The organism is Pseudomonas sp. VMV1 (assembly GCF_056790235.1).
Genome location: NZ_JBXGSE010000003.1, coordinates 788,708 through 844,568, shown reverse-complemented (window position 1 = coordinate 844,568; position 55,861 = coordinate 788,708). Strand labels below are relative to the sequence as shown.

General features: G+C 65.3%; 51 protein-coding genes, 1 other RNA gene and 1 pseudogene (2 of these 53 cut by a window edge). 24 read left to right on the top strand and 29 right to left on the bottom strand.

What is annotated here, in order from left to right:
- Window positions 1–446: the 3' portion of a tRNA (cytidine(34)-2'-O)-methyltransferase gene (locus ACUCV0_RS13970; RefSeq protein WP_007161318.1), read on the top strand. It extends 22 nt beyond the left edge of the window; only the last 446 of its 468 coding nucleotides appear in the window; its start codon lies off the left edge, out of view; it ends in the stop codon at window positions 444–446.
- A 76-nt stretch (window positions 447–522) separates the two neighbouring features.
- Window positions 523–2,868, top strand: a complete 2,346-nt coding sequence (locus ACUCV0_RS13965) for an FdhF/YdeP family oxidoreductase (RefSeq protein WP_482212939.1) — start codon at window positions 523–525, stop codon at window positions 2,866–2,868.
- A 316-nt stretch (window positions 2,869–3,184) separates the two neighbouring features.
- Here the strand turns inward: ACUCV0_RS13965 and putA are convergent, their stop codons facing one another.
- Together putA and ACUCV0_RS13955 are read right to left on the bottom strand one after the other, a co-directional pair.
- Window positions 3,185–7,153 (bottom strand): trifunctional transcriptional regulator/proline dehydrogenase/L-glutamate gamma-semialdehyde dehydrogenase, encoded by a 3,969-nt coding sequence (gene putA, locus ACUCV0_RS13960; RefSeq protein WP_482212938.1) that lies wholly within the window; start codon window positions 7,151–7,153, stop codon window positions 3,185–3,187.
- Window positions 7,154–7,423: 270 nt separating this feature from the next.
- Window positions 7,424–8,413, bottom strand: coding sequence for an LLM class oxidoreductase (locus ACUCV0_RS13955; protein ID WP_059316531.1), 990 nt, complete (start codon window positions 8,411–8,413; stop codon window positions 7,424–7,426).
- A 542-nt stretch (window positions 8,414–8,955) separates the two neighbouring features.
- On the opposite strand from ACUCV0_RS13955, the pseudogene ACUCV0_RS13950 reads away from it, so the two are divergent.
- Both ACUCV0_RS13950 and ACUCV0_RS13945 read left to right on the top strand, forming a co-directional pair.
- Window positions 8,956–9,990, top strand: a pseudogene (locus ACUCV0_RS13950) (methyl-accepting chemotaxis protein); the annotation flags it as partial.
- On the top strand, window positions 9,973–10,845 hold the full coding sequence (locus tag ACUCV0_RS13945; RefSeq protein WP_371913874.1) for a methyl-accepting chemotaxis protein: 873 nt from the start codon (window positions 9,973–9,975) through the stop codon (window positions 10,843–10,845). The pseudogene ACUCV0_RS13950 and the gene ACUCV0_RS13945, both read left to right, overlap by 18 nt.
- A gap of 43 nt (window positions 10,846–10,888) precedes the next feature.
- Here ACUCV0_RS13945 and ACUCV0_RS13940 read toward each other — a convergent pair whose 3' ends face one another.
- Entirely contained in the window at window positions 10,889–11,401 is a 513-nt protein-coding gene (locus ACUCV0_RS13940) for a nucleotidyltransferase family protein (protein WP_482212937.1), read from the bottom strand.
- A gap of 322 nt (window positions 11,402–11,723) precedes the next feature.
- Between ACUCV0_RS13940 and ACUCV0_RS13935 the strand changes: the two genes are divergently transcribed.
- Genes ACUCV0_RS13935 through ACUCV0_RS13925 form a run of 3 tightly spaced genes read left to right on the top strand, consistent with a single transcriptional unit; the run spans window position 11,724 to window position 14,917 of the window.
- Window positions 11,724–13,346: a methyl-accepting chemotaxis protein gene (locus ACUCV0_RS13935; protein WP_482212936.1), complete on the top strand. Its 1,623-nt coding sequence runs from the start codon at window positions 11,724–11,726 to the stop codon at window positions 13,344–13,346.
- Between the two features lie 36 nt (window positions 13,347–13,382).
- Window positions 13,383–14,504: a hypothetical protein gene (locus tag ACUCV0_RS13930; protein ID WP_482212935.1), complete on the top strand. Its 1,122-nt coding sequence runs from the start codon at window positions 13,383–13,385 to the stop codon at window positions 14,502–14,504.
- An 11-nt stretch (window positions 14,505–14,515) separates the two neighbouring features.
- A complete protein-coding gene (locus ACUCV0_RS13925) occupies window positions 14,516–14,917 on the top strand; it encodes a phosphate ABC transporter substrate-binding protein (protein ID WP_478375299.1) in 402 nt (133 codons plus the stop codon).
- Window positions 14,918–14,973: 56 nt separating this feature from the next.
- On the opposite strand, the gene ACUCV0_RS13920 is transcribed toward ACUCV0_RS13925, so the two are convergent.
- The 4 genes from ACUCV0_RS13920 to yrfG all read right to left on the bottom strand — a co-directional run bounded on the left by ACUCV0_RS13920 (window position 14,974) and on the right by yrfG (window position 19,852).
- On the bottom strand, window positions 14,974–17,298 hold the full coding sequence (locus tag ACUCV0_RS13920) for an FdhF/YdeP family oxidoreductase (protein WP_482212934.1): 2,325 nt from the start codon (window positions 17,296–17,298) through the stop codon (window positions 14,974–14,976).
- Window positions 17,299–17,314: 16 nt separating this feature from the next.
- On the bottom strand, window positions 17,315–18,130 hold the full coding sequence (gene fdhD / locus ACUCV0_RS13915; protein ID WP_059316535.1) for a formate dehydrogenase accessory sulfurtransferase FdhD: 816 nt from the start codon (window positions 18,128–18,130) through the stop codon (window positions 17,315–17,317).
- A 94-nt stretch (window positions 18,131–18,224) separates the two neighbouring features.
- Entirely contained in the window at window positions 18,225–19,118 is an 894-nt protein-coding gene (locus tag ACUCV0_RS13910; RefSeq protein ID WP_059316536.1) for a LysR family transcriptional regulator, read from the bottom strand.
- A gap of 74 nt (window positions 19,119–19,192) precedes the next feature.
- Window positions 19,193–19,852 (bottom strand): GMP/IMP nucleotidase, encoded by a 660-nt coding sequence (gene yrfG, locus ACUCV0_RS13905; RefSeq protein WP_059316537.1) that lies wholly within the window; start codon window positions 19,850–19,852, stop codon window positions 19,193–19,195.
- Window positions 19,853–19,915: 63 nt separating this feature from the next.
- Here yrfG and nudE point away from each other — a divergent pair, with 63 nt between their 5' ends.
- Entirely contained in the window at window positions 19,916–20,482 is a 567-nt protein-coding gene (gene nudE, locus ACUCV0_RS13900; protein WP_059316538.1) for an ADP compounds hydrolase NudE, read from the top strand.
- On the top strand, window positions 20,479–21,321 hold the full coding sequence (gene cysQ, locus ACUCV0_RS13895) for a 3'(2'),5'-bisphosphate nucleotidase CysQ (protein WP_482212933.1): 843 nt from the start codon (window positions 20,479–20,481) through the stop codon (window positions 21,319–21,321). Before nudE ends, cysQ begins: the two co-directional genes overlap by 4 nt.
- Window positions 21,322–21,353: 32 nt before the next feature.
- Here the strand turns inward: cysQ and ACUCV0_RS13890 are convergent, their stop codons facing one another.
- Genes ACUCV0_RS13890 through ACUCV0_RS13875 form a run of 4 tightly spaced genes read right to left on the bottom strand, consistent with a single transcriptional unit; the run spans window position 21,354 to window position 25,681 of the window.
- A complete protein-coding gene (locus ACUCV0_RS13890) occupies window positions 21,354–22,583 on the bottom strand; it encodes a 2-octaprenyl-3-methyl-6-methoxy-1,4-benzoquinol hydroxylase (protein ID WP_271653307.1) in 1,230 nt (409 codons plus the stop codon).
- 19 nt (window positions 22,584–22,602) lie between these two features.
- The gene (ubiH, locus tag ACUCV0_RS13885) at window positions 22,603–23,784 is read right to left on the bottom strand and encodes a 2-octaprenyl-6-methoxyphenyl hydroxylase (protein ID WP_482212932.1); all 1,182 of its coding nucleotides are present in this window, start codon (window positions 23,782–23,784) and stop codon (window positions 22,603–22,605) included.
- Window positions 23,771–25,120: a Xaa-Pro aminopeptidase gene (pepP, locus tag ACUCV0_RS13880; protein ID WP_482212931.1), complete on the bottom strand. Its 1,350-nt coding sequence runs from the start codon at window positions 25,118–25,120 to the stop codon at window positions 23,771–23,773. Before pepP ends, ubiH begins: the two co-directional genes overlap by 14 nt.
- A gap of 6 nt (window positions 25,121–25,126) precedes the next feature.
- Window positions 25,127–25,681, bottom strand: coding sequence for a UPF0149 family protein (locus tag ACUCV0_RS13875; RefSeq protein WP_007161333.1), 555 nt, complete (start codon window positions 25,679–25,681; stop codon window positions 25,127–25,129).
- Window positions 25,682–25,779: 98 nt separating this feature from the next.
- Here ACUCV0_RS13875 and ACUCV0_RS13870 point away from each other — a divergent pair, with 98 nt between their 5' ends.
- From ACUCV0_RS13870 to ACUCV0_RS13855, 4 genes are all read left to right on the top strand, one after another.
- Window positions 25,780–26,010, top strand: coding sequence for a TIGR02449 family protein (locus tag ACUCV0_RS13870; RefSeq protein ID WP_007161334.1), 231 nt, complete (start codon window positions 25,780–25,782; stop codon window positions 26,008–26,010).
- Window positions 26,007–26,315: a cell division protein ZapA gene (locus ACUCV0_RS13865; RefSeq protein WP_017639427.1), complete on the top strand. Its 309-nt coding sequence runs from the start codon at window positions 26,007–26,009 to the stop codon at window positions 26,313–26,315. The genes ACUCV0_RS13870 and ACUCV0_RS13865 overlap by 4 nt, the downstream gene beginning before the upstream one ends.
- A gap of 57 nt (window positions 26,316–26,372) precedes the next feature.
- Window positions 26,373–26,550, top strand: a non-coding RNA gene (ssrS, locus tag ACUCV0_RS13860) — 6S RNA.
- Window positions 26,551–26,559: 9 nt separating this feature from the next.
- On the top strand, window positions 26,560–27,195 hold the full coding sequence (locus ACUCV0_RS13855) for a 5-formyltetrahydrofolate cyclo-ligase (protein WP_482212930.1): 636 nt from the start codon (window positions 26,560–26,562) through the stop codon (window positions 27,193–27,195).
- Here ACUCV0_RS13855 and ACUCV0_RS13850 read toward each other — a convergent pair.
- Window positions 27,162–27,329, bottom strand: coding sequence for a hypothetical protein (locus ACUCV0_RS13850; protein WP_167348572.1), 168 nt, complete (start codon window positions 27,327–27,329; stop codon window positions 27,162–27,164). The two genes, ACUCV0_RS13855 and ACUCV0_RS13850, sit on opposite strands and share 34 nt — an antisense overlap.
- 182 nt (window positions 27,330–27,511) lie before the next feature.
- Here ACUCV0_RS13850 and ACUCV0_RS13845 point away from each other — a divergent pair, with 182 nt between their 5' ends.
- A complete protein-coding gene (locus ACUCV0_RS13845) occupies window positions 27,512–27,967 on the top strand; it encodes an EVE domain-containing protein (RefSeq protein ID WP_271653311.1) in 456 nt (151 codons plus the stop codon).
- 78 nt (window positions 27,968–28,045) lie between these two features.
- Here ACUCV0_RS13845 and ACUCV0_RS13840 read toward each other — a convergent pair whose 3' ends face one another.
- Both ACUCV0_RS13840 and ACUCV0_RS13835 read right to left on the bottom strand, forming a co-directional pair.
- The gene (locus ACUCV0_RS13840) at window positions 28,046–28,453 is read right to left on the bottom strand and encodes a flagellar basal body-associated protein FliL (protein ID WP_059316546.1); all 408 of its coding nucleotides are present in this window, start codon (window positions 28,451–28,453) and stop codon (window positions 28,046–28,048) included.
- A 45-nt stretch (window positions 28,454–28,498) separates the two neighbouring features.
- A complete protein-coding gene (locus tag ACUCV0_RS13835) occupies window positions 28,499–29,524 on the bottom strand; it encodes a DUF5924 family protein (protein ID WP_313648647.1) in 1,026 nt (341 codons plus the stop codon).
- Between the two features lie 193 nt (window positions 29,525–29,717).
- On the opposite strand from ACUCV0_RS13835, the gene glpT reads away from it, so the two are divergent.
- Window positions 29,718–31,058 (top strand): glycerol-3-phosphate transporter, encoded by a 1,341-nt coding sequence (gene glpT / locus ACUCV0_RS13830; RefSeq protein ID WP_059316548.1) that lies wholly within the window; start codon window positions 29,718–29,720, stop codon window positions 31,056–31,058.
- 148 nt (window positions 31,059–31,206) lie between these two features.
- On the opposite strand, the gene ACUCV0_RS13825 is transcribed toward glpT, so the two are convergent.
- From ACUCV0_RS13825 to ACUCV0_RS13805, 5 genes are all read right to left on the bottom strand, one after another.
- On the bottom strand, window positions 31,207–32,175 hold the full coding sequence (locus ACUCV0_RS13825) for a CDP-6-deoxy-delta-3,4-glucoseen reductase (protein WP_482212929.1): 969 nt from the start codon (window positions 32,173–32,175) through the stop codon (window positions 31,207–31,209).
- An 11-nt stretch (window positions 32,176–32,186) separates the two neighbouring features.
- Entirely contained in the window at window positions 32,187–33,653 is a 1,467-nt protein-coding gene (ubiD, locus tag ACUCV0_RS13820; RefSeq protein WP_017639419.1) for a 4-hydroxy-3-polyprenylbenzoate decarboxylase, read from the bottom strand.
- A 119-nt stretch (window positions 33,654–33,772) separates the two neighbouring features.
- On the bottom strand, window positions 33,773–35,035 hold the full coding sequence (gene rho / locus ACUCV0_RS13815) for a transcription termination factor Rho (protein ID WP_059316550.1): 1,263 nt from the start codon (window positions 35,033–35,035) through the stop codon (window positions 33,773–33,775).
- A gap of 226 nt (window positions 35,036–35,261) precedes the next feature.
- On the bottom strand, window positions 35,262–35,588 hold the full coding sequence (gene trxA, locus ACUCV0_RS13810) for a thioredoxin TrxA (protein ID WP_017639417.1): 327 nt from the start codon (window positions 35,586–35,588) through the stop codon (window positions 35,262–35,264).
- A 249-nt stretch (window positions 35,589–35,837) separates the two neighbouring features.
- Window positions 35,838–36,530 carry a FadR/GntR family transcriptional regulator gene (locus ACUCV0_RS13805; RefSeq protein WP_059316551.1) on the bottom strand — a complete coding sequence of 231 codons (693 nt, stop codon included), beginning with the start codon at window positions 36,528–36,530 and terminating at the stop codon, window positions 35,838–35,840.
- A 267-nt stretch (window positions 36,531–36,797) separates the two neighbouring features.
- On the opposite strand from ACUCV0_RS13805, the gene ACUCV0_RS13800 reads away from it, so the two are divergent.
- The 5 genes from ACUCV0_RS13800 (at window position 36,798) to ppx (ending at window position 41,225) form a co-directional block, all read left to right on the top strand.
- The gene (locus ACUCV0_RS13800; protein ID WP_059316552.1) at window positions 36,798–37,580 is read left to right on the top strand and encodes a transporter substrate-binding domain-containing protein; all 783 of its coding nucleotides are present in this window, start codon (window positions 36,798–36,800) and stop codon (window positions 37,578–37,580) included.
- Between the two features lie 3 nt (window positions 37,581–37,583).
- Entirely contained in the window at window positions 37,584–38,249 is a 666-nt protein-coding gene (locus tag ACUCV0_RS13795; protein ID WP_059316553.1) for an amino acid ABC transporter permease, read from the top strand.
- Window positions 38,246–38,896, top strand: coding sequence for an amino acid ABC transporter permease (locus ACUCV0_RS13790; RefSeq protein ID WP_482212980.1), 651 nt, complete (start codon window positions 38,246–38,248; stop codon window positions 38,894–38,896). The genes ACUCV0_RS13795 and ACUCV0_RS13790 overlap by 4 nt, the downstream gene beginning before the upstream one ends.
- On the top strand, window positions 38,883–39,614 hold the full coding sequence (locus ACUCV0_RS13785; protein WP_183631757.1) for an amino acid ABC transporter ATP-binding protein: 732 nt from the start codon (window positions 38,883–38,885) through the stop codon (window positions 39,612–39,614). The genes ACUCV0_RS13790 and ACUCV0_RS13785 overlap by 14 nt, the downstream gene beginning before the upstream one ends.
- 111 nt (window positions 39,615–39,725) lie before the next feature.
- Window positions 39,726–41,225: an exopolyphosphatase gene (gene ppx, locus ACUCV0_RS13780; protein WP_482212928.1), complete on the top strand. Its 1,500-nt coding sequence runs from the start codon at window positions 39,726–39,728 to the stop codon at window positions 41,223–41,225.
- A gap of 875 nt (window positions 41,226–42,100) precedes the next feature.
- On the opposite strand, the gene ppk1 is transcribed toward ppx, so the two are convergent.
- Window positions 42,101–44,326, bottom strand: coding sequence for a polyphosphate kinase 1 (gene ppk1 / locus ACUCV0_RS13775; RefSeq protein ID WP_059316557.1), 2,226 nt, complete (start codon window positions 44,324–44,326; stop codon window positions 42,101–42,103).
- 9 nt (window positions 44,327–44,335) lie between these two features.
- A complete protein-coding gene (gene hemB, locus ACUCV0_RS13770) occupies window positions 44,336–45,358 on the bottom strand; it encodes a porphobilinogen synthase (RefSeq protein WP_059316558.1) in 1,023 nt (340 codons plus the stop codon).
- 264 nt (window positions 45,359–45,622) lie between these two features.
- Here hemB and ACUCV0_RS13765 point away from each other — a divergent pair, with 264 nt between their 5' ends.
- The gene (locus ACUCV0_RS13765) at window positions 45,623–46,177 is read left to right on the top strand and encodes a DedA family protein (RefSeq protein WP_059316559.1); all 555 of its coding nucleotides are present in this window, start codon (window positions 45,623–45,625) and stop codon (window positions 46,175–46,177) included.
- Between the two features lie 118 nt (window positions 46,178–46,295).
- Window positions 46,296–48,416 carry a putative bifunctional diguanylate cyclase/phosphodiesterase gene (locus ACUCV0_RS13760; protein ID WP_271653318.1) on the top strand — a complete coding sequence of 707 codons (2,121 nt, stop codon included), beginning with the start codon at window positions 46,296–46,298 and terminating at the stop codon, window positions 48,414–48,416.
- Between the two features lie 25 nt (window positions 48,417–48,441).
- Here ACUCV0_RS13760 and ACUCV0_RS13755 read toward each other — a convergent pair whose 3' ends face one another.
- A complete protein-coding gene (locus tag ACUCV0_RS13755) occupies window positions 48,442–48,912 on the bottom strand; it encodes a YaiI/YqxD family protein (protein WP_482212927.1) in 471 nt (156 codons plus the stop codon).
- Between the two features lie 100 nt (window positions 48,913–49,012).
- On the opposite strand from ACUCV0_RS13755, the gene ACUCV0_RS13750 reads away from it, so the two are divergent.
- A complete protein-coding gene (locus ACUCV0_RS13750; RefSeq protein WP_482212926.1) occupies window positions 49,013–49,777 on the top strand; it encodes an SDR family NAD(P)-dependent oxidoreductase in 765 nt (254 codons plus the stop codon).
- A 9-nt stretch (window positions 49,778–49,786) separates the two neighbouring features.
- Here the strand turns inward: ACUCV0_RS13750 and ACUCV0_RS13745 are convergent, their stop codons facing one another.
- The 3 genes from ACUCV0_RS13745 to ACUCV0_RS13735 are packed head-to-tail and all read right to left on the bottom strand — an operon-like array spanning window position 49,787 to window position 52,918.
- The gene (locus tag ACUCV0_RS13745; RefSeq protein ID WP_482212925.1) at window positions 49,787–50,422 is read right to left on the bottom strand and encodes a LysE family transporter; all 636 of its coding nucleotides are present in this window, start codon (window positions 50,420–50,422) and stop codon (window positions 49,787–49,789) included.
- A 4-nt stretch (window positions 50,423–50,426) separates the two neighbouring features.
- Window positions 50,427–51,002: a mechanosensitive ion channel domain-containing protein gene (locus tag ACUCV0_RS13740; protein ID WP_372237650.1), complete on the bottom strand. Its 576-nt coding sequence runs from the start codon at window positions 51,000–51,002 to the stop codon at window positions 50,427–50,429.
- Between the two features lie 2 nt (window positions 51,003–51,004).
- A complete protein-coding gene (locus ACUCV0_RS13735) occupies window positions 51,005–52,918 on the bottom strand; it encodes an ATP-binding cassette domain-containing protein (protein ID WP_323148156.1) in 1,914 nt (637 codons plus the stop codon).
- A gap of 47 nt (window positions 52,919–52,965) precedes the next feature.
- On the opposite strand from ACUCV0_RS13735, the gene ACUCV0_RS13730 reads away from it, so the two are divergent.
- The gene (locus ACUCV0_RS13730) at window positions 52,966–53,430 is read left to right on the top strand and encodes a TIGR02444 family protein (RefSeq protein ID WP_271653323.1); all 465 of its coding nucleotides are present in this window, start codon (window positions 52,966–52,968) and stop codon (window positions 53,428–53,430) included.
- On the opposite strand, the gene ACUCV0_RS13725 is transcribed toward ACUCV0_RS13730, so the two are convergent.
- From ACUCV0_RS13725 to ACUCV0_RS13710, 4 genes are all read right to left on the bottom strand, one after another.
- Entirely contained in the window at window positions 53,427–53,903 is a 477-nt protein-coding gene (locus ACUCV0_RS13725) for an Rsd/AlgQ family anti-sigma factor (RefSeq protein WP_007161363.1), read from the bottom strand. The two genes, ACUCV0_RS13730 and ACUCV0_RS13725, sit on opposite strands and share 4 nt — an antisense overlap.
- Window positions 53,904–54,011: 108 nt before the next feature.
- A complete protein-coding gene (locus tag ACUCV0_RS13720) occupies window positions 54,012–54,497 on the bottom strand; it encodes a disulfide bond formation protein B (RefSeq protein WP_482212924.1) in 486 nt (161 codons plus the stop codon).
- Between the two features lie 88 nt (window positions 54,498–54,585).
- Entirely contained in the window at window positions 54,586–55,794 is a 1,209-nt protein-coding gene (locus ACUCV0_RS13715; protein WP_313648292.1) for a heme biosynthesis HemY N-terminal domain-containing protein, read from the bottom strand.
- Window positions 55,791–55,861, bottom strand: partial view of a uroporphyrinogen-III C-methyltransferase gene (locus tag ACUCV0_RS13710; protein WP_482212923.1) — the 3' portion only. It continues 1,093 nt past the right edge of the window; the window shows 71 of its 1,164 coding nt (coding positions 1,094–1,164); its start codon lies off the right edge, out of view — the gene reads right to left on this strand; its stop codon occupies window positions 55,791–55,793. Before ACUCV0_RS13710 ends, ACUCV0_RS13715 begins: the two co-directional genes overlap by 4 nt.

Genomic DNA, 55,861 nt, shown 5'->3' with positions numbered 1-55,861 from the left:
AACCGGAAATTCCGCCCAATACCGGCAACGTCATTCGCCTGTGCGCCATCACTGGCTGCCGCCTGCATCTGATCGAGCCGCTGGGCTTCGCACTGGACGACAAGAAATTGCGCCGCGCCGGCCTGGACTACCACGAATGGTCCAGCGTGCGGACCCATGCCAGCCTCGCGGCCTGTATAGCAGATTTGCAGCCGCCGCGACTGCTGGCCTTCACCACCAAGGCCAGCCATCCCTTCACCGAGATCGCCTATGCGCCGGGCGACGCCCTGCTGTTCGGCCCGGAAAGTCGTGGTCTGCCGGCCGAGGTGCTGGAGTCCCTGCCGCCCGAACAACGGCTGCGCCTGCCCATGTTGCCCAACCGGCGCAGCCTCAATCTGTCCAACACCGTGGCCGTGGCCGTCTACGAAGGCTGGCGCCAGCTGGGCTTCGCTGCACCGCCTGGCTGACCGCCAGAACCTTACTGCCAGACGCGCCGTCCCATGACCTACAGGCACATCGCCAGACCGTCACACGAGGCGCATCATGAGCAAGATCGGCAAACCCAAGGTTGAACGCTACGACGCGCCCTCGGGTGGCTGGGGCTCGGCGCGCTCGGTGACCGAGATCGTCTTGCGCGAGCGAGTGCCACTCAAGTCCGGTGCCCTGCTGGCCCGGCAGAATAAGCATGGCGGTTTCGCCTGCGTGAGTTGTGCCTGGGCCAAGCCCGGCAAGCCCCACCCACTGGAATTCTGCGAGAACGGCGCCAAGGCCACGGCCTGGGAGGTCACCAGCAAGAGGTGCGGACCGGAATTCTTCGCCGGCCATTCCCTCACCGAACTGCGCGGCTGGCGCGACTACGATCTGGAAGAGGTCGGACGCCTGACCCACCCCCTGCGTTACGACGCCGCGAGCGACCGCTATCGGCCGGTGAGCTGGGCTGAAGCCTTCGCCGACATCGGCGCCGAGCTCAAGGCACTGGATCCGGATTCGGTGATCTTCTACGCCTCGGGTCGCGCGGCGCTGGAGACCTCCTACCTCTATCAGCTCTATGCCCGCCTGTACGGCACCAACAATCTGCCGGACAGTTCCAATATGTGCCACGAGAGCACCTCGGTGGCCCTGCCCAAGAGCATCGGCGTGACCGTGGGCACCGTGACCCTCAACGATTTCGATCAGGCCGACTGCCTGCTGTTCTTTGGCCAGAATCCCGGCAGCAATAGCCCGCGGATGCTGCATGACCTGCAGGAAGCGCGCAAACGCGGCGCGCCCATCATCACCTTCAATCCCTTGCGCGAGCGTGGTCTGGAGACCTTCGTCAATCCGCAGTCGCCGGTGGAGATGCTGACCGATCACCCCACCCAGATCAGCACCCAGTACCACCAGCTCAAGCCGGGTGGCGACATCGCTGCACTCACCGGCATGTGCAAGGCCCTGCTGACCGCCGATGACCAGGCCCGCGAGCAAGGCCAGCCCGCCGTGCTCGACCATGCCTTCATCGCCGAGCACTGCCATGGCTTCGCCGAATTCTGCGAATGGCTGCAACGCCAGGAATGGCCGCAACTGGAGCGCCAGTCAGGCCTCACCCGCAGTGCCCTGGAAGCGGCCGCTGCCGTCTACGGACGTTGTCATAAAGTCATTGGCATCTATGGCATGGGGCTGACCCAGCATCGCTACGGGGTGGAAACCATTCAGATGCTGGCCAATCTGCTGCTCATGCGCGGCAACATCGGCAAGCCTGGCGCCGGCATCTGCCCGGTGCGGGGCCATTCCAATGTCCAGGGTCAGCGCACCGTGGGCATCACCGAGAAACCGGAACTGGCGCCACTGGAGCAGCTCGGCGAGCGCTTCGGCTTCACCCCACCGCAGGACAAGGGGCGCAATACCGTGGAGGCCTGCGAAGGCATCCTCGATGGTTCGGTAAAGGCCTTCATCGGCCTGGGCGGCAACTTCCTGCGCGCCATTCCCGAGACCAGTCTGATGGAACCAGCCTGGCGCACCCTGCGCCTGTCGGTGCAAATCGCCACCAAGCTCAATCGCAATCACCTCGTCCCAGCGGACAAGGCCTATTTGCTGCCCTGCCTGGGGCGTACCGAAATCGATCGCCAGAATGGCGTGGAGCAGGCTCACAGCACCGAGGACAGCACCGGCTGCATCCACGGCTGGCGCGGTGTGGCCGAGCCGCCCGAGGGCGAACTACTGTCCGAGCCGGCCATCGTCGCTGGCCTGGCCAAGGCCACCCTGCCGGACAACCCCAAGGTCACCTGGGATGCCTGGGTCGCTGACTATGGCCTTATCCGTAACGAGATCGCCCTATCCTTCCCGGAGATCTTCCACGACTTCAATGCCAGGATGTGGGAGGTAGGCGGCTTTCATCGCCCGCTGCCAGCGGCCAAGCGCGAGTGGAAGACCGAAACCGGCAAGGCCAATCTCATCGTGCCGCGCAGCCTGGAAGAAGACCCAGACATGCCCGCGAGCGGGCGTGACGTCCTGACCCTGATGACGCTGCGCAGCAACGACCAGTTCAACACCACCATCTACGGCTATCACGATCGTTTCCGCGGCGTGAAGGGCACCCGGGCGGTGCTCTTCATGAATCACAACGACATCGAACGCCTGGGCCTGGCCGAGGGCGACAAGGTGCAGGTGTCGACGGTGGCCGATGACGGCGTGCGGCGCGAGGTAGGCCCGCTGCGGGTCACGCCCTACAACATTCCAGAAGGCGCCTGTGGCGGCTACTACCCCGAGTGCAACGCCCTGATCCCGCTCTGGCACCATGCCGAAGGCAGCAAGGTACCGGCGGCCAAGGCCATTCCGGTGCGCCTGACCAAGCTGATCACGGCGAATGGCGGCTTTCCGGTGGAGCCGGAGGGGTATGGGGCGCAGTACTGAAAGTGGATCAAACCAGGCGTAGAAAACGCTGAAGCCTGGTCCACACCACTACCTTCCGGAAAACGAAAAGCCCAGCATTGAAGTGCTGGGCTTTTTTGCAACGCTCGATCCAATCTACGGGTAACCGAGCTGAGACAGCTCCACCGTCGAAGCTCAACGGCAAGGCTGACTATTGGGCATCGCTGCGCTCAACCCAACCTACGAGCTGTCCGTGCTACGGACAAGGCTGCGACCGCCCGGAAAGTAAAAAGCCCAGCACTCACGTGCTGGGCTTTTCGTCGCGCTCAGGCTACGCGCTTTCGCAGCCCGATGCTTCTTATCCGATCGTCATCAGACTGGCATTGCCGCCGGCGGCTGCCGTATTCACGCTCAGGGCGCGCTCGATGAGCAGGCGCTCCAGCGGAATGGCGGTCTCGCCGCGGGCCAGGCCCTGGACGCCAACGATGGGGCCGTTGCGCTTGGCTACCAGCTGGCAGATCTGGCGCAGCTGGTCGGAGTCACCGTGGTGCAGGACCGCCTCGAAGGCGACCTCATCCTTGCGCCAGTCGGCGGTGGCCTGCACCCGCGACCGCACGGCTTGCGGCAGGCGATTCAGGGTAGCCTTGTGCGCCTCCTCGACCAGCGCGGTGCTACCCACCGCCATGACCGCCGCCAGCTGTAGCAGCAGATCGCTTTCGTCCGCCGCCAGGCACAGTACCCGGCTGCGCGGCAGCAGGCTGTAGCTGTTGCGCTCGCCCGTCGGGCCGGGCAGCAGGCGGGTCAGGCCGCTTAGGGACTCTTCGGCGAATCTCAGGCAGGCCTGTTCCAACTCGCCCAGGCCCTGCTGCTTGGCCCAGTCCTGCAGGGCACCCAGCGGATTGCCGGCCTGCTGGCGCAGGGCGTCACGCACCTGCCATTCGGTCTCGCCAGCGCTGCCCTTGGCCAGGGCCACGGCGGGATCGCCATCCGGACGAGTGCTGAGCAGACGGTAGAGATACAGCGGGCCACCGGCCTTGGGACCGGTACCCGAGAGGCCTTCGCCACCGAAGGGCTGCACCCCGACCACCGCGCCGACCATGTTGCGGTTGACGTAGAGGTTGCCGGCATGGGCGCGCTCTACCACCTTGGCGATGGTCTCGTCGATACGGGTATGCACCCCGAAGGTCAGGCCATAGCCGGTGGCATTGATCTGGTCGATGACCTTGTCCAGGTCCTTGCGAGCGTAGCGCACCACGTGCAGCACCGGACCGAAGACCTCGCGGCCCAGCTCGGCCAGGCTATCCAGCTCGATCAGGGTGGGCATGACGAAGGTGCCACGGTGGATGGCATCGCCCTCCACGCGCCCGCCCTGGTGCACCCGACGACCTTTACCTCTCAGGGTCTGGATATGCTTGTCGATGGTGGCCTTGGCCTCGCCATCGATCACCGGACCGATGTCGATGGCCAGGTTTTCCGGGTTGCCCAGCCGGCATTCGGCCATGGCGCCCTTGAGCATCTCCAGCACACGGTCGGCCACGTCGTCCTGCACGCAGAGCACGCGCAGGGCCGAGCAGCGCTGACCGGCGCTGTCGAAGGCGGAGGCGACCACATCGGCCACCACCTGCTCGGCTAGCGCCGAGGAGTCGACGATCATGGCGTTCTGGCCGCCAGTCTCGGCGATCAGCGGGATCGGTCGGCCCTGGGCGTCCAGGCGCCCGGCGATGTTGCGCGCCAGGATCTGGGCCACTTCGGTGGAACCGGTGAACATCACCCCCTTGACCCGCACATCGTTGACCAGGGCGGCGCCGATGGTGGAACCCTCACCCGGCAGCAGTTGCAGCACGCCTTCGGGGATGCCGGCTTCCAGCAGGAGGCGCACGGCCTGGGCGGCGATGAGCGGAGTCTGCTCGGCCGGCTTGGCCAGCACGGTGTTGCCAGCGGCCAGGGCCGCGGCGATCTGGCCACTGAAGATGGCCAGGGGGAAGTTCCAGGGGCTGATGCAGACCACCGGACCCAGCGGGCGGTGACTGTCGTTGGCGAAGTCGCGACGCACCAGGGCGGCGTAGTAGCGCAGGAAGTCCACCGCCTCGCGCACCTCGGCGATGGCGTTGGCGTAGGTCTTGCCGGCTTCGCGCACCAGCAGGCCCATCAGCGGCTGGATCTGGGCTTCCATCAGCTCGGCGGCGCGATCCAGAGCAGCGGCGCGTTGCTCGGGCGGGGTGGATTGCCAGATGGGTGCAGCGGCCAGGGCCTCTTCCAGGGCGATGTCGACATCGGCACGGGTGGCGTTGCTCACCTGACCGACGCGGTCGCGGCGATCGGCCGGGTTGAGCACCGGCTGCGGAATCGACGGCTCACTGGCGCGACCCAGCAGCGGCCGAGCTTCCCAGGCGGTGTTGCCACTGGCCAGCAGCGCGGCTGACAAGGAACCCAGGCGGTGTTCGCTGGACAGGTCCAGGCCGCTGGAATTGCAGCGCTCGGCGCCGTACAGGGCACTCGGATGGGGAATGCGCGGGTGCGGCAGGCCGATGCCGCCTTCATTGGTGGACTGCTGCTCGATCTGCACCACCGGATCGGCTACCAGCTCGTCCAGGGAGATGGAATGGTCGGCGATGCGGTTGACGAAAGAGGTGTTGGCGCCGTTTTCCAGGAGGCGACGGACCAGATAGGCCAGCAGGGTCTCGTGGGTGCCCACCGGGGCATAGATACGGCACGGCCGCGCCAGCTTGCCGTCTTTGATGCTGCCCACCACCTGCTCGTACAGCGGCTCGCCCATGCCGTGCAGGCACTGGAATTCGTACTGGCCGGGATAGTAGTTCTGGCCGCCCATTTGGTAGATGGCCGCCAGGGTGTGGGCGTTATGGGTGGCGAATTGCGGATAGATGGCTTCCGGCGCCGCCAGCAGCTTGCGGGCACAGGCCAGGTAGGCCACGTCGGTGTAGACCTTGCGGGTATAGACCGGATAGCCCTCCAGGCCTTCCATCTGGGCACGCTTGATCTCGCTGTCCCAGTAGGCGCCCTTGACCAGGCGGATCATCAGCCGGCGACGGCTGCGGCGGGCCAGGTCGATCAAATAGTCGATCACCAGCGGGCAGCGCTTCTGGTAGGCCTGGATGACGAAGCCGATGCCGTTCCAGCCGGCCAGCTGCGGCTCGAAGGACAGCCGCTCCAGCAGATCCAGGGAGATTTCCAGGCGATCGGCTTCCTCGGCATCGATGTTCAGGCCGATGTCGTAGCGCTTGGCCAGCAGGGTCAGCTCCAGCAGGCGCGGATAGAGCTCGCTCATCACCCGGTCGTACTGGGCGCGGCTGTAGCGCGGGTGCAGGGCCGAGAGCTTGATGGAGATGCCCGGGCCTTCATAGATGCCGCGACCGTGGGAAGCCTTGCCGATGGAATGGATGGCCTGCTCGTAGGAGGCCAGGTAGCGGCGGGCATCGGCTTCGGTCAGGGCCGCTTCACCCAGCATGTCGTAGCTGTAGCGGAAGCCCTTCGCCTCGAACTTGCTGGCGTTGGCCAGGGCCTCGGCGATGGTCTCGCCGGTGACGAACTGCTCGCCCATCAGGCGCATGGCCATGTCCACGCCCTTGCGGATCACCGGCTCGCCGCTCTTGCCAATGAGACGGTTGAGCGAACTGGTGAGGCCGGCTTCGTTGTGGGTCGAGACCAGGCGACCGGTCAGCAGCAGGCCCCAGGTGGCGGCATTGACGAACAGCGAAGGGCTATTACCCAGGTGCGGCTGCCAGTTGCCGGTGCTGATCTTGTCGCGGATCAGGGCATCGCGGGTGCCCTTGTCGGGAATGCGCAGCAGGGCCTCGGCCAGGCACATCAGGGCCACGCCTTCCTGGGACGACAGTGAGAACTCACGGAGCAGACTCTGCACCATCCCGGAGCGCCCGGTTGCACCCTTGGCGTTGCGAAGCTTTTCGGCGATGCGGTGGGCCAGCTCGTGGGTGGCCTTGGCCTGGGCAGCGGGCAGGCGCGCCTGCTCCAGCAGCAGCGGCAACAGCTCTTCTTCTGGGCGGCGATAGGCGGCGGTGATGGCCGAGCGCAGAACCGATTGCGGCAGGATGCTTTCGGCGAATTCCAAGAAGGGCTGATAGACCGGATCGGCCAGGGCTTCCACCGCCTCGTTGTCCCCCTCGGCCAGCCGCTGGGCGATGCCCTGCAGATCGGCCAGGGTCGCACCGCTTTCCAGGGTTTCCAGATAGGTGAAGATGGCCTGCTTGATCAGCCAATGGGGCGTCCGATCGATACGGCGAGCCGCTTCCTTGAGGCGATCGCGAGTGGCTTCGTCGAGCTTTACGCCCAGGGTGGTAGTGGTGGCCATGCGCAGGTCCTCAAGCAAGAAGGCATCGAAATTCGGCGCAGCTTAGCGCCGCTCGAAAGAAAAGTGCAACCAAGTGCAACCCAGCAGGTTCTACCGTCGATCCGGTTGCACCAATGGCAAGGTAACAGATCGCAAAACTATGCAGAGATCAGGCCAAGGGTTGCGACCTGGTCGAACCCCCGCCACAGAGGAATCGCGCATTCGAATGACGACTTGGGAAAGTCGTTAGCCAGGCAAGTGTTACCTGGCTTCACACGGGCGCCGGGCCTTTCACTGCAGGGAAGGAAAGTGCGGCAGCACGAACTCGCCCAGCTCCTGAACGACTTCGCTGGCCGGACGGCGCGAGGGACGCAGATTGAGCGCCAGGTGATTGACGCCCGCCTCCTGCAATTGGGTGAGATAGTCCACCAGCGCTCGCCGCCCACAGGACAGGCCGGCATGGATGGGCCGCGGGGGCTGGTCCGGATCACTGGCCAGCTCGAAGAACAGGCCCTGAGCGAAGGGCTTGAACAATTCGCGCCCGCCGATTTCGTTCAACGCCTCGCGCCAGACCCGCGTCAGCGCCGGGACATGTTCGGCAGGCACGAAGTAATAGAACCAGCCATCGGCCTTGGCGGCGATCCAGTCCACCGTCTGCCGACTGCGCCCGGTCACCAGCGCCGGGATACGACCGTGCACCGGTTTGGGCACCAGATCGGCCAGCCCCTGCAGATCGCCGAAACGGCGGAATTCACCCAGGGGAAAATTGGTTTCGCCGGCCAGCCGGAACATCTCAAAGGCATCGCGAAAGCGCTCGCCCCGTCGCTCGAACTCGCCTTCCAGGCCGAACGCCGGGTATTCCACCGGGCGATCGCCGGAGGCTACTCCCAACACCAGGCGACCATCGCTCAACTGATCGACCGAGGCCGCCATCTTGGCCAGATGCAGGGGATGCCGCAGGGTGATGACGGCACTGCCGGTTGCCAGGGTCAGGTGTTGGGTGATGCCGGCCAGATAGCCGAGATAGGTGAAGGGTTCGAATACCTGGCCGGCATCGTTGAAACCAGGATCATAGAAGGGCACGTCGCGTGCCCAGAGCGCGGCGAAGCCCAACTGGTCGGCCAGCCGCGCCAGGCGCGCATGGTCGCGCAGGGTCGGCATGGGATCATCGGGATAGCCCTCCAGCGGTAGCAGGAAGCCCAGGGTCAGGCGACCGGGTGCGAACAGCCGCGAAAAACCCGGATGCTGAAGGAAGGCGCGGCGACGCTCCGTGGTGGACATGGGGATTCCTTGCCAGAGAGGGAAAGCGAATGACCTTTCTATGGAGTCTAGCGGCATTCCAGGGTTCGCCGAGTGCCGGCTCGCTCATGCTCGACCCGCCCCCTTGCGACCCAGCGCGCCACGGACTGCGCATTCTCCGCCGCTCCGGCAGCCTGTATCGACCTTGGCACTCTCCGTATGCGGTCTTCTTACACCCCACTCTGGCAAGTCATTCTTTCAGAAACATTATTTAACCTACTTTCTTCATATAAAGACAGACTATTAGTAAGGATAAACTTTTAGCTCCTTACTTTTATCAACTGCGCGAAATAGTGCTCAAGTATCGCTATAGCTGAAACAAAACGGCTTTTCTTGCAGACGGTGGTCAGCCAAGCCCCCAAGCAGAGCTTGAAGGGGCACTCCATAAATAGATTTACCAATTTAGCGCATTTCCTTCGAAGCAGGAAATGCGCATCCCAGAGCCTTTCCAGCTGGTTTAAGATCTTTCCCTTTTTCCTTCCCTTGGCTCCGGAACATTTTTCCGAACATCAGGAATAGCATCCATGCAGTTGCACAACATGAGTGTTCGTACAAAGCTTTTTTCCGGTTTCACCGCCTTGATCATCCTCACACTGGCCATTGCCTACGCAGGCTGGTCTGGCATCCAGGCCTTGGGCCGGCGCGGCAATCTCATCGAGCAGTTCACCCAGATCGGCCTGCTCACTCGCGACATGCGCAATGCCCGCGGGGCCTTCGCCCTACTGCCGGAAACGGAGCAGGCCAATCGCTGGAAGCTCTCCATCGACGCCCTCGAAAAGCAACTGCAGGAAGCTCGCCCGCTGTTTCGACGCCCCCAGAGCCAGGCGCTGCTCGCCCGCACCGAGCAAACCCTCCAGGAATATCGTGACCTCTATCAGCAGACGCTGAAGGTGACCCAGGACCGCGATGCCACCATCCAGAGCATAAGAGAGACTGGCGATACGCTAGACAAGCAGCTTCAAGACGCCTCCAGCGCGCTGGATAGCCAGATCGACCATGGCGGCGTGCAATTCTCGTCCCTGCTGGCGGCCCTGCAAAAACTGCGAATCGACTTCCGCGTCTATGTGCTTAAATCCGCCGGCCCGCAGCAGGAAGCCCTGCAGACCTCACTGGGCAAGGTCGGTGCCGTACTCAAGGCTCTGCCGGCCAGCAGCGCCTCGACCACGAGCCTGCAGCGACTGCCAGAACTCTTCGACCAGTATCAGCGCCAGATACAGCAGCTGTTCACCATTCAGAAGCAGTTCGAACAAGCCGACGACGGCCTGGACCAGCGCATCCTGGCGCTGCTCAAGACCGCCGACGAGATGAAGCAGGTGCAGAACCAGTTCCGTCTCGGCGATATCCGCGATGCCAAGCTGATGCTCTTTGGCGGCCTGCTCCTGGCGGTGCTGCTGAGCCTGGTCGCCGCCTGGATCATCACCCGCTCCATCGTGACGCCACTGCGCCAGACCCTCGGCACCGTGGAACGGATCGCCGCGGGCGACCTGACCGTCGAGACCCAGGCCGACCGCAAGGACGAACTCGGCCTCCTGCAGGCGGCCATGCAACGCATGATCGTCAATCTGCGCGAGCTTATCCGCGAGCAGAAAGACGGCGTCGTCCAGGTCGCCAGCGCCGCTGAAGAGCTCTCCGCCATCACCCAGCAGACGCGGGCGGGCGCCACGGCGCAAAAGGTGGAGACCGAGCAGATCGCCACCGCCATGCAGCAGATGACCGCCACCATTGGCGAGGTGGCCCGCAATGCCGAGCAGGCCTCCATGACCGCCCGCGAGGCCACGCTCAAGACTCGCGAAGGCGATGAGATGGTCAACCAGGTCGCCACCCAGATCGAAACCTTGGCGCAGGAAGTGGACAGTACCCAGGTGACCATGGAGCTGCTCAAGCAGGACGCCGACCGCATCGGCGGCGTGCTGGACGTGATCAAGGCTGTCGCCGAACAGACCAATCTGCTGGCGCTCAATGCGGCCATCGAGGCGGCCCGTGCCGGCGAGGCAGGTCGTGGCTTTGCCGTGGTGGCCGACGAGGTACGCGGGCTGGCGCAGCGCACCCGCTCTTCCACTGATGAAATCGCCAGCCTGATCACCAGCCTGCATGGCAGCACCGACAAGATGAGCGAGGCGCTGGAGCGCAACATCCAGTTGACCGGCGACAGTGTCGGCCTGACCCGCCAAGCCGGCGTGGTACTGGCCAGTGTCAGTAGCGCGGTGGGCGAAATCGAGGCCATGAACGAGCAGATCGCGGCTGCCGTCGAGCAGCAGAGCGCGGCGGGTGAGAACATCAGTCGCAGCGTGGTCAAGGTTCATGAGGTCGCCGACCAGACCGCCGCCGCCACCGAGGAAACCGCCGGCTCCAGTACCGAGCTGGCCCGCCTGAGCCTGCAACTGCAGGAGCTAACCGCACGCTTCAAGGTCTGACGCCAGCGCCGAAGCAGTTCGCCACCCGCTTCGGCGTTTGCCATCAATCCCGCTCGGCAGTCCCAGGCTTCTGCACGTGCAAGCGCGGCCAGCGCGTCAGCCAGCCTTTGCTCGACAGGCGCTGGCGAAAGGCGTCGAGCCGGGGCCGCCAGGGATTCGGCGTCAGGTGCAAGGCGAAGAGCCCATCCTGGGCGAAGGGGCTGACCACCTCGAGTTCGCCCGTCTCGGTGAAACGCGCGGCCAGCGCGGACTCCACCTCGACCCAGAAACGCATGGCATCCAGGCTATTGGCATAGGGTGCATCGTCGTTGCGAAGGTGCATGGCAGCCTGGTTGCGCACCGACCAGGGCCACCCCGGCGCCCGCTCCGCCAGCGCCATCTCGATGGCCCTGTCCCGTTCGGGCCGGCAGTCGGTCACATCGAAATAGATGACATCCAGATCCACCAGTGGTGTCGGCATGGTATAGCCGTGCAGCTGATCCCAGACCAGATTGCGCACGAAGCCGGCCGCCAGCCAGGCATCGGGCAGCTGCAAATGGGCGAGGACGCGAAGCAAGCGCAAGCGCTCGGTATCTGCCGCAAGCCAGTGCTCTATCTGGGAAAACAGTGAGGTCATGGCACGACTAATCAGTCTAAACCTTCTGTAAATGACCGCCTGAACGTATTTTCGCAACGTTCATCGGCATTAATCGCAATAATGATTATCTCATTCAAGTTTGCATTGGAGCCGTCGAAATGGTGACGGCTTCGCTGATCCTTACTCGCGATGCCAACAGGACGTGGTGATTGGTCAGGATATGACCACTGGCGAGTCTTCATTTCGAAGGAACGTCTCCGCACCTCGATGCTTGCTACTGCCCATGCTTCCCGAGGTGTACATGTTCCGTAACCTGTCGCTCACGCTCAAGCTGTCGCTGCTGCCCGCTGCCGCCCTGCTAGGCCTGCTGCTCTACGTGGCCTACACCTCGGCCCAACTGGCCGGCAATGACCAACGCCTCGACCAGCTGGAGAATCACAGCTATCCGCTGCTGGAAAAGGCCGACGCCGTACTCTTCCAGTTCTCTCGCCTGCCTGGGCTATTCAATAGTGCTGTGACCGCCAGTGAACTGGAAACTTTGGGCGAGGCCCGCAAGGTGGTCGACGACATCGACAGCCGACTTCAGGAAATGGCCGGCCTCACTCGCCAGACCTCGGCGCGCAACGAAGAAATTTCCAGTTGGCGCGCGGGCATCCATCGTTACGTGGACAACGCCCTAAGCGCCTCCGAACAGTTGATCAAGGGTAGTGGCTCCTTCGATTCCCTGCGTCCCAACCTGGATCGCATGGCCTCAGATCTCGCCGCCGCCCAGCAATTGGGTACTACCTTGCGCGCCCATGCCTATACCGATTTCCAGCAGACCTTGGCCCAGGCTCGCGGCCAGAACGCCGATACCACTCGGGTGGGTATCTGGCTGAGCCTGCTGCTGGTAGTGATCCTGGCCGGAGCCGCCGTGCTGACTATCCGTAGCGTACTTGGCAGCGTGCGCGAGGTCATCACCTCGCTGCGCGCCATTGCCGAGGGCGACGGTGACCTCACCCGCCGCCTGCAGGTCGGCTCACGGGACGAGATCGGTCAAATGACCGCACTGTTCAATGTTTTTCTCGATCAGCTGCAGAGTACGATCAAGGCCATCGTCGACGCTGCCCACCCTTTGGGCCAGGTGTCCGGCGAGCTCTATCACCTCACCCAGACGGTGGAGAACAACGCCCGCTCTCAGCAGGGTCACACCGAATCCATCGGCCGTGACATCCAGACCATGAACACCAACCTGCATGAGGTGGCCGACCGCTCGCGCGAAGCCGCCGACCAGGCCGCCGCCGCGGCCGAGCAATCCGCCGCCGCCCGTACCAGCATCGGCAAGCTGTCGCGCAACATCGGCGAACTAGACGACAGCGTGCGCCAATCGGCCGAATCCATGCAGCAGCTGGAACAGGAGACCCGCCAGGTTGGCCTGGTGCTGGACGTGATCAAGTCCATCGCCGAGCAGACCAATCTGCTGGCGCTCAACGCCGCCATCGAGGCCGCACGCGCCGGTGAACAGGGCCGCGGCTTCGCCGTGGTGGCCGACGAGGTGCGCAATCTGGCCCAGAAGACCGCACGCTCCACTGCCGAGATCCAGCAGATCATCGAGCGCCTGCAGAGCAACGCCCAGCGCGTGCTGCAGGCCATGCAGGGTAGCCACAACCAGGCCCAGGTGAGCGCCAGCAGCTCCCAGGCCGCTACCGCCATGCTCGAAGGCATCGCCCAGGCCGTGGCGCGCATCAACGACTACAACGCTCAGATTGCCCTGCTCACCGGCGAGCAGCTGAGCCTTTCCGATTCGATCAGCAGCGACACCCGGCGCCTGCAGAGCGATACCCAGTCCAGTGCGGACAGCACCACCGCCACCGCCCGCATGGGCGAGCAACTGGTGGTGGTCGACACCGATCTGCGGCAGGCGACCTCGCGCTTCCGCATCTAGCTATCCCTATACCAAGAACCACCTAGGAGCACTTCCATGGCTTTTGCACGTCTGCTCGCCTTCGGCGCGGCCTTAACCTGCGCGGGATCCGCGCTCGCCCTCGACCAGGGTGACTACCGTTTCAACGGCTTCGGCACCGCCGGCATCACTCACCTGGGCGGCGAAGACGATGGCCGCAGCTTCGGCATCAACGGCCAGACCAACGATCACTGGCGCGGCGATCAGTTGAGCAAGCTGGGCGGTCAGTTCCAGTACGGCTTGACCGACAAGCTGGACGCCACCGTGCAGGTCACCGCGAAGGCCGAGCAGGACCAGTGGAAGGCCAACCTGGAATGGGCCTATCTGGCCTTCCACGCCACTGACAACCTGACCTTCCGCGCCGGTCGCCTGCGCACGCCGGTGTTCATGTATTCCGAGACCCTGGACGTGGGCATCACCTACCCCTGGCTGCGCCTGCCCGACGAGGTCTACAGCCAGGTGCAGGTCTCCAACTATGAAGGCGCCGACGCCCTCTGGAGTCTGCCGGTGGCCTTTGGCACCCTGAACTTCCAGGTGAGCGGGGGCCAGGCGGTCAATCGCAACTACTTCATCAACGACGACCTTTACGACATCGACTACAAGCGCATCGCCGCGGCCAACGTCAGCCTGGCGACCAACGACTACGGCACCGTGCGCCTGGCCTACACCGAGTCCAGCATCGACCTGCACTACCCGCTGCTGACCCTGGACGAGCAGAAGGGCAAGTTCACCTCCCTCGGCTACCAGTACGACAACGGCACCTGGCTAACCAGCAACGAATGGACCCGCCGCGTCATCGAGGGTGACAACCAGGGCAGCAGCAATGCCTTCTACCTGATGGCCGGCCGCCGCTTCGGCGACTTCCTGGCCCATGTCACCTATGCCCAGCAGGACGAAGAGCGCGCTGGTCGCCAGAGTTCCTGGACCTATGGCCTGAACTACAACATCACGCCGAGCCTGGTGCTCAAGAGCGAATACAAGCGCGTCGACACCCAGGGCGGCTACAACGGCGCCTTCGTCACCACCGACAGCGAAACCATCGCCAATGCCGTCTATGACCGCAGCGGCGGTCGCTTCGGCGCGCCGGCACGCAACTTCGACGGCGACATCATCAGCATCGGCCTCGACTTCATCTTCTAAGGAATCCGCCCATGAGTTCTCTCCGCCTGCTCACCGGCGCCGCCCTGCTAATCAGCGCCAGCCTGGTCAACGCCGAGGTCGCCGTGATCGTCAATCCGGCCGCTGCCAAGACGCCCAGCCAGGATGAAGTGGCCAACCTCTTCCTGGGCAAGGATAAGTCGCTCAAGGGTGTCGACCAGAAGGACTGGTCGGCCACCAAGGAGACCTTCTATGCCAAGGTCGCCAACAAGAACGAAGCCCAGCTGAAGTCCTACTGGTCCGGCCTGGTGTTCACCGGCAAGGGCCAGCCGCTGCCCAGCCTGGCCGGCGACGCCGCCGTGGTCGCCCAGGTGGCCGGCGAAGCCGACGCCATCGGCTATGTGGACAAGGCCGCGGTCACCGACAAGGTGAAGGTCCTCTTCACCCTGCAGTGATCGTCGCGCCATGAAAAAAGCCGTCTTGCGACGGCTTTTTTCATGTCTGCCAGGGCTCAGGCGACCGAGGCGATGCGGTTGCCGGCGCTGGCCTTCTCGACCTTGATGGCGACGAACTTGGAAGTGGGCGTGAAGCTGCCCTCGCCATAGCTTTCCAGGGGCACCAGCGGGTTGGTCTCTGGATAGTAGCCGGCGGCCTGGCCAACCGGGATGTCGAACGGCAGCGCGGTGAAGCCGCGGACGCGGCGCTCGATGCCGTCGTCCCACAGGGCGACCAGATCCACCTTCTCGCCGGCGGCCACGCCCAGCCGATCCAGATCGGCCTGGTTGACGAAGACCACGTCGCGCTGGCCCTTCACGCCGCGATAGCGGTCATCCAGGCTGTAGATGGTGGTGTTGTACTGGTCGTGGGATCTCATGGTCTGCAGGATCAGATCCGGCTTCACGCCCTGGCGGCGGACCGCGTCCGGCAGCAGGTCATGGAGCAGTGCATTGGCGGCGAAATTAGCCTTGCCAGTGGCAGTGTTCCACTCCCGGCGCCCGGCCTTGTTACCCAGGTAAAAACCACCGGGGGCGGCCAGGCGAGCATTGAAGTCTTGGAAGCCGGGGATGACGTCGGCGATCAGGTCGCGGATGCGGTCGTAGTCCTCGATCAGCCACTCCCAGTCCACCGGATGGTTGCCCAGCACGGCCTTGGCCAGACCTGCGACGATGGCCGGCTCGGACTTCATCTGCGACGACAGCGGCCGCAGGATGCCGGCGGAGGCATGCACCATGCTGAAGCTGTCTTCCACGGTGATGGCCTGCTTGCCGCCCTTCTGCACGTCCATCTCGGTGCGACCCAGGCAGGGCAGGATCAGCGCCTGCTGACCGGTCACCAGGTGGCTGCGGTTGAGCTTGGTGGCGATGTGCACGGTCAGCCGGCACTTGCGCAGCGCCTTGTGGGTGCGTGGAGTGTCCGGGGTGGCCTGAGCGAAGTTGCCGCCCAGGGCGATGAACACCTTGGCCTGGCCCTGCTCCATGGCGGCAATGGCCTCCACGGTGTTGTGACCGCGATTGCGCGGCGGTTCGAAGGCGAAGCGCTTGGCCAGGGCATCACTGAGCCAGGCCGGAGCCTTCTCGTCGATGCCCATGGTGCGGTCGCCCTGGACGTTGCTGTGGCCGCGCACCGGGCAGAGACCGGCGCCAGGCTTGCCGATCTGGCCGCAGAGCAACTGCAGGTTGGCGATCTCCTGCACCGTGGCCACGGAATGGCGGTGCTGGGTGATGCCCATGGCCCAGCAGATGATGACCTTCTCGGCGCGGGCATACATGCGCGCGGCCTGCTCGATCTCGTGCAGCGACAGCCCCGACTGGCGCTCGATCAGCTCCCAGGAGGTGGCATCGACCTGAGCCAGGTAGTCGTCCATGCCCAGGGTATGGGCGGCGATGAACTCATGATCGAAGATACGCTTGGCGCCCTTGGCAGCAGCCTCGCGCTCCCACTGCAGCAGGTACTTGGCGATGCCGCGCAGTGCGGCCATGTCACCACCCAGAGCCGGACGGAAATAGGCGGTGTTGGTCGGCCGCGAGTCGTTGGTGAGCATCTCCAGCGGATTCTGCGGATGCTGGAAGCGCTCCAGGCCACGCTCCTTGAGCGGGTTGAAGCAGACCACCTGGGCACCGCGCTTCACCGCGTTGCGCAGGGTCTCGATCATGCGCGGGTGGTTGGTGCCCGGGTTCTGGCCGATGACGAAGATGGCATCGGCCTCGTCCAGGTCGTGATAGGTCACGGTGCCCTTGCCGACGCCGATACTGCGACCCAGGCCCACGCCGCTGGCCTCGTGGCACATGTTCGAGCAGTCGGGGAAGTTGTTGGTGCCGTAGGCGCGCACGAACAGCTGGTAGAGGAAGGCCGCCTCGTTGCTGGCGCGACCCGAGGTGTAGAACTCGGCTTCGTCGGGGCTGGCCAGGGCCTTGAGCTCCTTGGCGATGAGCGCGAAGGCCGCGTCCCAGGCGATGGGCACATAGCGATCGGTGGCCGCGTCATAGCGCAGCGGCTCGGTCAGCCGGCCCTGGTATTCGAGCCAGTAGTCGCTCTGCTCCTGCAGCGAGGTCACGCTGTGGCGGGCAAAGAAGGCCGCATCGACACGGCGCTTGGTGGCTTCCCAGTTGACCGCCTTGGCGCCGTTCTCGCAGAACTTCACCAGGCCGTTTTCCGGCGCCTCGCCCCAGGCACAACCCGGGCAGTCGAAGCCGTGGTCTTGGTTGGTCTTGAGCAGCGTACGCAGATTCTTGAAGGCGTTGCCGCTGTCGAGCCAGAAGTGCACCACGCTCTTCAGGGCGCCCCAGCCGGCGGCGGGGCCTTGATAGGGTTTGAAGGACTGCTGAGGTTTGTTCATGGCGATTCCCGTGGGATCAAGGGGCAACGGGCGCCGGGGCATAGACCCGCGGTGGCGACCGATGCGGCAGGTGGATCAGATTGAGGCGATGGCGACGCGCCCATTCCACGGCGAGCCCGGTGGGTGCCGACAGGGTGATGAGGGTGGCGAGCCCGGCGCGTACCGCCTTGTGGATGAGTTCGAGACTGCAGCGGCTGGTGACCACCACGCAGCCCTCGCGTACCGGCTGGCGCTGGCGCAGCAGGGCCCCGATGAGCTTGTCCAGGGCGTTGTGACGGCCAATGTCTTCGCGGCACAGGGTCAGTTCGCCCTGACCGTCGACGAACAGCGCGGCATGCACCGCCCCACTGCGCTGACCGATATCCTGGGCGGCGTCGATACGTTGGCGCAGGTCGTGCAAGTGGGCGGCCGGTGGCAGCGGCACCTTGCGCAGGCGATCCAGCTGCGGCAGCGCCTGCTCCAGTGCCTCGACCCCGCACAGGCCGCAACCGCTGGTACCGGCCAGCTGCCGACGTTGTTGCTTGAGCGCCCAGAAGGTACGGCTGCTGATCTCGACGTCGACATTGAGGGCTTCACCGACCCGGCGCACCTGGATGCCATAGATGTCATCGATGGCATCGACAATGCCCGCGCTGAGGCTGAAACCGACCACGTAGTCTTCCACGTCGGCCGGCGTCGCCATCATCACCGCATGGCTGATGCCGTTGTAGGCGATGGCCAGCGCCACCTCCTCGGCCAAGAGCTGTTCGCCACGCACGGCAGGCTGCTCCAGCTCGGCGAAAAGATAGCCAGCGGGCAGCGAGGCGACGGGAACGGGCGAGTCCTGGGACATGGGTAAAAACGACCTGCGGCGGTTTGACACAGATCAAAGATTAACCAGCATATCCCAGGGCGTCTAATCGCTATCCCCAATGCCTTGATAAGCGCTATCTATCACTCTCGGCATAAAGCGCCTTGACGGCCTGGAAGCAGGCATCGGCCACCGCCAACCGGGGTTCGGTGCGCCGGATGAGCAAACCCAGCGGCGCCAGGGTGCGGGCCGTGTCGATGGGAATCAGCCGGGCATGGGGCGTAAGACGATCGAAGCCACCGGCCAGGGGCACCACGGCGCAGCACAGACCGGCATTGACGGCCTGCAACAGCAGATAGACGGCATCGGTTTCCAGCACCGGCTGCGGCGTCAGCCCCAGGCTGCGAAAGCCGTGGTCCACCGATTGACGGAAATGCATGGCGCCGGTCAGCAGGCCCAGGGGCAGCCCGGCCACCGCCTGCCAGTCCAGCGCGGCCTGGTCGAAGGTGAAATGGCGCTCGTCGTAGAGCAGCCCCATGCGTGTCTCGGTCAGGGTCAGGCTGTCGAAGCGGGCCGGATCCAGATGCTCCAGGTAGGAGATGCCCAGCTCCAGCCGATTGCTGGCCACCGCCTCGAGAATGCGCTCGGTGCTCAGCACCTGCAGCTGGAAGTGCAGCTTGGGGTGCAGCTGGCGCAGGTGCTGCAGCAGCGGCATGGGATCGAAGCTGGCCAGGGGCACCAGGCCGACCCTCAGGGTACCTACCAATTGCCCCTGGAAGGCCTGGGCCTCGGCATAGAGGCCGTCGTGGGCGGCCATCAGGGTACGTGCCCAGGCCAGGATGCGCTGACCGGCCTCGGTGAAGCCCTCGAAGCGCTGGCCGCGGCGCACCAGCTCCACACCCAGCTCCTCCTCCAGGCCACGCAGGCGCATGGACAGGGTCGGCTGGGTCACGTGGCAACGCGCCGCCGCCTGGCCGAAATGGCGCGTCTCGTCCAGGGCGATAAGAAAGCGCAGTTGCTTGATGTCCACGGGTTACCTCCAGGCGCTCTGCCCTGCTTGGTCTCCTCTCCCCCTTGGAGAGGGCTGGGGTGAGGGTCTTCTGTTCAGGCTGGCAGCAGCTCCCGATAATCCCGCACCGCCTCGAACTCCTCGCTGTCCTTGGGCCCGCGGCGACTGTCCGGCTCGTGGATCGCCAGCAGGTGGGCGATCCCATAGTCACGGGCGCTGCGCAGGACCGGCAGGTTGTCGTCAATGAACAGGGTGCGTGCCGGATCGAAGGCGAAGTCGGCCTGCAGGGCGTGCCAGAACTGCTGTTCTTCCTTGGGGAAGCCGTAGTCGTGGGAGCTGATCAGCCGGTCGAAATAGGGCGCCAGGTCGATGCGCTCCAGCTTCAGCGACAGGGAATCGCGGTGGGCGTTGGTGATCAGCGCCACCCGCTTGCCGGCGCGCTGCAGGGCGCCAAGAAAGGTGTCGGCGTCCGGGCGCAGGGCGATCAGGTGAGCGATCTCCTCCTTGAGCTCGCGCATGGAAAAGCCCAGCTCGGCGCTCCAGAAGTCCAGGCAGTACCAGGTCAGCTTGCCCTGATGGCTGAAAAACAGCGGCTCCAGCTCGGCCTTGGCCAGCGCCAGGGACTGGCCATGGCGCTCGGCATAGCGCTGCGGCAGGTACTCCAGCCAGAAATGATTGTCGAAGTGCAGGTCGAGCAGAGTGCCGTCCATGTCCAACAACACGGTGTCGATACGGCTCCAGTCGAGAGGGGTCATGGTGACTCCGGATAATGTAACAAGCGGGTTATCATACCCGTCCGCCCAGCCCAGGAGCCGTCCATGCGCCAGAAACCCACTGTTCTCGCCCGACAGATCGTGGCCAAGAGCCGTCTGTTCACCGTCGAGGAGATGCAGTTGCGCTTCGCCAACGGCGAGGAGCGCACCTACGAACGCCTGGCTAACAAGGGCACCGGCCATGGCGCGGTGATGGTGGTGGCCCTGCAGGATGCCACGCGCGCCCTGCTCATCGAGGAATACTGCGGCGGCGTGGAAGACTACGAGCTGTCGCTGCCCAAGGGCCTGGTTGAGCCGGGCGAAGAAATCCTCGACGCCGCCAATCGCGAACTCAAGGAAGAAGCCGGTTTCGGGGCGCACCAGCTGGAATACCTCACCGCTCTGTCACTGAGCCCCGGCTACATGAGCCAGCGTATCCATGTCGTGCTGGCTCGCGACCTCTACCCCGAGCGCCTGCCCGGTGACGAGCCCGAGCCCCTGGAGGTCAGCAGCGTCGACCTGCGCGAGCTGTCGCAGCTGGTGCAGAATCCGCGTTTTTCCGAAGGCCGTGCCCTGGCCGCCCTCTATCTGGTGCGCGACCTGCTCACCCAACGCGGAGAACTGCCGGCATGATGGCGCCCGTTTCCATTACCGCCCCCCTGGTACTCAACGTCATCGACCTGGTGCGCCAGGCTGGCGCGGCCATCCTGCCCCATTGGCGCCAGAACGTGGCGGTGCGGCAGAAGAGCGATGATTCGCCGGTGACCGCCGCCGACCTCGCCGCCCACCGGGTGCTGGCCGAGGGCCTGGCCCGGCTGACCCCGGACGTGCCGGTGCTGTCGGAAGAGGCCTGCGACATTCCCTTCGCGGCACGCAGCGCCTGGGACGTCTGGTGGGTGGTCGATCCCCTGGACGGCACCAAGGAATTCATCGATGGCAGCGAGGAATTCACCGTCAACGTAGCCCTGGTCGAGCGTGGTCAGGTGATCTTCGGCGTGGTCGGGATACCCACGCGGGATGTCTGCTTCAGCGGCGGCCGTGAACTGGGCGCCTGGCGCATCCAGGGTGAAGACGGCGTCGAGATCGGCGTGCGCAATCAGCCGGAAGACGCCTTCACCGTGGTCGCCAGTCGCCGCCACGGCAGTCCGGCGCAGCAACGGCTGCTGGAGGAGCTGGGCAACACCCTCGGCGAGCCCAAGTTGGTCAGCGTCGGCAGCTCGCTGAAGTTCTGCCTGCTGGCCGAAGGCCTGGCCGACTTCTACCCCCGACTTGCCCCCACTTCTCAATGGGACACGGCCGCCGCTCAGGGCGTGCTGGAAGGCGCCGGCGGCGAGGTCCTGACTCTGGACGGTCAGCCCCTCACCTACGAGATGCGCGAATCCTTCCTCAACCCGCACTTCCTCGCCCTGCCCCGCGACGCCGAATGGCGCGCCCGGGTACTGGAGCTAGCCGGAGCGCTGGACGAGGCCTGAAAGGTGCCTGCGCTCGGCGACCTTGGAAAACCTTAGGCGACTACCCGGGCCAGTTCCGGCACATCGCCTGACAAACCTAGGGCGCGGCGCACGAACAGCGCCTTGGCCTCGAAGTGGCGATCGACCTGCTTGAGCGCAGCGTTGCGCAGCCAGCGCAGCGGCAGACGATCGTCCTGGAACAGCCGCTGGAAGCCTTCCATCGCCGCCATCATCGCCAGGTTGTGCGGCATGCGGCGGCGCTCGTAGCGTTCCAGCACCCGCTGTTCGGCGATGGATTCACCGCGGGCCTGGGCATGGCGCAGCTCCTCGGCCAGCACCGCGGCGTCGAGAAAGCCCAGGTTGACGCCCTGCCCGGCCAGCGGATGGATGACATGGGCGGCATCGCCGATCAGCGCCAGGCCAGGCTCCACGTAGCGCTTGGCATGGCGCTGGCGCAGCGGGATGCACAGCCGCGTGTCGCTGCACTCCACCTTGCCCAGGCGATGCTCGAAAGCCTCGCCCAGGGCCTGGCAGAAGGCCGCGTCGTCCAGGGCCATCAGCCGCTCGCCCTGCTTGGGCGTGCAGGACCAGACAATGGAGCACCAATTCGTGTCGCCGCCGCGATCCAGCGGCAGGAAGGCCAGCGGCCCGTCGTCGGTGAACCTCTGCCAGGCGGTGCGCTGGTGCGATTCGGCGCAGCGCACGCTGGTGACGATGGCATGGTGCAGGTAATCCCACTCGCGGGTTTCCAGCCCGGCCAGGCGGCGCACGGCAGAGGTGGCGCCATCGGCGGCCACCACCAGAGGGGCGCGAATCTGGCGATCGCCGGCCAGCTGCACTAGCCACTGGTCGCCGGAGCGACGCAGCAGTTCCAGGCGCGCCTCCGGTAGGAGCAGGACGTTGGCCTCGGCCAGGCGTTCGAGCAGGGCGTCCTGCACCACGCGATTCTCGACGATATGGCCCAGCACCTCGGCGTGCACGCTGGCGGCATCGAAATGCACGGCGCCGGTGCCGGAGCCATCCCAGACATGCATCGCCTGGTAGGGACTGACGCGGCGAGCGAGGATGCCATCCCAGGCACCCAGGCGCTGCAGGATGCGCTGGCTGGCCAGCGACAGGGCACTGACCCGGGGCTCGAAGGGCAGGTCGCCCTCGGTCGCGCCAGGTGTGAGCGGGCCGCGGTCGAGCAGCACCACCGACAGGCCGCTGTCGGCCAGGGCCAGGGCCAGGGCGCTGCCGACCATGCCGGCACCGACGATCACCAGATCCGCATGGGTCAGCATGCTCGTTTCTCCTCGCAGGTCAGGGACGGGTACCCAGGCCCATGGCCTGGCGGGCGAAGGCGCTTTTGGCCGGAGGGCACAGCTCCAGGCCGACCAGGCCCAGGTTGCGTCCGGCACTGAGCCAGGGCCGGCTGTTGGAAAACAGCCGGGTGATGCGATCGGAAAAGCCGATGGTCAGCTGCTGGTCCAGGCGCTGACGCTGCAGGTACTCCTGCAAGGTGGCGAAGTCACCGGGCGCCGCAGCGCTCTCCAGCAGGCACTCGGCCAGACTGTCGACATCGCGCAGGGACAGGTTGAAGCCCTGGCCGGCGATGGGGTGCAGGCTGTGGGCGGCATTGCCCAGGACCACCAGATGCGGGCGGACCTGCTCGCTGGCCTCCAGCAGGGTCAGCGGATAGGCATGGCGGGTGCCGACCTGGGTGAAGCTGCCCAGGCGATAGCCCACCGCCTGCTGCAATTCGTCGAGAAAGATCGCGTCCGGTGCCCGTTGCAGGCGCAGCGCTTCGCTGTCCGGCTGGGTCCAGACCAGGGCACTGCGCTTGCCCGGCAGGGGCAACAGCGCCAGGGGGCCATGGGGCGTGAAGCGCTCGAAGGCGCGGCCGCCATGGCCCAGATTGGTCGAGACGTTGGCGATCAGCGCGGTCTGCTCGTAGAGGGTGCGGCGCACCTCGATACCGAGGGACTCGCGCAGCGCCGAACGCCCACCGTCGGCCAGCACCGCGAGACCACATTCCAGGGTCGCGCCGTCATCCAGTTCCAGGCGATAGCCGTCGGCCATGGCGGTGAGGCTGCGCACCTCGGCCGGGCAGCGCCAGTCCACCACCTCGCGATCCAGTGCCTGCCAGAGCACCTGGCCGATCCAGGCGTTCTCCACCACATAGCCCAGCGCTGGCAGATTCTCGTTTTGGGCAAGCAGCTGGGTCACGCCGAAGCGGCCCTGATCCGACACCTGGATCTCGCGGATCGCCTCGGCATGGTCGGCCAGGGCGTCCCACACGCCCAGGCGCTGGTAGATCAGCCGCGAGCCGTAGGACAACGCCGAGGAGCGGGCGTCGTAGCTGGGCTGATAGTTATCGCCAGGGGCGAAAGGCTCCACCAGCAGGATGCGCCAGCCGCGCGCCTTGGCGCCGGCCTGCAGGGCCAGGGCCAGGCTGGCGCCGACCAGGCCGCCGCCGATGATGGCGATATCAGGACGTTGCATGAGCGTTCTCCCGGCAGCCGCTCGCGGCTGCCATCAAGCCTTCGATCTCCGCGGCCGCCTTGGGCAGGCCGGCGGTCAGCACCTCGCAGCCACTGCGCGTCACCAGTACTTCGTCTTCGATGCGGACGCCCAGGCCGCGCCATTTGCGCGGCACCTCGGCGTCCGGCGGGATATAGAGTCCGGGTTCCACGGTCAGCACCATGCCGGGCTCCAGCATCCGCCACTGGTCGCCGATGCGGTATTCGCCCACGTCATGGACATCCAGCCCCAGCCAGTGACCGGCGCGGTGCATGTAGAACTCGCGACAGGCGCCTGCCTCGATCAGGTCGTCCAGGGCGCCCTGGAGCAGACCCAGTTTCAACAGGCCCTCGGTGATCACCCTGACCGTGGCCTCATGGGGTTCGTTCCAGTGCCGCCCAGGCGCCACGCAAGCGATGGCGGCCTGGTTGGCAGCCAGCACGATGTCGTACAGCTGCCGCTGCTCCGGCGAGAAGCGACCACTGACCGGAAAGGTACGGGTCACGTCGCTGGCATAGCACTCCAGCTCGCAGCCGGCATCGATCAGCACCAGGTCACCGTCGCGCAGTAGCGCATCGTTGGCCTGGTAATGCATCACGCAGGCGTTGGCCCCCGCCGCAACGATGGAGCCATAGGCCGCCAGTCGGGCACCACCCTGGCGAAAGCAATAGTCCAGCTCCGCCTCCAGGTGATACTCGCGCAGCCCCGGCCGGCAGGCCTGCATGGCACGCAGGTGAGCGGCGCAGGTCAGCTCGGCCGCGGCCTTGAGCAGACGCACCTCGGCGGCCGACTTGTACAGCCGGCTGTCGTGTAGCAGGGTATCCAGCGCCAGCAGCTCCCGTGGCGGCGAGGCGCCCTGGTCGGCCTTGGCGCGGATCAGTTCGATCCAGTTGAGCAATTGGCGCTCGAATTCCGGATGGGCACCCATGGCGTAGTAGACCCGCTCGCGGCCTTCGAGCAGGCCGGGCAGGATGTCGTCCAGATCGCCGATGGGAAAGGCGTCGTCCGCGCCATAGTCGGCCAGCGCCCCTTCCTGACCCGCGCGCCGTCCCTCCCAGCGCTCCATTTCCGCGTCCCGCTCGCGGCAGAACAGCAGGTATTCACCATGGGCACGGCCGGGAATCAGCACGGCCAGGGCTTCCGGCTCGGGAAAACCGGTGAGGTACTGGAAGTCGCTGTCCTGGCGATAGGGCTGCTCGATGTCGCGGTTGCGCAGGCACACCGGCGCAGCAGGCAACAGGGCGATGCCGCCGTGGCCGATCTCGGCCATCAGGGCGCGGCGGCGACGGGCGAATTCGGCCTTGTGGATCCGCGGCATGGCCGCTCAGTGCACCACGGGTGCGGGTTCGGGGATGGGGCCGCGGCCGTACTCGCCATAGAGCAGCAGCGGGGCCACGCGCAGGTATTCGGTGACTTCCATGAAGTCGTTCTCACCCTCTTCGCCTTCCTCGGCGGGCTCCTGAATCTGCGCGATGGCTGCCAGGTCTTCGAGTACCTCGCGCGCCTCGCCGGAGACCTCGCCCGTACGCCCGGACAGGCCGAAGCCGGCTAGAAAGCCCTGACACCACTGACCCAGGGCGGCGGTGCGCTCGGCAAGGGGGAATTCGTCCGGTGGCAGCATCAGCACCAGGGCCACCTGCTGGCCGGCGAATTCCTGCTGCACCATGCCCAGCAGCCCCGAGAGCGCCGCCTGCAAACGCTCGCCCGGCGCGCCACCGAGCAGCTCGCTGGCCGCAGCCAGCCAGTCGTTCTCGTCGAAGCCCGCGCCCCCACAGACCCGCCCGAGCAGGTGACCGTGGAGTTCGGCGGGCGAGACCGGCAAAGCGGCCTCGGCGAGCAGGGTGGAGAAGGCGGCGTAGGCGGATGCTGAGCTGGACATGGCGTCGAGGTGAGGCGCTGGCTAGAATGAAGCCTTATCCTACGCGCTGACCCCGCCGGCGGCCAATCTCGTTGCACCCTTCTGGAGCTGTAGCCCTCATGCGCGAGTCTCGCGACACGCCCCTCGACGCCGATCTGGAAGCCCTCGGTGACCGTGTGGAGCGCCTGCTCCTGCGTCTTGAGGAATTGCAGCGGCAGAATCGACAACTGCGCCAGGGCGAGCGCAACTGGCGCCAGGAGCGCGCCGAGTTGATCGAAAAGAACGAATTGGCCAGATCGAAGGTCGAAGCGATGATTTTACGCCTGAAAGCCTTGGAGCAGGACTCATGAGCATCGAGACCGTGACCGTCCAGATAATGGAAAAGGAATATCGCATCAGCTGTCCCGCTGACGAGCGTGCCAACCTGGAGAGCACCGCCCGTTACCTGGACGGCAAGATGCGCGAGATCCGCGCCAGCGGGAAGGTCATCGGCGCCGACCGCGTGGCCGTGATGGCCGCCCTCAACATCACCCACGAACTGCTGCATCGCCAGGATGATGTCAGCCTGGAAGTGAGCAGCACCCGCGAACGGGTTCGCGACCTGCTGGATCGCGTCGACCGCGCCCTGATCACCGAACACGACACCACTGCCTGACAGCCGACCGAGATAGGCGGGGGTTTGCATCCCGGCTCAGGGGCGTATACTGGAGATCACTCTCTGGTGTGTGCGCCAGTCGGTCATGTCCCCGAGCCGATAAGCAACACCCCGGGGGTTGCTCGTAAGACTGGTGTGCATGTCCGCTACGGCGGAAAGCCTAAAGGTCTACGACTTCTCCCACCTTGAACCAAGGGTTCAAGGGCTACACCGGCAGCGGCATTCCGGAGAGCTCATTTCTTTCATGTCCATCCCGCCCTCTTCCCACCTCAGTCGGCCCGCGCTGCGCAAGCTACTGCGCCAGCGACGTCGCGCCCTCACGCCCATCCAGCAACGCCAGGCCGCCCGCGAACTGTATCGCCAGCTTGCCCAGCATCCGCTGTTTCGTCGCGCCCGCCATATCGCGTTCTACCTGCCCAGCGATGGCGAGATCGATCCGCGTCCGTTACTCGAAGAAGCCCAGCGCCGCGGCAAGGCCACCTACCTCCCGGTACTCTCCCGCTGGCCGCGCACGGCCATGATCTTTCAACGGGTCGGTCGCGGCGAGTCCTGGGTGCGCAATCGCTTCGGCATCGCCGAGCCACGCCCCGATCGGCGTCTTGGTCGACCGACCTGGGCGCTGGACCTGATCCTGATGCCGCTGGTGGGCTTCGATCCCCAGGGCGGACGCCTGGGCATGGGCAAGGGCTTCTATGACCGCAACCTGGCCTATCTGGCGCGGCGACGGCAGTGGCACAGCCCGCAGCTGATCGGCTGTGCCCATGAATGTCAGAAGGTGGAGCGATTGACCCTGGCGGCCTGGGACGTGCCCATGGCGGCCGTGGTGAGCGATGGTGGCTGGTACGGTCAGCGCGCGGGCGAGACGCCCCGCGTCGACTGAACGTCGCCGGCATAGCGGGCGTACTGCTGCTGGCTTTGGCGCTGTTCCCAGAAACTCTGGGTGTACCCGGTGGTGACCACGCCCAGGGTGAAGATCAGGACCAGCACCCATAAGAGATCAGGTTTGCGTTTCATCGAGCTGGGCCACCCCCTTGCTGGCACCTTTGGGCAGGACAGGACGTCGCCCTGTTATGCTCAGCGCGTACGGTCAGACTACATCCGGAATGCGCGGCATTCTGCGACAAGCGGTCGCCCCTTGCAATCGACCAGACCCCTTCCTGGAGGCTCCCGAGCCTCCATTCGTCAGGAGACGAACCGTGGCCTGCTGGCTGTTGAAATCCGAGCCCGATGAGTTCTCACTTAACGACCTGCAACGCCTGGGCCAGGCGCGCTGGGATGGCGTGCGCAATTACCAGGCGCGCAATTTCCTGCGTGCCATGGCGCCCGACGACCTGTTCTTCTTTCATCATTCGAGTTGCGCCGAGCCAGGCATCGCCGGCATCGGCCGAATCGTGGGCGAGGCCTTCGACGATCCCACCGCCCTGGATCCAGAGAGCCCCTACCATGCACCCAAGGCCAGCGCCGACAGCAACCCCTGGACGGCGCGCCAGGTCGCCTTCGTCGAAGCCTTTCCGCGGGTTTTGACGCTGCCGCGCCTGCGCGCGCTGCCGGCGCTTGCCGACTTCGCCCTGCTGCGCAAGGGCAACCGGCTTTCGGTGATGCCGGTCAGCGCCACGGAGTGGGCGGCGATCGTCAACGCGGCCCGCGGCTGAATCGGCGCCAGAGGCTGCTCACGAGGCCGGAACGAAGGCGACATTTTCAACACCGCCTAGCAGGTCGCGCGCCGCTTCTCAGGGCTGGATGATCAGGTTGTTGAACAGCAGATCCTCCACCAGGGGCTTGCCCTCCTCCTGGGTGATCACGCTCTGTACCTGCTTGAGGGCCTCCTGCCGCAGCTTCTCGCGCGCCTCCACGCCGGCCAGGGTCTCGTCGGTCTGCTGGGCGAAAAGCATCACCAGCTGATTGCGGATCAGCGGCTCGTGGAACTCCACCCGGTCCTTGGCTTCCTTGCCGGTCACCATCAGCGCGATATCGGCCTTGTAGTACTTGAGCTTGGGCCCGCTGCCGTAGTTACCGACCAGCGCCGGGGTCAGGTTGTAGAACTCGGTCTTGGGGGCCTCCCCTTCCTTTTTCTCTTCATTCGCCCAGGCATTGAGGGCCAGGCAGAAGGACAACAAAACGGCAGCGAAGACTTTCACGGCAAATCCTTTAGAGGTGGGTGCCTGCAGCATAGCCAGCAGGACTCAAGGGGTCACCTCGAACCTGAGGGTTCCGATCACCTGGCCGACGTCCGTCACCACTTGCACCTGCCAACGGCCAGTCACGTCGCCCGGAAAGTTCTGCTTGTGGGTCCAGGCGCGATAGCCCGCCTCCCGACCGCCGCTGATGTCCAGGGGAATGCGATCCACTTCCCGACCGGCATGGCGCCAGACGTGATAAATGCGTTCGTTCAGGCCGCGTGGCGCATTGATGGCGGTAAAGGCATAGAGCCCCTGGGCGCGCAGCTGGGCACTGCTCAGCGTCTTCACCGCATCGCCGGGCTGGCGTTTGAGGCTGTCGAAGTTGGTGCTCATGCCCATGTCGGTCAGCCACAGGGTCGCCGGCGGTACCCAGGCGCGCCCCAGCCAGCCGAAGGCGCCGATGGCCAGGCACAGCCCCAGCAAGCCCAGCCAGCGCCAGCCCAGGCGCACCCGGAAGGCCACTGCCAGACTGGGAAAGGACAGCAGTACGGCGACGCCCAGCGCCAGTTCGTAGCTCTGGGTGGTGGTCAGGTGCAGGATGATCGGCAAGGCGGTGAGCAATACCGCGAACAGTGTCAGGGTGTGGTAGCTGAGGAATACCCAGCGCCGCGGCGCCAGGGTCTTGTAGTAGAGCGGATCGATGATGGAAACCAGTGCGGCCGCGCCAAGCAGCCCGGTGAACAGCGCCTGGCCACTGTTCCAGGCCGTGGTGATGGCAAAGAACGGCAGGCAGAAGAACAGACTCTCCTGGTGGATCAGCTGGGTGGCGTAGCGCAGCAGCGGCGGCGGCAATTCCCAGCCGAAGCGGCGGCTGACCCAGCCCCTGAGCACGTTTTCCAGCATCAGCCAGACCCAGCTCGCCAGCATGATCACCGCCATCACGGGCGCGAAGCCTTTCTGCCGGTCCACCAGCAGGAAGCTGCAGATCCCCGAGATGAAGCCGGCCAGGGCGATCAGTCGCGGATAGCGCTCGAACAGCGCCAGGGCGAGGTTAAGGGCACGAGAAGACAGGACTTTCCAGGCAGGCATAGCGACTCGCGAAAAACGACGACGGCAGGACGCGCCACCCTAGGCGCGCAACCCGTACAGATCAAGGGGCAAACCCGGCCCTGGCTGCCGCAGAGCGGAAAAGCCTGTTCAGGCTGTAATATCATTGTAATATTCGAAAACGAACCTGGAATGTTCGCTTTCGATTAATACTTATAACAATACCGAGGCTCCCATGCTTGGAATCTTCGCTCCCGCGGCCCATAGCGCGCCGCTGCCCGCCGATCGTATCGACCCCGTCTACCGTCGCCTCCGCTGGCAGATCTTTGCCGGGATCTTTATCGGCTACGCGGGCTACTACCTGCTGCGCAAGAACTTCTCGCTGGCCATGCCCTACCTGGTGGAGCAAGGTTACAGCCGGGGTGAACTGGGCGTGGCGCTCTCCGCGGTGGCCATCGCCTACGGCCTGTCCAAGTTCCTCATGGGTCTGGTCTCGGACCGTTCCAACCCACGCTATTTCCTGCCCTTCGGGCTGGCCATGTCGGCGCTGGTGATGCTGCTGTTCGGATTCGCGCCCTGGGCTACCTCCAGTGTCAGCATCATGTTCGTCCTGCTGTTTCTCAATGGCTGGTTCCAGGGGATGGGCTGGCCGCCCAGCGGTCGCACCATGGTGCACTGGTGGTCGCAGAAGGAGCGCGGCGGTGTGGTCTCGGTGTGGAACGTCGCCCACAACGTGGGCGGCGGTCTGATCGGGCCGCTGTTCCTGCTCGGCCTGGCCTGGTTCAACGACTGGCATGCGGCCTTCTATGTCCCGGCCGTGGTGGCGCTGGCAGTCGCCGTGTTCGCCTTCATCGCCATGCGCGATACCCCACAATCCTGCGGCCTGCCATCGGTGGAAAACTGGAAACAGGATTTCCCCGAAGGCTACAGCGAAGGCCATGAGCGCGAATTCTCCACCAAGGAGATCTTCGTAGAATACGTACTGAAGAATCGCCTGCTCTGGTACATCGCCCTGGCCAACGTCTTCGTCTACCTGCTGCGCTATGGCGTGCTGGACTGGGCACCCACCTACCTCAAGGAAGCCAAGCACTTCTCAGTGGACAAGACCTCCTGGGCCTACTTCTTCTACGAGTGGGCCGGCATCCCCGGCACTCTGCTCTGCGGCTGGCTGTCGGACAAGCTGTTCCGCGGCAACCGTGGCGCGACCGGCGTGGTGTTCATGCTTGGCGTACTGGTCGCCACTCTGGTCTATTGGCTCAACCCGGAAGGCAACCCCGGTGTCGATCTGGCAGCGCTGGTGTCCATCGGCTTCCTGATCTACGGCCCGGTGATGCTGATCGGCCTGCAGGCGCTGGAACTGGTGCCCAAGAAGGCTGCCGGCACCGCCGCAGGCTTTACCGGGTTGTTCGGCTACCTGGGCGGATCGGTGGCAGCCAACGCCCTGGTGGGCTACACCGTGGACCACTTCGGCTGGGATGGCGGCTTCATGCTGCTGATCGGCTCGTGCGTCCTGGCCATCGTCTTCCTGGCGATGACCCTGAGACACACCGGCATGGTGGCCAAGTCCGCGCGCTGAGCCTAGCGGCGGTCTCGTAGGTTGGGCTGAGACGGCTCCATCGTCGAAGCCCAACGTGATCGGCGCGCAGCGGCAAGAGCTGTTGGGCTTCGCTGCGCTCAACCCAACCTACGGCGGCACATCACTGGTCGCCATGGCCGCGGCGAGCCTAACTCCGCGGCGCGTAGGCGAAGACGTCGGCGCGCATCTGGTGCGCGTCCATGCCGGCTTCCACCAAGGCATCCAGGGTGGCGTAGACCATGGCTGGCGAGCCGCTGGCATAGACATGCAGATCGCTCAGGTCGGCGAAATCCGCGCGTACCACCTCGTGCAGCAGACCGCAGCGCCCTTCCCAGCCGCAGGCCTCGCTCACCACTCGGTTCAGGGTGAGGTTGGGCAGGTCCGCCCAGGAGTCCCATGACTCGATGGCATAGAAGTCCTCCGGTGTCCGCACACCCCAGTAGAGGTGCACCGGATGAGCGAAGCCACGGGTACGAGCGTCCTCGATGAGGCTGTGCATCTGCGCCATGCCGGTCCCGGCGGCGATCAGCACCAGGGGGCCATCGGGCAGCTCGGCCAGGTGGGCATCACCATAGGGCAGTTCGACCTGGGCCATGCCCTTGGTTTCGAATTGCGCCAGCAGTGCCTGGCTGCTGGCCTCGCGGGCCAGCACGTGCAATTCCAGCTCGCGCCCCTGGTGTGGCGCGGAGGCCAGGGAAAAGGCCGACTGCTTGCCGTCATCCCGCTGGACCATCAGATACTGGCCGGCGTGATAACGCGGTGGTCGCCCGGCCGGCGCACGCAATCGCACGCGGCGCACATCACCGCCGACATCATCGAGCGCGACGACCTGGCAGGCCAGCTTGCGCATCGGCAACTCGCCTGGCGCCAGCACCCCGTCCCATTGCAGCAGGCAATCGGTCAGGGGCACGGCCACGCAGACATAGACTTCGCCATGATCGGCGGTCTGCCCGTGCTGGATGACCTGACCCTCCACCAGCAGCGCGGCGCAGAGCTGGCAATTGCCATTGCGGCAGCTGTGCGGCCCGCTGTAGCCGAGGCGCTGCGCGGCGGCCAGAATGGCTTCGCCGGGCTGGGTTTCCAATACCGCACCCGAGGGCTGCAGGGTGACCTTCATCGTCGTCTCCGTTAATCGATCCCGAGACTGGACCACATCTCGTCCACCCGTTTGACCACCGCTTCGTCCTTGACGATCGCCCGGCCCCATTCGCGGGTGGTTTCACCCGGCCACTTGTGAGTGGCGTCCAGGCCCATCTTCGAGCCCAGGCCGGAGATCGGCGAGGCGAAGTCCAGGTAGTCGATGGGGGTGTTGTCGATCATCACGGTGTCGCGCTTGGGATCCATGCGCGTGGTGACGGCCCAGATGACATCGTTCCAGTCGCGGGCATTGATATCGTCGTCGGTGACGATCACGAACTTGGTGTACATGAACTGCCGCAGGAACGACCAGACGCCCAGCATCACCCGCTTGGCATGGCCCGGGTACTGCTTCTTGATGGTCACCACCGCCATGCGGTAGGAGCAGCCTTCCGGCGGCAGGTAGAAGTCGACGATTTCCGGAAACTGCTTTTGCAGGATGGGCACGAAGACTTCGTTGAGCGCCACGCCGAGGATGGCCGGCTCGTCCGGCGGCCGTCCGGTGTAGGTGCTGTGATAGATGGGGTCGCGCCGGCGGGTGATGCGCTCCACGGTAAAGACCGGGAAGGTATCGACCTCGTTGTAGTAGCCGGTATGGTCGCCATAGGGGCCTTCCGGCGCCGTCTCACCCGGATGGATGACCCCTTCCAGCACGATTTCGGCGCTGGCCGGCACCTGCAGGTCGTTGCCCACGCACTTGATCAGCTCGCTGCGACTGCCACGCAGGAGGCCGGCGAAGGCGTATTCGGAAAGGGTATCGGGCACCGGCGTGACCGCACCGAGGATGGTGGCCGGATCCGCGCCCAGGGCCACGGCCACCGGATAGGGCTGGCCGGGATGCTTCTGGCACCACTCGCGGAAATCCAGGGCACCGCCACGGTGGCTCAGCCAGCGCATGATCAGCTTGTTGCGGCCGATGACCTGCTGGCGATAGATACCGAGGTTCTGGCGCTCCTTGTTGGGCCCGCGGGTGACGGTCAGGCCCCAGGTGATCAGCGGCGCCACGTCGCCCGGCCAGCAGTGCTGGATCGGCAGCTTGCCCAGATCGACTGCCTCGCCCTCTTCGATCACCTCCTGACAGGGCGCATCCTTGAGGACCTTGGGCGCCATGCTGATGACCTTCTTGTAGATCGGCAGCTTCGACCAGGCATCCTTCAGGCCCTTGGGTGGCTCGGGCTCCTTGAGGAAGGCCAGCAGCTTGCCGATCTCGCGCAGGGCGCCGACGTCCTCGGCGCCCATGCCCAGCGCCACGCGCTGGGGCGTACCGAACAGGTTGCCCAGCACGGGCATGGAAAAGCCCACGGGATTCTCGAACAGCAGCGCCGGGCCCTGCTTGCGCAAGGTGCGGTCGCAGATTTCGGTCATCTCGAGGATCGGCGAGACCGGTGCGGTCACGCGCTTCAGTTCACCACGCTGCTCCAGGCTGCGGATGAAGTCACGCAGATCTCGGTATTGCATGCGGCCTCTTGGTGCTGGGGAAAGTCTGGCAGTCTACCGCCTGAGTCGCGCATCGAGAAAGCATTGGCCCAGAAACGCGAAAGGCCGGGATTTCCCCGGCCTTTGCATGCGACGGCGCCTTACTTGCTGCGCTTCATCGAATCGAAGAACTCGTTGTTGGTCTTGGTCTGACGCAACTTGTCGAGGAGGAATTCGATCCCAGCGATCTCGTCCATCGGATGCAGGATCTTGCGCAGGATCCACATGCGCGACAGCTCTTCCTCGTCGGTGAGCAGCTCTTCGCGGCGGGTGCCGGACTTGTTGATGTTGATGGCCGGGAAAACCCGCTTCTCGGCGATACGACGCTCCAGGGGCAGTTCCATGTTGCCGGTGCCCTTGAATTCCTCGTAGATCACCTCATCCATCTTCGAGCCGGTTTCCACCAGCGCGGTAGCGATGATGGTCAGGCTGCCGCCTTCTTCGATGTTCCGCGCGGCACCGAAGAAGCGCTTGGGCTTCTCCAGGGCATGGGCGTCGACACCACCGGTGAGCACCTTGCCGGAGCTGGGGATCACGGTGTTGAAGGCACGGGCCAGACGGGTGATGGAGTCCAGCAGGATGACCACGTCCTTCTTGTGCTCGACCAGGCGCTTGGCCTTCTCGATCACCATGTCGGCGACCTGCACGTGGCGGGTCGGCGGCTCGTCGAAGGTGGACGCCACCACTTCACCACGCACGGTGCGCTGCATCTCGGTCACTTCCTCGGGACGCTCGTCGATGAGCAGCACGATGAGGTAGCACTCGGGATTGTTGCGCGTGATGTTGGCGGCGATGTTCTGCAGCATGATGGTCTTGCCCGCCTTGGGCGGTGCGACGATCAGGCCGCGCTGACCCTTGCCGATGGGGGCACAGAGGTCGATGACCCGACCGGTGAGGTCTTCGGTGGAGCCGTTGCCGGCTTCCATCGTCAGGCGCTTGGTAGGGAACAGGGGCGTCAGGTTTTCGAACAGCACCTTGTTCTTGGCGTTTTCCGGACGGTCGAAGTTGATGGTATCGACCTTGAGCAGCGCGAAGTAGCGCTCGCCCTCTTTCGGCGGACGGATCTTGCCGATGATGGTATCGCCGGTACGCAGGTTGAAGCGGCGGATCTGGCTGGGGGAGACATAGATGTCGTCGGGGCCGGCCAGATAGGAGGAGTCGGCGCTACGCAGGAAGCCGAAGCCGTCCTGCAATATCTCCAGCACCCCATCTCCGGAAATCTCGTCGCCGCCTTTGGCGTGCTTCTTGAGCAGCGCAAAGATGATGTCCTGCTTGCGGGACCGGGCCATGTTTTCCAAGCCCGCGGCATCCGCCATTTCCAACAGTTCTGTGATGGGCTTTTGCTTGAGTTCGGTCAGATTCATAGACGTATGTTGACGTGAGAAGAGGCGAGGGAGGGATTCGAGCTGAGCGGCCGGATGCGAGAGTAGTTTCGCGGGATGCGTTCTGAAGAGGAGAACTGACGGCTACAGCAGATGAGAAGACGGCCCACTGATGGGGTCGTGGCTGGAATCTAGCACCTGCATGGGTACACGTCCAGCCGTCCAGGCATAAAAAAGCCCCGCATGGCGGGGCTTTCGACCAGATTCCTCAGACGTTGGCGTCGAGGAAGGCAGCCAGTTGCGATTTGGACAGAGCACCGACCTTGGTGGCCTCGACCGCGCCGTTCTTGAACAGCATCAGGGTCGGGATGCCACGCACGCCGTACTTGGGCGGGGTGTCCTGGTTTTCGTCGATGTTCAGTTTGCAGACCTTGAGCTTGCCTTGGTAGTCCTTGGCGATCTCGTCCAGGACTGGGGCAATCATCTTGCAGGGACCGCACCATTCGGCCCAGTAGTCGACCAGCACGGGGCTGTCGGACTTCAGCACGTCCTGCTCGAAGCTGGCGTCGCTGACGTTGGTGATGTATTCGCTCATTGACTCTCTCCGAATTCGGGTGCGACTTGAAGTATGGCCATGATAGCCCTGCTGCCGTCACTTCGAAAGCATTCGAACATTGATGGTGACTATGACGGGCATTGATGGCAGACGCAGCTCACGATCTGGCGAGCCGGCGACAACCAGGGCGGCAAGGCCTCGGAAAGTGGAGTCTACGCGGGGTAAATGCGCATTCCTAAGGCCTTTTCGCCATCGCTTGCCGACACGCAGCCGATCGTGGACAGCGTTTTAGACAGCAGGCACCGGGAAGGGGGTTCCACTGCGCAACGCCGCATTGCGGATATGTTCGCGCATGGCCTTCTGCGCAGCCGCTGGCGAGCGCCGGGTCAGGGCCCGGAGAATGCGCCGATGTTCCTGCCAGGTTTCCAGGGCCCGCTCGGGCCGGACGAAGGGCAGCTTCTGACTTTCGTGAAAGCGCTCGGGGCTGGTGGTGATCACTGCCAGCATGGCCGGATTGTCCGCGGCCAGCAGCAACTGGCGATGGAAGTCGAAGTCCAGCGCCGCTGCCTCTTCCAGCTCGTTAGCCCGTAGTGCCCGGTGCAGGGCACCGAGATTGACCTCCAGCCGATCCAGATCGGCGGGACTCAGGGTCATGGCGGCCAGTCCCGCGGCAAAACCCTCCAGCGCGAAGCGCAACTGGAAGACGTGGGCCGGGGTGACCTCGCCGGTGAAGGGCCAAGGCCCGTCCGCGTGCGTCGCTTCCTGCACATAGACCCCACGTCCAGGCTGGACGCTGACCAGTCCCAAGGCGCTGAGGGTGGACAGCGCCTCGCGCAGGGACGCGCGACTCACGCCCAGCCGCTCGGCCAGCTCGCGTTGCGCCGGCAGCGCCGCGCCGGGTGCATAGCCTTCGGTCTCGATCAGCTGGCGAATGGCGTCGACGGCATAGTGGGGGACGGCGCGGGTGGCTGCGAGGGGCATAGAGTGGTCAGGCCAGTCAGTCCGGAAGTTCGCCTTTTATGCCGATTTTCCCGCCAGTTCAAGCCTGGCCCTAAGGCGGAGCACGGCACGACAAGCGCGCACCAAAGCGGCTCACGCTAAAAGCAGAGGTCTGCTTAGCCGCCGGCCAACTGTTCAGACCAGTAAGACCAATCGCCAAGCGTAGCGGCCTCTGCGGCAGCCCGGCAGGGTGCTGGCACATGAAATGCACTGGGCAGAGCCATCCCATCCTGCTTCCGGAGTCTCGTCATGCTCAAGCGCTGGACCGCCCTCTCCCTGTTCGCCTTGGGCCTGACCGCCCTGCACGCTCCCGCCCAGGCCGATCAGCTGGCCGATATCCAGCAGCGCGGCACGGTGCGCATCGCCGTACCCCAGGACTTTCCACCTTTCGGTACCGTGGGCCCGGATCTCAAGCCCCGCGGCCTGGACATCGACACCGCCCAGCTGATCGCCGACAAGCTCGGGGTCAAGCTGGCCCTGACCCCGGTCACCAGCACCAACCGCATTCCCTTCCTGACCACCGGCAAGGTGGACATGGTCATCTCCAGCCTGGGCAAGAATCCCGAGCGCGAACAGGTCATCGACTTCACCAAGCCCTATGCGCCCTTCTTTCTCGGCGTGTTCGGCGCCAAGGGCAGCACCCTGAGCACGCCCGAGGAGCTGGCCGGCAAGACCGTCGCCGTGACCCGCGGCGGCATCGAGGACATGGAGCTGAGCAAGGTGGCGCCCAAGGACGCGGTGATCAAGCGCTTCGAGGACAACAACGCCACCATCGCCGCCTATCTCGCCGGCCAGACCGAATTCATCGCCAGTGGCAGCTCGGTGATGGCGTCCATCGCCAACAAGAAGCCCGACCGCGCACCGGAGATGAAGATCACCCTGAAGAATTCGCCCAACTACATCGGCCTGGCCAAGCACGAACCGGCGCTCAAGGCCAAGCTGGACGGCATCCTCGACGCCGCCCGCGCCGACGGCAGCCTGGATCGCCAGGCCGAGAAGTGGCTGGGCCAGCCGCTACCCAAGGACATGTAAGGCATGGCCTACCAGTTCGACTTCCAGCCGGTACTGCAGCAGAGCGATCTGCTGCTCAAGGGCGCCCTTTTCACGCTGGAGCTGACCGCCATCGGCGCGGTGCTGGGCATTGCCCTGGGCATTCTTGGCGCGGTCTGCCGCGCCTGGCGGCTCACGCCCTTCGACCGGGTGTTCGGCGTCTATGTCGAGCTGATCCGCAATACGCCCTTTCTGATCCAGCTGTTCTTCATCTTCTTCGGCCTGCCTTCGCTGGGGGTGCACATCAGCGAATGGCAGGCGGCGGTGCTGGCCATGGTGATCAACCTGGGCGCCTATTCCACGGAAATCATTCGCGCCGGCATCCAGGCCGTGCCCAAGGGCCAGCTGGAAGCCGCCGCGGCCCTGGCCATGACCCGCGCCGAGACCTTTCGCCACGTGATCCTGCGGCCCGCGCTGGCCAAGGTCTGGCCGGCCCTGTCGAGCCAGGTGGTGATCGTGATGCTGGGCTCGGCGGTCTGCTCGCAGATCTCCACCGAGGAACTGACTTTCGCCGCCAACTTCATCCAGTCGCGCAACTTCCGCGCCTTCGAGACCTATCTGCTGACCACCCTGCTCTACCTGGTCATGGCCATCGGCGTGCGCCAGCTGCTGCACTGGATCGGCCGGCGCTTCATCCAGGGAGGCCGCTGATGGATTTCACCCTCTGGGATATCGTCCGCAACCTCGGTACCGGGCTGTACTGGACCTTCATCCTGTCGCTGGCGGCCTTTGCCGGCGGCGGCCTGGCCGGACTGCTGGTGCTCTGGGCACGGCTGTCGCCGCTGCGGACGCCACGCACGCTGGCGCGCCTGCACATCGAGCTGTTCCAGGGCACGCCGCTATTGATGCAGCTGTTCCTGGTGTTCTTTGGCATCTCGCTGCTGGGGCTGGAGATTCCCGCCTGGCTGGCCGCCGGCGTGGCCCTGACCCTGTTCACCAGCGCCTACCTCGCCGAAATCTGGCGCGGCTGCGTCGAGGCCATTCCCCACGGCCAGTGGGAGGCGTCGGAAAGCCTGGCCCTGACCCGCTTCGAGCAGTTGCGTCATGTGATCCTGCCCCAGGCCCTGCGCATCGCCGTGGCACCTACCGTGGGCTTCTCGGTACAGGTGGTCAAGGGTACCGCCGTGACCTCCATCATCGGCTTCACCGAGCTGACCAAGATCGGCGGCATGCTCGCCAATGCCACCTACCAGCCCTTCACCGTCTACGGCCTCGCCGCCCTGGGCTATTTCATCCTCTGCTACCCGCTGTCGCTGGCCGCGCGCTGGCTGGAAAGGAGACTGCATGCCGCTGCTTAGAGTGACCGCCCTGCACAAACACTATGGCAATCATCATGTGCTCAAGGGCATCGACCTGACCGTCGAGGAAGGCCAGGTGGTGGCCATCATCGGCAAGAGCGGCTCGGGCAAGAGCACCCTGCTGCGCACCCTGAACGGCCTGGAGTCGATCAACGACGGCGTCATCGAGGTGGACGGCGAGTACCTGGACGCCGCGCGGGTCAACCTGCGTTCACTGCGGCAGAAGGTCGGCATGGTCTTCCAGCAGTTCAACCTCTTCCCGCACCTCACGGTGGGCGAAAACGTGATGCTGGCGCCCCAGGTGGTCAAGAAGACGAGCAAGGACGAGGCCCGCGCCCTGGCCCGACAGATGCTCGACCGGGTCGGCCTGGCGGAGAAATTCGACAGCTATCCGGATAGGCTGTCCGGTGGCCAGCAGCAGCGGGTGGCCATCGCCCGCGCCCTGGCCATGTCGCCCAAGGTGCTGCTGTGCGACGAAATCACCTCGGCGCTGGATCCGGAGCTGGTCAACGAGGTGCTTGCCGTGGTCAAACAGCTGGCCCGCGAGGGCATGACCTTGATCATGGTCACCCACGAGATGAGATTCGCCCGCGAAGTGGGCGACAAGCTGGTGTTCATGCACCAGGGGAAGGTGCACGAGAGCGGTCATCCCCAGGAGCTGTTCGCCCGCCCGCAGACACCGGAACTGGCCCAGTTCATCGGTCAGGTGGCCTCCTGAGGCGAAAAGCCCTATTTTTTCTGCCACTTTGCGCAACCGTAACCGCTGTGCGCTTGAAGCCATCACCGGCTAGCTGGCACGATGGCGCGGTTTATCGCCGAGAGCCTCCAGATGCAGCCTTCGCCAGCCGAACCCCACGAACTGATCGCCGCCATCGACCTGGGCTCCAACAGCTTTCATATCGTCCGGGCGCGCAATTTCCACGGGGAGATCCGCATCCTTGAGCGGTTGGGCGAAAAGATCCAGCTGGCCGCCGGCCTGGACGAATCGCGCCTGCTCAGCGAAGAGGCCATCCAGCGTGGCCTGGACTGCCTGCGCCGCTTCGCCCAGCTGATCGCCGGCATGCCGCGAGGCGCCGTACGGGTGGTGGGCACCAATGCCCTGCGCGAGGCGCGCAATCGCGCCGAATTCATCCAGCGCGCCGAAGCCGTGCTCGGCCATGCGGTCGAGGTCATTTCCGGTCGCGAAGAGGCCCGCCTCATCTATCTGGGCGTGTCCCACTCCATGCCCGATGTGCCCGGGCGCCGCCTGGTGACCGACATCGGCGGCGGCAGCACCGAATTCATCATCGGCCAGCGCTTCGAGACCCTGCAGCGCGAGAGCCTGCAGATGGGCTGTGTCAGCTTTACCAAGAGATTCTTCGCCGACGGCAAGATCACCGCGGCCCAATATGCGCGTGCCTACACTGCCGCGCGCCTGGAATTGATGAACATCGACCAGGGCCTGCGCGAGATGGGCTGGCACCAGGCTCTCGGCGCCTCCGGTACCATCCGCGCCGTGGCTCTGGCGATCCAGGCCGCCGGCCGTGGCAATGGCGAGATCACCCCGGACGGCATCGAGTGGCTCAAACGCAAGCTGCTCAAGCAGGGCGACATCAACCTGCTCAACATCGATGGCGTGAAGCCGGATCGGCGCGCCATCCTGCCAGGTGGCCTGGCCATCCTCGAAGCCCTGTTCAAGGCCCTGGAACTGCAGGAGATCCACCTTTCCGAAGGTGCCCTGCGCGAAGGGGTGCTCTACGACATGATCGGCCGGCACAGCCACGAGGACGTCCGCGAACGCACCCTCAAGGGCCTGGCCGAGCGCTACCACGTGGACCAGCGTCACGCCGAGCGCGTGGAAAAGCGCGCGCTCAAGTCCCTGGCCCAGGTCGCCGACGCCTGGGGCCTGACCGACGAGAACCATGCCGAGCTCCTGCGCTGGGGGGCGCGCCTGCACGGCGTGGGCCTGGATATCGCCCACTACCAGTACCACAAGCACGGCGCCTACCTGATCGAGCACTCGGACCTGCCCGGCTTCTCCCGCCGTGACCAGCAAGCCCTGGCACTGCTCGTGCGCGGCCACCGCCGCAACATCCCCCAGGATCGCCTGCAGGAGCTGGGCCCGGAAGGCGAGCCCTTGCTGCGCCTGACCCTGCTGCTGCGCTTCGCCATCCTCTTCCACCACATCCGCCACAAGAGCATTCCGGACGTCCAGCTCAGCGCTGGCGAGCGCAGCCTGGACGTGCAGTTCCCCGACGGCTGGCTGGAGGAAAACCCCCTGACCCAGGCCGACTTCGAGCTGGAAGCCCAGTGGTTGGAGCGGGTGGGGTATCGGTTGAGCGTTCGCTGATTTTTCGTAGGTTGGGCTGAGCGGGAGCGAAGCCCAACTGTTGCATGTGCAACTCTGCACCCTAGGTTTTGTAAGTGCCCTGGCTGTTCATCGAGCTTTGCTGATGTTTCTTGTTTCGCCCACCCGGGCGACTCACTTTTTTCAAACGCGGCTGCGCGCCCCGGAAAAAAGTAAGCAAAAACGCTTGCCCTGGACATCCGGCCCTCCGCTGCGCTGCGGGTGAGTCGCGTTGCTCGCCCTTCGGGCCAGCCTGCGGCTGTTACTCCGCTACGCTACGTTTCGCTCACGCCAGCGCCGTTCCGGGGTCGGCCTACACGGGCCGTCCATGGCCCGTTAGGCCTCTCGCCGCATCCATGCGGCTTGACCCACTCCACGACACTGGCGTTCGCCCTCCTGAACGGGGCGATTCGCCAGCCTGAAAGTGTTGGTTGAAGAGCCCGTAACTCGTAGCGTGGACAACGGCGCAGCCTTGTCCACTGTTTATGATCAAGCTCATCAGTGGAAAACGCTGCGCGGTTTTCCACGCTACACCTGTGAACACCCAAGCCTTAGGCTTGCGCCCCGTCCCCATCAGTGAGGCCGAGTGTAGGTGCCGCTTAGGAGGATGCGAGGCAGGACGCCGAGCAAGGAGCGAGGGGACCCGGAGCGCAGCGGAGGGCCGAAACGTGGGGTGTGCTTTCTTTTGCTTACTTTTCTTTGCACCGGGCGGCGGTCCGCAAGCAAAGAAAAGTAAGTCGCCGGCCAGGCGAAACAAGAGCCGTCAGCAAAACACGATAATCAGCTCTTGCAGTGAAAAGCCAACAGTTGGGCTTCGCTGGCGCTCAGCCCAACCTACGGAACGGCTAGGCCCATGGTGGCATGGGCCCGAAACTCCCTCAGCGGGTATTCACCACCGGACTGGCCAGCCGCTCCAGCAGCGTCGCCTGCACGCTACGGGCGTTCTGGTTGCCAGTGGGCGACTGCCGCACGTAGCTGCCGTCCTCCTGCAGTACCCAGGCCTGGGTGTTGTCGGTGAGGTAGCCTTCCAGCTCCTTCTTGACCCGGCTGATGAGCTTCTTGCCCTCCACCGGGAAGCAGGTCTCGACGCGCATGTCGAGGTTGCGCTCCATCCAGTCGGCGCTGGAGAGATAGAGCTTCTCGTCACCGCCGTTGAGGAAGTAGTAAATGCGGCTGTGCTCCAGGAAGCGGCCGATGATGGAGCGCACCTGGATGTTGTGGGACACGCCCGGTACGCCCGGACGCAGGCAGCACATGCCACGCACCACCAGGTCGATCTTCACCCCGGCCTGGCTGGCCTTGTAGAGGGCGCGGATGACCTTGGGATCGGTGAGGCCGTTGACCTTGGCCATGATCTGCGCCGGACGTCCTTCGCTGGCCGCCACGGCTTCGCGGTTGATCATTTCCAGCAGGTTCTTCTTCAGGGTGAAGGGCGCGTGCAGCAGCTTCTTCATGCGCAGGGTCTTGCCCATGCCGATCAGCTGGTTGAACAGCTTGTGCACGTCCTCGGTGAGGGCCACATCGGCGGTCAGCAGGCTGTAGTCGGTGTACAGCTTGGCATTGCCGGCATGGTAGTTACCGGTACCCAGGTGGGCATAGCGACGCAGCTCACCGTTCTCGCGGCGCAGGATGAGCATCATCTTGGCGTGGGTCTTGAAGCCCACCACGCCGTAGATGACCACGGCGCCAGCCTGCTGCAGGCGGCTGGCCAGCTGCAGGTTGGATTCCTCGTCGAAGCGGGCGCGCAATTCGATGACCGCGGTCACCTCCTTGCCGCTGCGCGCCGCGTCCACCAGGGCGTCGACGATCTCGGAGTTGGCACCGCTGCGGTAGAGCGTCTGCTTGATCGCCAGGACGTTGGGGTCCTTGGCGGCCTGGCGCATCAGGTCGATCACCGGGGTGAAGGACTCGAAGGGGTGCAGCAGCAGCACATCGAGCTTGCCCAGCACGTTGAAGAGGTTGTCCTTCTTCTGCAGCAGCTTGGGAATGGTCGGCGTGAAGGGGGCGCTCTGCAATTCCGGATGGCTATCCAGCCCGGTGATGGAGAACAGCCGGGTCAGGTTGACGGGACCGTTGACCTTGTACAGCTCACTTTCGCCCAGATTGAACTGCTTGAGCAGGTAGTCGGTAAGGTGTTTCGGGCAGATGTCCACCACCTCGAGCCGCACCGCATCGCCATAGCGACGCGAGAACAGCTCGCCGCGCAGGGCACGGGCCAGGTCTTCGACATCCTCGGTGTCCACCGAGAGGTCGGCGTTACGGGTCAGGCGGAACTGGAAGCAGCCCTTGACCTTCATGCCGGGGAAGAGATCGTCGGCATGGGCGTGAATCATCGAGGACAGGAAGACGTAGTTGTCCCCGGGACCGGCGACCTCCTCGGGCACCCGGATGATCCGCGGCAGCAGGCGCGGCGCCGGGATGATGGCCAGGCCCGAGTCACGGCCGAAGGCGTCCATGCCCTCCAGCTCGACGATGAAGTTGAGGCTCTTGTTCACCAGCAGCGGAAAGGGGTGGGTCGGATCCAGGCCGATGGGCGTGATGATCGGCGCGATCTCGTCGCGGAAGAACTTGCGCACCCAGGCCTTGATCTTGACGTCCCAGTAGCGCCGCCGGATGAAGCGGATCTGCTGCTCGGCCAAGGCCGGCAGCAGGACGTCGTTGAGGATGGCGTACTGCCGTTCCACCTGGCCGTGGACGATTTCGCTGATGCGCGCCAGCGCCTGGTGCGGCAGCAGGCCATCGGCCCCGGCCTGCTCACGGGCGAAGGCGATCTGCTTCTTGAGGCCCGCCACGCGGATCTCGAAGAACTCGTCCAGGTTGCTGGAGAAGATCAGCAGGAACTTGAGGCGTTCGAGCAGCGGATAGGATTCGTCGAGGGCCTGTTCCAGCACCCGGATGTTGAACTGCAGCTGCGACAGCTCGCGATGGATATAGAGGCTGCTGTCGTCCACGTTGGCCGCCGGCACGGTAGGCGCGGGCGGCGCCTCGACCACGGGCGCGGGCTGGACAGCGGCGTCTGGCGCGACCGCCTCGGTGGTCAGGTCCGTGGACTCGACGGTGGCTGATTGCTGCAGATCGGTTTCGACGAAACCCTGGCTACTCATTGAAGCTCCTTAGGAACGCGAAGGCCCCTGGCGAAGTTGTTGGGCGGCGCGTTTGGCGAAATAGGTGAGGATGCCGTTGGCCCCGGCGCGCTTGAAGGCCAAGAGCGATTCGAGGATGACGGCCTCGGACAGCCAGCCGTTCTGGATCGCGGCCATGTGCATGGCGTACTCGCCGCTCACCTGGTACACGAAAGTCGGCACGCGGAATTCCTCACGGACCCGGCGGACGATGTCCAGGTAGGGCATGCCCGGCTTGACCATCACCGAGTCGGCGCCCTCGGCCAGGTCGCCGGCGATCTCGTGCAGCGCCTCGTCGCTGTTGCCCGGATCCATCTGGTAGGTGGCCTTGTTGCCCTTGCCCAGGTTGGCGGCCGAGCCGACGGCATCGCGGAAAGGCCCATAGTAGGCGCTGGCGTACTTGGCCGAGTAGGCCATGATCTGCACGTTATGATAACCCGCGTCTTCCAGGGCGGCGCGGATGGCGCCGATACGGCCGTCCATCATGTCCGAGGGTGCGATCACCTGTGCCCCCGCCGCGGCATGGGACAGCGCCTGCTTGACCAGCACCTCGACCGAGATGTCGTTGAGCACGTAGCCGCGCTCGTCGAGGATGCCGTCCTGGCCATGGGTGGTGAAGGGATCCAGGGCCACGTCGGTGATCACGCCCAGCTCGGGAAAGTGCTCGCGCAGGGCGCGGGTGGCGCGCTGGGCGATGCCGTCGGGGTTGTAGGCCTCGGCACCATCCAGCGACTTGCGCTCGACAGGGGTGACGGGGAACAGGGCCACGGCGGGGATACCCAGCGCTACCAGTTCGGCGGCCTCCTCCAGCAGCAGGTCGATGGACAGCCGCTCGACGCCGGGCATCGAGGGCACGGCTTCGCGACGGCCTTCACCGTCCAGTACGAAGACCGGCAGGATCAGGTCATCCACCGTCAGTGCATGCTCGCGCATCAAACGACGGGAAAACTCGTCGCGGCGCTGGCGGCGCATGCGAGTGGCAGGGTAGCTACGGCTGATGGGGGTAAAGCTCACGATCGACTCCCAGACCCGGATCACGGGTCAGTGTGAGGGGTTATAGGCCACAATCATGACCGATTGGTAACAGTAGATGACAATATGGTGTGCCTATAGCGCCTATCCAAGGCAGACGCTGACCGGAGCTGGCGTGACACAGGGTCGCAGTGAAATCTGTGGCTGACCGACTGGCACCCGGCGGACGGAAGTCCGTCACACTTTCTTTCCAGGCGCCAACCGGGGTAGGCTGCGCCATCTTCAATTCACCTCGTGTAGCGCCGAATGCTCCAGCAATTCCTCCACGATTTCGGCTATTTCGCCCTTTTTCTCGGCACCTTCTTCGAGGGCGAAACCATTCTGGTGCTGGCCGGCTTTCTCGCCTTTCGTGACTACATGAGCATCCAGACCGTCATACTGGTCGCTTTCTGCGGCAGCTATGCCGGCGATCAGCTCTGGTATTTCCTCGGTCGTCGCCACGGGCGCAAGCTGCTGGCGCGCAAGCCCAAGTGGGAAGCTGCCGGGGATAAGGCGCTGGCGCACATCCGGCGCCACCCGGATCTCTGGGTGCTGAGCTTTCGCTTCGTCTATGGCCTGCGCACGGTGATGCCGGTAGCCATCGGCCTGTCCGGCTATCCGCCGGCGCGCTATCTGATCCTCAACGGTATCGGCGCCATCGTCTGGGCCACGGTGCTGGGCTACGCCGCCTACCACTTCGGCGCGGTTCTCGAAGGCGTGCTGGGCAATCTCAAGCGCTATGAACTGATGGTGCTGGGCGGCCTGGTGGTGATCGGCCTGCTGCTCTGGCTCTGGCGCCGCAGCCGCGCACCCAAGGTCTGATGGGCGAACGTCCGGGTAGCGGCTACGCCCATCGACCGGATTAAAGGCTCGGCCGCCGCTGCCGATGCCCTGAGCATCAACCTCCTTTAACGCCCGTGCGGCAAGCTGGCGATTGAGCATGCTGAATTTCTCCACCTTGCTTCCCCCCGGTCATCAGGTCCTGGCCGCCAACACGTACGAAGGCGTACTGGTGGTGCTGTCCTACCTCATCGCCAGTGCGGCGGGCTATACCGCCCTGGCCATGGCCGACTGGGTGACCAACAGTCGCTCCCGCCGCGGCAGCGAGTTGGCCAAGCTGATCGGCGCCATCGCCCTGGGTGGTGGCATCTGGTCGATGCACTTCCTGGCCATGCTGTCGTTCAAGATCGGCATCCATGTGCACTATGCCCCGCTGCAGACCCTGGGCTCGCTGCTGATCGCCATTGCCGTGTCCTACACGGTGATGCACCTGATCGGTCGCGAATCCCTGACCGCACCTCAGTATCTGCTCGCCTCTCTGGCCGCCGGCCTGGGCATCGCGACCATGCACTACACCGGGATGCTGGCCATGCACTCGGTGGCGGTGCAGCTCTACGATCCGCTGCTGGTGGTGGTCTCGGTGGTGATCGCCAGCCTGGCCTCCCTTGGCGCCCTGCTGCTGGCTTTCCGCCTGCGCGGCAGGACTGGCCTCAGGACCGTGTGGCTACGCCTGCTGGGGAGCCTGGGACTCGGCTTCGCCATCGTGTCCATGCACTTCACCGGCATGGCCGCCCTGACCCTGGCCGTGCCCGTTGGCTTCGAGCCGGATGGCCTGGCGGAAATGAACCAGCATCTGGAGCTGGGCATGGGGATCGCGCTCGGCACCCTGTTCATCATCATGGTCGGCCTCCTCGCCGCCTGGGCTGGCGAGCGCTTCCATGCCCAGCGCCTGCGTCTGGAACGGGTCTCCACCACGCTCGACCAGATCACCCTGCACGACCCCCTCACCCACCTGCTCAACGGCGCCAGCTTCATCCAGACCGTGGATCGGGCCATCGGTCAGGCGCGGACCGGCGAGCAGTTCGCCCTGTTGATGCTGGACATCGACCACTTCAAACGCATCAATGACAGCCTCGGCCATGCCCTTGGCGATGAATTGCTGATCCAGATGGCACAGCGGATTCGCGCCGTGCTCGACAACGATCTGCCACTGGCCCGCTATGCCGGCGACGAATTCAGCCTGCTGCTGCCCCTGGGCCAGCGCGGCGACAGCCAGCCCCTGGCCCTGCGTCTGCTGGAGCAGTTGCGCCCGCCCTTCGAGTTGGCCGGGCAGCGCATCGCCATGACCTTCAGCCTGGGGATCGCCCACTATCCCCAGGATGGCGCCAACGCCGGCCAGCTGCTGCGCAGTGCCGGCCTGGCGGTCGGCCACTGCAAGCGCAGCGGGCGCAATTGCAGCCAGAGGTTCACCACCGAACTCCAGCGCGAAGCCGATGACCTGCTCAGCCTGGAGATGGACCTGCGCCACGCCCTGACCCAGGGCGGCCTGCACGTGGCCTACCAGCCTATCGTCGACCCCGCGGGCGGACCCGTCGGCCTGGAAGCCCTGGTCCGCTGGCAGCATCCGGTGCTGGGTCCGCTGAGTCCCGAACGCTTCGTTCGCGTCGCCGAGGAAACCGGGCTGATCGCTGACCTGGATGGCTGGGTCATGCGCCAGGCCTGTGCCGACCTGGCCCAGCTGCGCCGCGAGGGCTACCTGGCGCTCCGGGTGTCGGTGAACTGCTCGGCGCTGAATCTGAGTGATCGCCTCCTGCCCCAGGCCATCGCCCGGGCGCTGCAGGCCGAAGATCTACCTGCCTCGGCGCTGACTCTCGAAGTGACCGAAAACGCCCTGATGCACAGTCTCAACGTGGCCGTCGAAGTGCTCGGCGAGATCCGCACCCTGGGTGTGCGGGTCTCCATCGACGACTTTGGCAGTGGCTACTCGTCGCTGGCCTACCTAAGCCGGCTACCGGTGGACTCGCTCAAGGTGGACCGCTCCTTCGTTCGCACCATCCCCAAACAGAGCAACGACATGGCCATCGCCTCGGCGATCATCGCCATGGCTCACAAGCTGGGCCTCAATGTGGTCGCCGAAGGGGTGGAAACCGCCGAACAGCGCCAGTTCCTGCAGGCCAACGGCTGCAACTTCATGCAGGGCTATCTGTTCGGTCGACCCATGCCGTTGCCGCAACTGCGTACCTGGCTGCAGCAGCACAGCATCACGGCCGTTCCCGCCTAGGTCCTGTCCGAAGCATCGGCATTGCTCATACAGGCTTGGCGGCGGCTCCGCGCTGGAGACGGGTCAGCAACCGATCCAGCGCATTGGCGAACGCCTGGCGATCCCGCTCGCCGTAGCCGGCCTGGCCGCCGCCCATCTGCCCCTGGTCACGCAGATCGGTCATCAGATTGCGCATGGCCAGACGCTGCCCCATGTTGCGCTCGTCGAACTCCTGGCCACGCGGATCGAGGGCAACCACGCCCTTCTTCACCAGGCGATCGGCCAGGGGAATATCGCTGCAGATCACCAGGTCACCCGGCTGTGCCTGTTCGACCAGGTGATCATCGGCGGCATCGGGGCCGCTGGGTACCACCACCAGGCGGACACAGGCGAAGGGCGGCTTGATCTGCGGCTGTCCGGCCACCAGCACCACCTCCAGCTTGCGCTTGAGGGCGAACTTGCAGACCAGCTCCTTGGCGGCGCGCGGACAGGCATCGGCATCGATCCACAGGATCACGGGATTTCTCCGGCAAAAGCCCAGGATACCGCGCCGTGGCGGCGCACCCCAGCGCAGCGGCGCGGTCGGACAGGGATACCGATCCGACCGGAGTCCACCCATGACCTTCTGGCAACGCCTGGAGCACCCCGCTCAGGCCCTGGTGTACGGCGCCACCGGCGGCCTTGGCCTGGCCCTGTGCGAGCAGCTGCTGGCCCGTGACGACGTGGGCCTGGTCTGGGCCTGCGCGCGCCAGGCCGAAGCCCATGAGGGCCTGACCAAGCTGGCGCGGCAGCATGGCCCACGTCTGCGCCGGCTTGATGTCGATCCGCTCGCCGCAACCGACCTGGCGACCCGGCTGGTGGGGGCGACGCCGCGCCTGGACCTGCTGCTGTGCGCCTCGGGCCTGTTGCAGGGCGAGCATGCACGCGCCGAGAAGAGCCTGGCGCAGGTGGATCAGGCCGGCCTGGTGCAAAGCTATCTGGCCAATGCCGTGCTGCCGCTGCTGCTGATCCGGCAGCTGACGCCGCTGCTCAAGGGCCAGCATCCCTGCCAGATCGCGGCGCTCTCGGCGCGGGTCGGCTCCATTGGCGACAACCGCCTGGGTGGCTGGTATGGCTACCGGATGGCCAAGGCCGCGCTCAACCAGGGACTGCGCTGCGCCAGCATCGAACTGGCCCGACTCAATCCCCAGAGTTGCGTGCTGGCCCTGCATCCCGGCACCACCGATACCGTGCTGTCACGCCCCTTCCAGGCACGGGTACCAGCTGACAAGCTGTTTACGCCAGGCTATGCGGCGGAGCGGCTGCTGGAGGTACTGGCCGCTCGCGCCCCGGCCGAGACCGGCAGCTTCTGGGATTGGCAGGGCCAGGCGGTGGCCTGGTAGCGGGCGGCTTCAGATCGCGGCGCGGCGCACCGTGGACAGCAGCGCCGCGGCGGCGAGGAACAGGCTGGCGAAGACCCGGTTGGTGATGCGCTGCTGACGCGGGGTGCGCAGCAGGGTCAGTACCCGGGCGGCGAGGCCCGTGTAGCCGGCCATGACGATCAGGTCGACGGTGACCATGGTCGCCCCGATGATCAGGTACTGCGCGGCCAGGGGCGCCCGGGGATCGACGAACTGCGGCAATACCGCGAGCAGGAAGATCAGCGCCTTGGGGTTGCTCACGTTGACCAGGAAGCCACGCATGACCAGGGCGCTGATACGCGGTGGCAGACGTTCGCCGGCCACCTGTTCGCCCAGGTCCAACGGCGCCGCGCGCCATTGGCGGATGGCCAGGTAGGCGAGATAGAGAACCCCGAACCACTTGATCAGGGTGAAGGCCAGCTGCGAGGTCGCTAGCAAGGCGCCGACACCCACGGCGACGACGGCGATCTGCAGGGCCAGCCCCAGCTGCAGGCCCAGTGCCGTCCAGTAGCCGCGCCGGAAACCGTGGTTGACGCCCGCGCTCATGGAGGCGACAGCGCCTGCCCCCGGCGAGAGGCTGATCATCCAGCAGGCGATGAAGAAACCGGTCCAGACCTGCAGACTCATGGGCTTACCTGTCGAGGTGGAAGTCGAAGGAGCCGTCGGCATCGCGCCAACGGCGTACCGACTTTTGGAAGAACTGGGTATTGGGGATCTGCACCAGGGCGCCTTCCTGGTTGTCGTCCAGCTCCTGCAGGGTCACGAAGAGCATGTTGATGGCCACCACCCGCCCCTTGATGCCGGGCTTGTCCGAGGCGTCCAGCACCTCGATGCGATCGCCCAGGCGGAAGGGCCCGACGGTAAAGATCAGCACCGCGCAGAACAGATTGGACAGCACGCTCCAGATGGCGAAGAAGGCCACCGCCGCCACGGCGACGAAACCGGAGATGGCCGTCCAGAGCACGGCGGCGGATACGCCGAAGCGCTCCAGGGCCATGAGGATGGCACTGCCCATGATCAGCCAGCGCAGGGTACCGCGCAGCCCCAGGACGATCTGCGGCGGCAGCGGATAGCGCTCGCCCAGGCCGGTGACGGCGCGGGCGACGATGCGCTGCAGCACATAGCCGATCAGCAGCACCAAGGCGACCTGGCCGGCTACCAGCAGGTAGTCGCCCCAGCCGGGCAGCCAGGTGTGCAGCCACTCGATCATCAGGCCCCCTCGAGTTCGGCTTGCAGGCTTTCCAGCCGTTCCAGGGCCTCCAGCCACTGCTCTTCCAGTTCGGCTTCACGGGTCTTGGCGGCGGCCTGGTCGGCCAGTGCCTGGCGCAGCTCGTCCTTGCGCGCGGCGTCGTAGAGACCGCTGTCACCCAGCCGAGCCTCCAGGGTGGCGAGTTTTTCCTGCAGCTTGCCCAGCTCCGCTTCCAGCTTGTCGGCGGTCTTCTTCAGCGGCGCCAGCTGCTGGCGCAGGGCCGCGGCGGCCTGACGCTGCGCCTTGCGGTCGGTCTTGTCGACCGCGGCGCCCTCGCCGGCTACGAGGCCTGGCTCCTGACGGGCGCGGAAATCCACCAGCCAGCGGCTGTAGTCGTCCAGGTCGCCGTCGAAGGCCTGTACCTTGCCGTCGGCCACCAGCAGGAATTCGTCGGTGGTGCTCTTGAGCAGATGGCGATCGTGAGACACCACCAGTACCGCCCCGGCAAATTCCTGCAGCGCCAGGGTAAGGGCCAGGCGCATGTCCAGGTCCAGGTGGTTGGTGGGTTCGTCCAGCAGCAGGAGGTTGGGCTTCTGCCAGGCGATCAAGGCCAAGGCCAGACGCGCCTTTTCGCCACCGGAGAAATTCAGCACCGTCTCATCGCAGCGTGGACCACGGAAATCGAAGCCACCCAGGAAGTCGCGCAGGCTCTGCTCGCGCTCGCCAGGGGCGATGCGCTGCAGGTGCAGCAGCGGGCTGGCCTTGGCGTCCAGGGAGTCGAGCTGATGCTGGGCGAAGTAGCCGATAGCCAGATTCTCGCCCCGCTGCAGCCGGCCGCCGAGGGGTTCGAGCTCCGCGGCCAGGGTCTTGATCAGGGTCGACTTGCCGGCGCCATTGGGACCGAGCAGGCCGATCCGTGCGCCCGGCGTCAGTTGCAGCTTGACCGGATGCAGGATGGTGGTCTCGCCGTAGCCCAGCCGGCCCTCGGCCAGGTCGAGCAGCGGGCTGGACAGCTTGTCCGCCTCGCGGAAGACGAATTCGAAGGGCGAGTCGACATGGGCCGGCGCCAGCTCTTCCAGGCGTTCCAGGGCCTTGATCCGGCTCTGTGCCTGGCGCGCCTTGGTGGCCTGGGCCTTGAAGCGGGCGATGTACTTCTCCATGTGGGCGCGCTGGGCCTGCTGCTTGTCGTAGGCCTGCTGCTGCTGCGCCAGGCGTTCGGCACGGGTGCGCTCGAAGCTGGAATAGCCGCCGCGATAGAGATTAAGTTTCTGCTGGTCCAGATGCACCACGTGATCGACCACCGCATCGAGGAAATCGCGGTCGTGGGAGATCAGGATCAGGGTGCCGGGATAGCCCTTGAGCCAGTCTTCCAGCCAGAGGATGGCGTCCAGATCCAGGTGGTTGGTGGGTTCGTCCAGCAACAGCAGGTCCGAGGGACACATCAGCGCCTGAGCCAGGTTCAGGCGCATCCGCCAGCCACCGGAGAAGTCGCCGACCTGGCGCTCCATCTGCGCGGCGGTGAAGCCCAGACCGGCCAGCAGCTTGCGGGCCCGGGCATCGGCGGTATAGCCGTCGGCGGCCTCGAAGTCGGCATGCAGCCGGCCCAGGGCATTGCCGTCCTGGGCCGCTTCGGCGGCTGCCAACTCGCGCTGGATGCGGCGCAACTCGATGTCGCCGTCCAGTACGTAGTCCACCGCCAGCCGCTCCAGGGTATCCACCTCCTGACGCATGTGGGCGATGCGCCAGGCGGCCGGGATGTGGCAGTCGCCGGCGTCGGCGCCGAGCTGGCCGCGCAACAGGGCGAAGAGACTGGATTTGCCGGCGCCATTGGCACCGATCAGACCGGCTTTCTGGCCGGGATGCAGGGTCAGGTCAGCGCTTTCGAGCAGACGCTGGGGACCACGCTGTAGAGTAAGGTTCTGTAGTCGGATCATGGCGGCGGAGTGTAGCAGCTCCACCACCCACGAATGGGGAGGCGGACATGCAAGAGGACCTGTGGGAATTCGCGTTGGCAGTATACGCCCGGCCTGGCGTGGAAGGCGCCTGTTTGCGTCTGCAGGAGGCCGGGGCCGATGTCTGCCTGGTCCTGACGGCGCTCTGGCTGGATCGGCGCGCCTGCGCCCTGGATGCCGAGGGGCTGACCCGGCTGCAGCGTGCCTCGCAGCACTGGCAGGACACGGTGGTGCGCCCTCTGCGGCAATTGCGCCAGGCCTGGAAGACCCCCTCCGGCGTCGATGAACGCCTGGCGGCGCTGCGCGAGCAGCTCAAGGGACTGGAATTGGCGGCGGAACGTGAACAGCTCGCCCGCCTGGCGCGACTGGCGGCGCATTGGCCGTGCCGCGATGCGCAGCACTCGGGAGGCTGGTTGCATGCCCTGGCACCGCGCGAGGCAGCGCCAGCGGACCTCGACCTGCTGGCCGAGGCGGCACGGGTGATCCGGGTCTAGACCGAGGCCAGCCGCGGCTGCTGGTGCGAGGTGTGCAGTACCTCGATGAGGCAGTCTTCCAACTCGAAGCGTTCGCGCAGGGTTTCGCCCAGCAGCTTGAGCTCGATGGTCAGCAGCCCCGGGTCGCGATAGGCGCCACGCTCGAATCTGTCGTTGAAGTTGAGGGCGGCGTCGGTCAGGGCCTGCAGGCGCGGATAGACGCTGTCGGCGAACTCGATGGCGCGCTCGTCCTGGAATTCGCGGGCTTCGGCCACCAGTTGCTCGTAGATCTCGAAGTGCGCGGTGGACATGTAGTCGACCAGCATGTCGCAGAGGCGCTCCAATTCGCTCACCTCGCGCACCGGACCCAGCAGGGGCTCCATGTCCAGGGTTTCGTAGGCGGTCACCAGCTCGCGGCGGGCAATCAGCCAGCGGTCGATCAGCTGGTGGACCCCACCCCAGCGTTCCTGGGCATTGCGGCAGGTTTCTAGCATGACGGCAGCTCTCTATACGGGCGAAACGGTCCGGGCGCAGGCGCCCGGGTGTTATCAGGAACTATACCGACATCGTCTCGCCAGGCGAGTGCCGTTGCTCGGAGAAAGTCAGCGACGGCGAAAGATCTTGACCAGGCTCAAGGCCATGAGCAGCACGAAGGCCAACAGGCTCCATTCCGGGATGCTCAGACCGAACAGCGTCCAGTTGACCTCGGCGCAGTCGGCGGTGCCGTGCAGCACCAGGCGAATGATCTCCTGGAAGGGCAGCGCCTGCATCATGTAGTCCAGGCTGGGCAGGCAGGCCGCCAGCTCTTCCGCCGGCACCGTCTGCAGATAGACCTGGCGCCCGGCGGTGGCCGCACCGGCCGCGGCCAGCAGTAGCAGGGTGATCCCGTAGATACGGCGGCCTCGCTTGCCAGGCGCCTGGATGCCGGCGATGAGGGCGACCACACCGACCAGGATGAAGAAGATCCGCTGCATGACGCACAGCGGACAGGGCTCCAGCCCAACCACGTGCTCAAGATAGAGACCGACGCCCATGAGCACCGCGCAGGTGGCGGCCATGAACAGGAAGATGAAGCGGGGACTAGTCACGGACGCGCCGTCTCCAACAGGGAATTGGGACGTTACGGTAGTGAAAGCCCGGGCACCTTTCAAGGACCCGGGCTAGCGAGGGAGGTTGTCAGCCCTTCGCCGGGGGTAGCGAACCGGCCGCCGGCTCGCGCCATTGGCTCTGCAAGAGCTGCTGACTGCGGCTCACATCACCCAGCTGCATGGTCACCCGGGCCAGCTCGCCGGCGGTGATCGCCGAGGGACGCTGCGCGAGGCTGCGCTCCAGATACTCACGTGCCTTGCCCCACAGCTGGTTGTTCATGCACAGCCGCCCCAGGGCCAGCAACAGCACCGGATCCTGGGGCTTGTCCTTGAGCCAGCCCTCGGCATGGTGCAGTGGCCGGCTGGCGTCGCGAGGACGCAACTGGCCATAGAGTTCGACCAGGCGCTCGTCCCACTGGCGATTGAGAGTGATGTGCAAGACCTCTTCGGCCAGATCGTCACGGCCGATGGCGCGCAACTGGCGGGCATAGGCCAGCACCACCGAGGCATCGCCCTTGAGCGCCGTGGGGACCTGCTGCCACTGGGCATCCACCGCCGACTCGGCGCCCTGAGCCGGGACCTCGTCAAGGGTGGCGATCCATACCTTGCGCTCCAGGTCGTCCTGCTCCTGGGGCCGCAAGACCTGCTGCTTGCGCAGCTGCGGCAGCAGGGCGATCAGGGCCGGCCAGTCGCGCAGGGTCACCTGCAGGCGCTGCAGCTGCAGCAGCACCTCGCCATTCTTCGGATACTTGGCCTGCAGTGGTGCCAGACTGTCACGCGCCTCCAGGTACTGACCCCGGTCGATCTGCAGGCGAGCCTGTTGCAGGCCGATGGCGAGCTCGGCCTGGGGCTCGCGCTCCCGGGCCTGACGCAGCAGGCGATCGCGCTCTTCCAGGTCGCCAAGCTCGTTGGCGGCGCGGGCCGCGCCCAGCAGCACGAACAGCGGCTGGTCGGCGTGCTCGGCCGCGCCTTTCAGATGCTTGAGGGCACCGCTCCAGTTCCCCTCGGCAAGTTCCAGCTGGCCCTTATGGCGGGCCTGCTCCAGGCGCCGCTGGCGATTGTGCCGCGACCAGGGGTTGAGCACCTTGCCGGTCAGGCCCAGGGCGCCCAACACCAGCTTGAGGATGTAGAGCGCCAGCCAGATCGCCACCAGCAGGGCCAGGAAGGCCCAGAGGCTCGATTCATAACGGAAGTTGCTGTAGGACAGCAGCACATAGCCCGGCTCCTTGGCCAGCACCACGGCGACGCCCAGACCGACGAGCAGGGCGAACAGGAACAGCAGGTACAGGCGCTTCATGGGCGATTCTCCTGAGCCGCGCCGGCGGCATTGGTCGGCTGGATTTGCTGACGTTGCGCGATATAGG

Excerpts from the sequence above, each read along its gene's own strand:
- ACUCV0_RS13965 (WP_482212939.1), top strand. The coding sequence starts at position 523 with ATGAGCAAGATCGGCAAACCCAAGGTTGAACGCTACGACGCGCCCTCG.
- putA (WP_482212938.1), bottom strand. The coding sequence starts at position 7,153 with ATGGCCACCACTACCACCCTGGGCGTAAAGCTCGACGAAGCCACTCGC.
- ACUCV0_RS13955 (WP_059316531.1), bottom strand. The coding sequence starts at position 8,413 with ATGTCCACCACGGAGCGTCGCCGCGCCTTCCTTCAGCATCCGGGTTTT.
- ACUCV0_RS13945 (WP_371913874.1), top strand. The coding sequence starts at position 9,973 with ATGCAACGCATGATCGTCAATCTGCGCGAGCTTATCCGCGAGCAGAAA.
- ACUCV0_RS13935 (WP_482212936.1), top strand. The coding sequence starts at position 11,724 with ATGTTCCGTAACCTGTCGCTCACGCTCAAGCTGTCGCTGCTGCCCGCT.
- ACUCV0_RS13930 (WP_482212935.1), top strand. The coding sequence starts at position 13,383 with ATGGCTTTTGCACGTCTGCTCGCCTTCGGCGCGGCCTTAACCTGCGCG.
- ACUCV0_RS13925 (WP_478375299.1), top strand. The coding sequence starts at position 14,516 with ATGAGTTCTCTCCGCCTGCTCACCGGCGCCGCCCTGCTAATCAGCGCC.
- ACUCV0_RS13920 (WP_482212934.1), bottom strand. The coding sequence starts at position 17,298 with ATGAACAAACCTCAGCAGTCCTTCAAACCCTATCAAGGCCCCGCCGCC.
- fdhD (WP_059316535.1), bottom strand. The coding sequence starts at position 18,130 with ATGTCCCAGGACTCGCCCGTTCCCGTCGCCTCGCTGCCCGCTGGCTAT.
- yrfG (WP_059316537.1), bottom strand. The coding sequence starts at position 19,852 with ATGACCCCTCTCGACTGGAGCCGTATCGACACCGTGTTGTTGGACATG.
- nudE (WP_059316538.1), top strand. The coding sequence starts at position 19,916 with ATGCGCCAGAAACCCACTGTTCTCGCCCGACAGATCGTGGCCAAGAGC.
- cysQ (WP_482212933.1), top strand. The coding sequence starts at position 20,479 with ATGATGGCGCCCGTTTCCATTACCGCCCCCCTGGTACTCAACGTCATC.
- ACUCV0_RS13890 (WP_271653307.1), bottom strand. The coding sequence starts at position 22,583 with ATGCTGACCCATGCGGATCTGGTGATCGTCGGTGCCGGCATGGTCGGC.
- ubiH (WP_482212932.1), bottom strand. The coding sequence starts at position 23,784 with ATGCAACGTCCTGATATCGCCATCATCGGCGGCGGCCTGGTCGGCGCC.
- pepP (WP_482212931.1), bottom strand. The coding sequence starts at position 25,120 with ATGCCGCGGATCCACAAGGCCGAATTCGCCCGTCGCCGCCGCGCCCTG.
- ACUCV0_RS13875 (WP_007161333.1), bottom strand. The coding sequence starts at position 25,681 with ATGTCCAGCTCAGCATCCGCCTACGCCGCCTTCTCCACCCTGCTCGCC.
- ACUCV0_RS13870 (WP_007161334.1), top strand. The coding sequence starts at position 25,780 with ATGCGCGAGTCTCGCGACACGCCCCTCGACGCCGATCTGGAAGCCCTC.
- ACUCV0_RS13865 (WP_017639427.1), top strand. The coding sequence starts at position 26,007 with ATGAGCATCGAGACCGTGACCGTCCAGATAATGGAAAAGGAATATCGC.
- ACUCV0_RS13855 (WP_482212930.1), top strand. The coding sequence starts at position 26,560 with ATGTCCATCCCGCCCTCTTCCCACCTCAGTCGGCCCGCGCTGCGCAAG.
- ACUCV0_RS13850 (WP_167348572.1), bottom strand. The coding sequence starts at position 27,329 with ATGAAACGCAAACCTGATCTCTTATGGGTGCTGGTCCTGATCTTCACC.
- ACUCV0_RS13835 (WP_313648647.1), bottom strand. The coding sequence starts at position 29,524 with ATGCCTGCCTGGAAAGTCCTGTCTTCTCGTGCCCTTAACCTCGCCCTG.
- glpT (WP_059316548.1), top strand. The coding sequence starts at position 29,718 with ATGCTTGGAATCTTCGCTCCCGCGGCCCATAGCGCGCCGCTGCCCGCC.
- ACUCV0_RS13825 (WP_482212929.1), bottom strand. The coding sequence starts at position 32,175 with ATGAAGGTCACCCTGCAGCCCTCGGGTGCGGTATTGGAAACCCAGCCC.
- ubiD (WP_017639419.1), bottom strand. The coding sequence starts at position 33,653 with ATGCAATACCGAGATCTGCGTGACTTCATCCGCAGCCTGGAGCAGCGT.
- rho (WP_059316550.1), bottom strand. The coding sequence starts at position 35,035 with ATGAATCTGACCGAACTCAAGCAAAAGCCCATCACAGAACTGTTGGAA.
- trxA (WP_017639417.1), bottom strand. The coding sequence starts at position 35,588 with ATGAGCGAATACATCACCAACGTCAGCGACGCCAGCTTCGAGCAGGAC.
- ACUCV0_RS13805 (WP_059316551.1), bottom strand. The coding sequence starts at position 36,530 with ATGCCCCTCGCAGCCACCCGCGCCGTCCCCCACTATGCCGTCGACGCC.
- ACUCV0_RS13800 (WP_059316552.1), top strand. The coding sequence starts at position 36,798 with ATGCTCAAGCGCTGGACCGCCCTCTCCCTGTTCGCCTTGGGCCTGACC.
- ACUCV0_RS13795 (WP_059316553.1), top strand. The coding sequence starts at position 37,584 with ATGGCCTACCAGTTCGACTTCCAGCCGGTACTGCAGCAGAGCGATCTG.
- ACUCV0_RS13785 (WP_183631757.1), top strand. The coding sequence starts at position 38,883 with ATGCCGCTGCTTAGAGTGACCGCCCTGCACAAACACTATGGCAATCAT.
- ppx (WP_482212928.1), top strand. The coding sequence starts at position 39,726 with ATGCAGCCTTCGCCAGCCGAACCCCACGAACTGATCGCCGCCATCGAC.
- ppk1 (WP_059316557.1), bottom strand. The coding sequence starts at position 44,326 with ATGAGTAGCCAGGGTTTCGTCGAAACCGATCTGCAGCAATCAGCCACC.
- ACUCV0_RS13765 (WP_059316559.1), top strand. The coding sequence starts at position 45,623 with ATGCTCCAGCAATTCCTCCACGATTTCGGCTATTTCGCCCTTTTTCTC.
- ACUCV0_RS13760 (WP_271653318.1), top strand. The coding sequence starts at position 46,296 with ATGCTGAATTTCTCCACCTTGCTTCCCCCCGGTCATCAGGTCCTGGCC.
- ACUCV0_RS13750 (WP_482212926.1), top strand. The coding sequence starts at position 49,013 with ATGACCTTCTGGCAACGCCTGGAGCACCCCGCTCAGGCCCTGGTGTAC.
- ACUCV0_RS13745 (WP_482212925.1), bottom strand. The coding sequence starts at position 50,422 with ATGAGTCTGCAGGTCTGGACCGGTTTCTTCATCGCCTGCTGGATGATC.
- ACUCV0_RS13735 (WP_323148156.1), bottom strand. The coding sequence starts at position 52,918 with ATGATCCGACTACAGAACCTTACTCTACAGCGTGGTCCCCAGCGTCTG.
- ACUCV0_RS13730 (WP_271653323.1), top strand. The coding sequence starts at position 52,966 with ATGCAAGAGGACCTGTGGGAATTCGCGTTGGCAGTATACGCCCGGCCT.
- ACUCV0_RS13725 (WP_007161363.1), bottom strand. The coding sequence starts at position 53,903 with ATGCTAGAAACCTGCCGCAATGCCCAGGAACGCTGGGGTGGGGTCCAC.
- ACUCV0_RS13715 (WP_313648292.1), bottom strand. The coding sequence starts at position 55,794 with ATGAAGCGCCTGTACCTGCTGTTCCTGTTCGCCCTGCTCGTCGGTCTG.